At 69.8% G+C, this 52,546-nt stretch carries 42 protein-coding genes and 3 pseudogenes (1 of these 45 cut by a window edge); 28 read left to right on the top strand and 17 right to left on the bottom strand.

The genetic code is table 11. From position 1 onward, the window contains the following. The first annotated feature begins 459 nt into the window (after positions 1 to 459). A complete protein-coding gene (locus SSP08S_RS33380; protein WP_245608006.1) occupies positions 460 to 1,026 on the top strand; it encodes a hypothetical protein in 567 nt (188 codons plus the stop codon). 22 nt (positions 1,027 to 1,048) lie between these two features. Here the strand turns inward: SSP08S_RS33380 and SSP08S_RS56405 are convergent, their stop codons facing one another. Further along, entirely contained in the window at positions 1,049 to 1,315 is a 267-nt protein-coding gene (locus tag SSP08S_RS56405) for a hypothetical protein (protein ID WP_019072012.1), read from the bottom strand. Positions 1,316 to 1,861: 546 nt separating this feature from the next. Here SSP08S_RS56405 and SSP08S_RS63725 point away from each other — a divergent pair. Then, entirely contained in the window at positions 1,862 to 2,317 is a 456-nt protein-coding gene (locus tag SSP08S_RS63725; protein ID WP_245608005.1) for a hypothetical protein, read from the top strand. A 143-nt stretch (positions 2,318 to 2,460) separates the two neighbouring features. Beyond that, positions 2,461 to 2,667 (top strand): annotated as a pseudogene (locus tag SSP08S_RS59720) (transposase family protein); the annotation flags it as partial. A 15-nt stretch (positions 2,668 to 2,682) separates the two neighbouring features. Here the strand turns inward: SSP08S_RS59720 and SSP08S_RS33365 are convergent. Continuing rightward, entirely contained in the window at positions 2,683 to 3,870 is a 1,188-nt protein-coding gene (locus SSP08S_RS33365; protein WP_026179051.1) for an IS110 family RNA-guided transposase, read from the bottom strand. Between the two features lie 378 nt (positions 3,871 to 4,248). Between SSP08S_RS33365 and SSP08S_RS33360 the strand changes: the two genes are divergently transcribed. Continuing rightward, a complete protein-coding gene (locus SSP08S_RS33360) occupies positions 4,249 to 4,887 on the top strand; it encodes an SMI1/KNR4 family protein (RefSeq protein WP_026179050.1) in 639 nt (212 codons plus the stop codon). Positions 4,888 to 5,066: 179 nt separating this feature from the next. Further along, on the top strand, positions 5,067 to 5,675 hold the full coding sequence (locus tag SSP08S_RS63720) for a DUF6000 family protein (RefSeq protein ID WP_019072007.1): 609 nt from the start codon (positions 5,067 to 5,069) through the stop codon (positions 5,673 to 5,675). A 35-nt stretch (positions 5,676 to 5,710) separates the two neighbouring features. Here the strand turns inward: SSP08S_RS63720 and SSP08S_RS63110 are convergent, their stop codons facing one another. Further along, on the bottom strand, positions 5,711 to 5,953 hold the full coding sequence (locus tag SSP08S_RS63110; protein ID WP_019072006.1) for a hypothetical protein: 243 nt from the start codon (positions 5,951 to 5,953) through the stop codon (positions 5,711 to 5,713). 376 nt (positions 5,954 to 6,329) lie between these two features. On the opposite strand from SSP08S_RS63110, the gene SSP08S_RS33345 reads away from it, so the two are divergent. The 7 genes and pseudogenes from SSP08S_RS33345 (at position 6,330) to SSP08S_RS58345 (ending at position 10,805) form a co-directional block, all read left to right on the top strand. Continuing rightward, positions 6,330 to 6,782, top strand: a complete 453-nt coding sequence (locus SSP08S_RS33345) for a hypothetical protein (RefSeq protein WP_019072005.1) — start codon at positions 6,330 to 6,332, stop codon at positions 6,780 to 6,782. A gap of 173 nt (positions 6,783 to 6,955) precedes the next feature. Further along, positions 6,956 to 8,221: an IS256 family transposase gene (locus SSP08S_RS33340; protein WP_019072004.1), complete on the top strand. Its 1,266-nt coding sequence runs from the start codon at positions 6,956 to 6,958 to the stop codon at positions 8,219 to 8,221. A gap of 39 nt (positions 8,222 to 8,260) precedes the next feature. Further along, positions 8,261 to 8,914 carry a Type 1 glutamine amidotransferase-like domain-containing protein gene (locus SSP08S_RS56400; protein WP_158697242.1) on the top strand — a complete coding sequence of 218 codons (654 nt, stop codon included), beginning with the start codon at positions 8,261 to 8,263 and terminating at the stop codon, positions 8,912 to 8,914. A 24-nt stretch (positions 8,915 to 8,938) separates the two neighbouring features. Beyond that, positions 8,939 to 9,076, top strand: a complete 138-nt coding sequence (locus SSP08S_RS64600) for a hypothetical protein (protein WP_158697241.1) — start codon at positions 8,939 to 8,941, stop codon at positions 9,074 to 9,076. Positions 9,077 to 9,100: 24 nt separating this feature from the next. Then, positions 9,101 to 9,595 (top strand): annotated as a pseudogene (locus SSP08S_RS64595) (glycoside hydrolase family 97 N-terminal domain-containing protein); the annotation flags it as partial. 88 nt (positions 9,596 to 9,683) lie between these two features. Next, a complete protein-coding gene (locus SSP08S_RS56395) occupies positions 9,684 to 10,421 on the top strand; it encodes a glycoside hydrolase family 97 catalytic domain-containing protein (protein WP_019072000.1) in 738 nt (245 codons plus the stop codon). Positions 10,422 to 10,439: 18 nt separating this feature from the next. Then, a complete protein-coding gene (locus tag SSP08S_RS58345; protein WP_019071999.1) occupies positions 10,440 to 10,805 on the top strand; it encodes a glycoside hydrolase family 97 C-terminal domain-containing protein in 366 nt (121 codons plus the stop codon). Between the two features lie 332 nt (positions 10,806 to 11,137). On the opposite strand, the gene SSP08S_RS64280 is transcribed toward SSP08S_RS58345, so the two are convergent. Further along, on the bottom strand, positions 11,138 to 14,992 hold the full coding sequence (locus SSP08S_RS64280; protein WP_019071998.1) for a carboxypeptidase regulatory-like domain-containing protein: 3,855 nt from the start codon (positions 14,990 to 14,992) through the stop codon (positions 11,138 to 11,140). 422 nt (positions 14,993 to 15,414) lie between these two features. Continuing rightward, complete coding sequence (locus SSP08S_RS61945; RefSeq protein ID WP_158697239.1) at positions 15,415 to 15,696, bottom strand: hypothetical protein; 282 nt, start codon at positions 15,694 to 15,696, stop codon at positions 15,415 to 15,417. Between the two features lie 714 nt (positions 15,697 to 16,410). Between SSP08S_RS61945 and SSP08S_RS63695 the strand changes: the two genes are divergently transcribed. Next, positions 16,411 to 16,773 (top strand): helix-turn-helix domain-containing protein, encoded by a 363-nt coding sequence (locus SSP08S_RS63695; RefSeq protein ID WP_019071995.1) that lies wholly within the window; start codon positions 16,411 to 16,413, stop codon positions 16,771 to 16,773. Positions 16,774 to 16,968: 195 nt separating this feature from the next. On the opposite strand, the gene SSP08S_RS33290 is transcribed toward SSP08S_RS63695, so the two are convergent. The 3 genes from SSP08S_RS33290 to SSP08S_RS61940 form a co-directional block, all read right to left on the bottom strand. Further along, positions 16,969 to 18,141: an NAD(P)/FAD-dependent oxidoreductase gene (locus tag SSP08S_RS33290; RefSeq protein WP_019071994.1), complete on the bottom strand. Its 1,173-nt coding sequence runs from the start codon at positions 18,139 to 18,141 to the stop codon at positions 16,969 to 16,971. After that, a complete protein-coding gene (locus SSP08S_RS33285; RefSeq protein WP_026179048.1) occupies positions 18,138 to 20,159 on the bottom strand; it encodes a LodA/GoxA family CTQ-dependent oxidase in 2,022 nt (673 codons plus the stop codon). The genes SSP08S_RS33290 and SSP08S_RS33285 overlap by 4 nt, the downstream gene beginning before the upstream one ends. A gap of 618 nt (positions 20,160 to 20,777) precedes the next feature. Then, complete coding sequence (locus tag SSP08S_RS61940) at positions 20,778 to 21,302, bottom strand: hypothetical protein (RefSeq protein ID WP_158697238.1); 525 nt, start codon at positions 21,300 to 21,302, stop codon at positions 20,778 to 20,780. Positions 21,303 to 21,652: 350 nt separating this feature from the next. Between SSP08S_RS61940 and SSP08S_RS59690 the strand changes: the two are divergent. The 6 genes and pseudogenes from SSP08S_RS59690 to SSP08S_RS61935 form a co-directional block, all read left to right on the top strand. Beyond that, a pseudogene (locus SSP08S_RS59690) lies at positions 21,653 to 21,932 on the top strand (transposase); the annotation flags it as partial. A gap of 271 nt (positions 21,933 to 22,203) precedes the next feature. Continuing rightward, on the top strand, positions 22,204 to 22,884 hold the full coding sequence (gene biuH / locus SSP08S_RS33280) for a biuret amidohydrolase (RefSeq protein ID WP_019071992.1): 681 nt from the start codon (positions 22,204 to 22,206) through the stop codon (positions 22,882 to 22,884). Positions 22,885 to 23,006: 122 nt separating this feature from the next. Beyond that, the gene (locus tag SSP08S_RS33275) at positions 23,007 to 23,747 is read left to right on the top strand and encodes a cysteine hydrolase family protein (protein WP_019071991.1); all 741 of its coding nucleotides are present in this window, start codon (positions 23,007 to 23,009) and stop codon (positions 23,745 to 23,747) included. A gap of 144 nt (positions 23,748 to 23,891) precedes the next feature. Continuing rightward, positions 23,892 to 25,613, top strand: a complete 1,722-nt coding sequence (locus SSP08S_RS33270; RefSeq protein WP_019071990.1) for a hypothetical protein — start codon at positions 23,892 to 23,894, stop codon at positions 25,611 to 25,613. 91 nt (positions 25,614 to 25,704) lie between these two features. Next, complete coding sequence (locus tag SSP08S_RS33265; RefSeq protein ID WP_218006678.1) at positions 25,705 to 26,121, top strand: AtzH-like domain-containing protein; 417 nt, start codon at positions 25,705 to 25,707, stop codon at positions 26,119 to 26,121. A gap of 181 nt (positions 26,122 to 26,302) precedes the next feature. Further along, entirely contained in the window at positions 26,303 to 26,440 is a 138-nt protein-coding gene (locus SSP08S_RS61935) for a hypothetical protein (protein WP_158697237.1), read from the top strand. Positions 26,441 to 26,573: 133 nt separating this feature from the next. Here the strand turns inward: SSP08S_RS61935 and SSP08S_RS33255 are convergent, their stop codons facing one another. From SSP08S_RS33255 to SSP08S_RS33240, 4 genes are all read right to left on the bottom strand, one after another. Then, the gene (locus SSP08S_RS33255; protein ID WP_019071987.1) at positions 26,574 to 29,516 is read right to left on the bottom strand and encodes a tetratricopeptide repeat protein; all 2,943 of its coding nucleotides are present in this window, start codon (positions 29,514 to 29,516) and stop codon (positions 26,574 to 26,576) included. Positions 29,517 to 29,518: 2 nt separating this feature from the next. Beyond that, positions 29,519 to 31,363 (bottom strand): HSP90 family protein, encoded by a 1,845-nt coding sequence (locus SSP08S_RS33250; RefSeq protein WP_019071986.1) that lies wholly within the window; start codon positions 31,361 to 31,363, stop codon positions 29,519 to 29,521. 58 nt (positions 31,364 to 31,421) lie between these two features. Further along, a complete protein-coding gene (locus tag SSP08S_RS33245; protein WP_026179046.1) occupies positions 31,422 to 32,408 on the bottom strand; it encodes a hypothetical protein in 987 nt (328 codons plus the stop codon). Between the two features lie 149 nt (positions 32,409 to 32,557). Continuing rightward, entirely contained in the window at positions 32,558 to 32,734 is a 177-nt protein-coding gene (locus SSP08S_RS33240) for a hypothetical protein (RefSeq protein ID WP_158697236.1), read from the bottom strand. A gap of 197 nt (positions 32,735 to 32,931) precedes the next feature. Between SSP08S_RS33240 and SSP08S_RS33235 the strand changes: the two genes are divergently transcribed. The 3 genes from SSP08S_RS33235 (at position 32,932) to SSP08S_RS33225 (ending at position 37,204) form a co-directional block, all read left to right on the top strand. After that, positions 32,932 to 35,046, top strand: coding sequence for an MMPL family transporter (locus SSP08S_RS33235; RefSeq protein WP_019071983.1), 2,115 nt, complete (start codon positions 32,932 to 32,934; stop codon positions 35,044 to 35,046). Between the two features lie 62 nt (positions 35,047 to 35,108). Continuing rightward, entirely contained in the window at positions 35,109 to 36,527 is a 1,419-nt protein-coding gene (locus SSP08S_RS33230; RefSeq protein ID WP_051106033.1) for a sensor histidine kinase, read from the top strand. Positions 36,528 to 36,535: 8 nt separating this feature from the next. After that, positions 36,536 to 37,204 carry a response regulator gene (locus SSP08S_RS33225; RefSeq protein WP_026179044.1) on the top strand — a complete coding sequence of 223 codons (669 nt, stop codon included), beginning with the start codon at positions 36,536 to 36,538 and terminating at the stop codon, positions 37,202 to 37,204. A 65-nt stretch (positions 37,205 to 37,269) separates the two neighbouring features. On the opposite strand, the gene SSP08S_RS33220 is transcribed toward SSP08S_RS33225, so the two are convergent. Next, positions 37,270 to 38,058 carry a class I SAM-dependent methyltransferase gene (locus SSP08S_RS33220; protein WP_026179043.1) on the bottom strand — a complete coding sequence of 263 codons (789 nt, stop codon included), beginning with the start codon at positions 38,056 to 38,058 and terminating at the stop codon, positions 37,270 to 37,272. Positions 38,059 to 38,890: 832 nt separating this feature from the next. On the opposite strand from SSP08S_RS33220, the gene SSP08S_RS61930 reads away from it, so the two are divergent. Then, on the top strand, positions 38,891 to 40,105 hold the full coding sequence (locus SSP08S_RS61930; protein ID WP_158697235.1) for a glycoside hydrolase family 16 protein: 1,215 nt from the start codon (positions 38,891 to 38,893) through the stop codon (positions 40,103 to 40,105). A 74-nt stretch (positions 40,106 to 40,179) separates the two neighbouring features. Here SSP08S_RS61930 and SSP08S_RS33210 read toward each other — a convergent pair whose 3' ends face one another. From SSP08S_RS33210 to SSP08S_RS33200, 3 genes are all read right to left on the bottom strand, one after another. Further along, positions 40,180 to 41,037 (bottom strand): endo alpha-1,4 polygalactosaminidase, encoded by an 858-nt coding sequence (locus tag SSP08S_RS33210; protein ID WP_019071978.1) that lies wholly within the window; start codon positions 41,035 to 41,037, stop codon positions 40,180 to 40,182. 612 nt (positions 41,038 to 41,649) lie between these two features. Then, positions 41,650 to 42,786, bottom strand: a complete 1,137-nt coding sequence (locus SSP08S_RS33205) for a serine hydrolase domain-containing protein (RefSeq protein WP_019071977.1) — start codon at positions 42,784 to 42,786, stop codon at positions 41,650 to 41,652. 93 nt (positions 42,787 to 42,879) lie between these two features. Further along, positions 42,880 to 44,328, bottom strand: coding sequence for an amidohydrolase family protein (locus SSP08S_RS33200; RefSeq protein ID WP_019071976.1), 1,449 nt, complete (start codon positions 44,326 to 44,328; stop codon positions 42,880 to 42,882). 271 nt (positions 44,329 to 44,599) lie between these two features. Here SSP08S_RS33200 and SSP08S_RS33195 point away from each other — a divergent pair, with 271 nt between their 5' ends. From SSP08S_RS33195 to SSP08S_RS33170, 5 genes are all read left to right on the top strand, one after another. Beyond that, positions 44,600 to 45,421, top strand: coding sequence for an IclR family transcriptional regulator domain-containing protein (locus SSP08S_RS33195; protein WP_019071975.1), 822 nt, complete (start codon positions 44,600 to 44,602; stop codon positions 45,419 to 45,421). An 80-nt stretch (positions 45,422 to 45,501) separates the two neighbouring features. Next, positions 45,502 to 46,692: a CaiB/BaiF CoA transferase family protein gene (locus SSP08S_RS33190; RefSeq protein ID WP_019071974.1), complete on the top strand. Its 1,191-nt coding sequence runs from the start codon at positions 45,502 to 45,504 to the stop codon at positions 46,690 to 46,692. Further along, a complete protein-coding gene (locus SSP08S_RS33185; RefSeq protein WP_019071973.1) occupies positions 46,685 to 47,527 on the top strand; it encodes a citryl-CoA lyase in 843 nt (280 codons plus the stop codon). The genes SSP08S_RS33190 and SSP08S_RS33185 overlap by 8 nt, the downstream gene beginning before the upstream one ends. Before the next feature lie 54 nt (positions 47,528 to 47,581). Then, positions 47,582 to 48,439 carry a dioxygenase family protein gene (locus SSP08S_RS33180; protein ID WP_019071972.1) on the top strand — a complete coding sequence of 286 codons (858 nt, stop codon included), beginning with the start codon at positions 47,582 to 47,584 and terminating at the stop codon, positions 48,437 to 48,439. Positions 48,440 to 48,665: 226 nt separating this feature from the next. Next, positions 48,666 to 49,778, top strand: a complete 1,113-nt coding sequence (locus SSP08S_RS33170) for an aminotransferase class V-fold PLP-dependent enzyme (RefSeq protein WP_019071970.1) — start codon at positions 48,666 to 48,668, stop codon at positions 49,776 to 49,778. Positions 49,779 to 49,944: 166 nt separating this feature from the next. Here SSP08S_RS33170 and SSP08S_RS33165 read toward each other — a convergent pair whose 3' ends face one another. Further along, on the bottom strand, positions 49,945 to 52,546 hold the final stretch of the coding sequence (locus tag SSP08S_RS33165; RefSeq protein ID WP_026179042.1) for an OTU domain-containing protein. Its footprint extends 9,128 nt past the window's final position; only the last 2,602 of its 11,730 coding nucleotides appear in the window; the start codon falls outside the window, past its right edge; the stop codon is at positions 49,945 to 49,947.

The raw sequence follows: 52,546 nt of genomic DNA, 5'->3' as shown, positions 1-52,546 counted from the left end.
AACGTGCGCCACCACCCCACTACCAGGCAACTTGCCCGCCGACAGGCTTTTCAGACGCCCTCTAGTACAGATGCGCTCACAGCTCCCCGTCGTGGTCATCTAACCGGCCAAACCGGCCTGCTCCGTAGTCAAGACGCTGCGCCGCCTTGACCAACGACGCCAGCGGGTCGCCCGCAGCGTGCCATCGACACCGGGCACGACGGCACCTCCACGTGCGGCAACGGGTGAGCCACCTTCGGACCGTGGACTTCGTCAACGGGCTTGCCTCTCCAGGAAGTCGGTGCGCGTTGGCGCCCGTCAATCCGCCGCGCCAGCAAAGCGCCATGGCGCGCCACCCCTTCCGCCACGTAGAAATATGCACCACCATGAGAGCCGCGAATCCGGTCAGACCACCGGAAATTCGCACAATCTTGCGCTCTTTCAAAAGTTCCATCCCCCCACACGCTGCCCCGCAGAGGAATGCCGTTGAGAAGTCACGCCCAGCAAGCAGTGGAATGGCTCGCCGCCGCCGCGATCGACCCCCGCGCGTGCAAGCGGGAATGGCGCTCGGACACCGGCACCGCAGTGCTGGCTGCCGGCCGGTTCTGGGACGTGCTGAGCGTGCCGGAGGAGTTGGGCCTGTTCGCACTCGACGTGCTGCTGCGCTCCCCGCGGCTCGAACCCGGCCCCACCCTCGCCGACTTCACCTCCCACCGCCTGGGCTTCTTCCTGCCGCCGGATCCGCGCACTCGCTGGGTCGGCGATGGCGTTCGCTACGCCGGCCAAGGCGCTTGGATCGCCGTCCCGGCGCCTCAGCGGGCCACCGGTGCTCTGCGCTGGCTCGTGCCGCCGGACGGCAGCGGCACCCTCCATACCCCCGCCGCCGTGGAAGTGGCACTCCAGCAAGCCACCGGGATACTCGCCGCCCTGCTCAACCCAGTCTCATCCCACCGCCCCGACGCGCAACCACCAGCCATTGAGGCCCGAGCCCGTACGCATTACCTGCGCCGGCTGGGCCCTGCGAATACTGGCCGGAGGCCGGGCTGACGACCTGCGCCGCTGAGGAAGTTCAGCCTGCGCCAGCCCGCGCGACGGTCACGCGCTCCCAGCACGCAGTGCCGATTCCGAACTCCACGCCGTCAGGCGTCCCGGTCGTGGGCACGGCGGCCAAGGTGGCCCACTGTGCGTCGTACCGGCCAGGCACTATGCGCCCCCGCACCCACCACTCTGCCACCAGGGCGGCGTAGATCGGCGGGTTCATCTCGTGCGCGTTGGTGAGCTCGGCATCCGGCTGGTGGTGCAGGAGACACCCCGCCGTGGTGGATGTGCGGTCCATGCCGTCGCAACGCATCCAGTACGCCAGTGGTACGCCAGCGCTTAGGGATGCAGCCGCATCGGGTGAGTATGCCTCCCCCGATCGGGGCCATGTACTTGTCAGATAACCACGGTGTCGGGCCACGACGGGCCACCACAACCGAACCAGGACCGAGCGTTGGGCACAAAGCAGTGAGCAACGCGGGAACGAGGGGGCGGCGAGAGCCGGGTCCTCAACCGCCCGCATGCCGTGTCCGTCGTGCGCCGAGCACGTCGATTGCGACTCGCACGCTGGCCGGAACGGCAAGTTCTCCTGCATGAGGCGCTGGAATCAGCCCGGCAGCACTTGACCGATCAACTTTGGATCGCATTCATCATTGAATCATGCGCGAAATGTAAAATCCCGCCGACTTGCGATCAGGATTGCGGAGTGCTGCTCTGGAATAGGCAGGGGGTAAAGAGCTAAATGATCCGGGTCCGAATGAGTGGCGTTCAGCCGAAGTAGGGGACAACCCGTCGTGTGACGACGGGATGCCCCGCGCTGCGACCCGCCTATCGGAGGTTCACGATGACACAGGTCTCTTCTGCCCGCATTCCACTACGCCAGATCACGGCCGTGCTCTTGACGGCCGCCCTGACGCTCTCCCTCTCGGTGGTGCTCACCGTCACCTCGACGAAAGAAGCAGCCGCCTTGTGCTCCGCCAGCCGGTTCAACGGCACGTGGCGCTCGTCCGACGCAAGGCTGAAGCGTATCGACCTATGGCAGGGAGAGGACTGCCACCTGTACGCCAGGGCCTGGTCCGTCTGCGAGAACGACGCATCGTATATCTGCAGCTGGGGAAAAAGGAGAACGGGAGACAGTCCCGAGCCGAACTTCCAGTTCGTCGGATACAACTGGAGCAACGCCGATGAAGTGCTGCAACTGCGGATGCAGGACACGTCTCACATCTCGGTGTGGGACAGCACTGACTACCACAACGGTAAGAAGGTCAGCTTCACGGTCACGATGTACAAGAGTCGTTGAACCCGCGAAGGGCAGCAACTCCGCCCGCGCCGCTACTGGACGAAACCCCCTAACAAGACAGGTGAGGGTCTCGCCGCTCGTCCCCCGCCCCCGACAGGATGCGAACCGCGCCGGGGTGGGCCCTTGTTCGCGGATACAAATGCCAGGGTCTCCGCGTCCTCGCCGACCGCGCCTACACGGGCGCCGGCTCCTGGGTCACCACCGGACTCAAACGGCCACCAGCCGGCGAACTCACCCTCACCCAGCGCACCGTCAACCGATCCCTGGCCACAGCCCGGGCACCGGTCGAACGCGGCATGGCACGGCTGAAGTCCTGGCAGATCTTCCGAAGATCCCGCATCAGTCCCAACCTCCTAATGAGGTTGTCAAGTCGCAGCGGTGACAGGGAGGTTGTTTTGGTAGCACTGTCCGTCACGGATGAGAGCCCACAGGACGTTGACACGTCTGCGGGCCAGGGCGAGGACAGCCTGGGTGTGCCGCTTGCCTTCGGCGCGCTTGCGTTCGTAGAAACGGCGTGAGTGGTCGCAGCTGCGGATACTGATCAGCGCGGAGGTATAGAAGACGCGTTGCAGGCCACGGTGATAGCGCCTGGGCCGGTGCAAGTTTCCGCTGATGTTGCCCGAGTCCCGGGGGACCGGGGCGACTCCTGCGAGGCTGGCCAGGCGGTCGGCGGTGCCGTAACGGCTCATGTCGCCGGCGGTGGCTGCGAGAAATTCGGCACCCAGCAGCGGGCCGATGCCGGGCATGCTGGAGATCACTTCGGCGAGTTCGTGCTCGCGAAACCGAGCCGCAATGAGCTTGTCGATCTCGGTGATCTGCTCGTTGAGGCTCATCACCTCCTTGGCCAGGGTGTGAATCACCTGCGCGGTGATCTTCTCCCCGGGGACGGCGGTGTGCTGACGCTCGGCTGCTTCCAGGGCGGCCTCGGCCAGGGCCTCGGGGCTGCGTACCTTTCGGTTGCGCAGCCAGGTCTCCAAGCGGCTGCGGCCGACCCGCCGCAGGGCAGCCGGGGTCTGATAGCCGGTCAGCAGGACCAGCGGGCCGACGTTGCCAACATCAAGGGCTCGTTCCAAGGCCGGGAAGACACTGGTGAGTTGGCCACGCAGGGTGATCCGGCGGGTGCGGTCGGCGTTGAGGTCGGTGCGGCGGTTGGTGAGGACCCGCAGCTCGATGGCGTGTTCGTCGTCCGGTCGGAGGACGGTCAGGTCCCGGCGCATCCGGGCCTGGTCGGCAATGACAGTGGCGTCCTTGGCGTCGGTCTTGCCCGTGCCCCGGTAGCCGGCCGAGGCCCGGTTGACCGCCAAGCCGGGTATGTAGACGAGGTGCTGGCCGTGGTTGAGCAGCACGCTGATCCACAGTGCGGCCATGCCGTCGGCGACATCGACCGCCCACACCACGTTCTCGTCGAGAGCCATCACATCGGCAAACAGGGCCAGCAGTTCCGGCTCGTCATTCAGGACGCGGCGTGACAGCAGCCGTTCCCCCTCAGCGTTCAGGACCACGCAGTGGTGGTGGGTCTTGCCGATGTCCGTACCCGCCCAGATCTGGGCCACCAGTTCCTCCGGTCGTTCGATGGCGCTCTGCACTCCGGGACGACCTCGCCGGCGTGGTCCTACTCAGCGATCCGTCCGCGGACGTTCGCAGCTCCTAATCAGCGGCCGAGTCGTCGTGAGACACCGGGCGGCCAGGTTAGGGGAACCATCGAGGGCAACCGCATGAAAGCCATACCCAGTGTCTCTGGGTCCCTGGACCCTACGACGGCCCGTCCAACCCACGAGCAAGGTAGAACCGCATGACCGTCATCACCAAAGCTGTCCTCACCCTGGAAGGACAACGCTGGAAACTGTCAGTAGGTGTTTCTGAACTCCTGCCGGTCAGGGTTCAGCCTGGCCTGGGAGCTTGCTGTCAGTGCGACCGTCTATGTTAAGCGGATGACACAGATAGATCTTCCTGCGTTCGAGCGGGAGTGGATTCGGCTTGAGTCGTGGCTCTGTTCGAACTCGCCCGCCGATCACGCCATGCTGCGAAGGCCGGCGGAGCGCGAGCGGCTCATCGAGCTGGAGTCGCGGCTCGGCTTCGACCTGCACCCGGAGCTCAAGGCGCTGCTGCAGCAGCATGATGGAGCCGCTGAACCTGTTGCCGCTCCTGGCTCCCGCAGACGCCTTCCTGCTGGTGCTTTTCTTCCCTCGGGGCACCGCCTTAGCGGCGTGGACGACATCGTGATGATGTACGACGTGCTCGTGGACGTCGGCAAGGACAACATCGATGCCGACCTGTGGGAGGACGATGCACTGGCCGTTAATCTGCATCGCTGCGTGCCGTTCGCGCTTCCCAACGATGGCGGGGTTGCCTTTGTCGATCACCGCCCCGGACCTTCATACGGTCACGTGTATGAAATGGGCATCGGGTCCGGGGACCTGGACGGAACCCTATGGGCAACCGGCCTGACACAGCTTTTTCGAACCTTGGCCGATGCTTTGGAATCTGACGGTCCGTTCCTCTACTACTGGCCCACACCCTACGAAGGCGAATCAGGCCACCGTTGCCTGGAGTGGCAGATCCGAACCTGAGGCAGTCGGCTATGGCTTCCTCTCCCAGCGGTCGGTGCGGGGGCCTTTTCGGGCCAGGCGTCGGGTCATGAGGGTGATGAATGCCCAGTTCAGGTGGGCTTCGGATTCTCTGAACTACGGATCGGATCTCGCGGGACCCCGCTCGTGGGGTTGCCTCCTTGGTAGGTCATGATGCGGCGATGAGCATGCAGCATCCCCGGGAAGTTGGCCACGAGCATGTCGTGGCCCGGTATGTCGCTGGTGAACGGCGATACCTCGAACTGCTGGGAGGAAACTTCCTTCGCCTCGGGGAGGAAGAACGGACTGCCTTCGTAGGCGCGCTGCAAGCTGACTCTCTCCAGGTAAGCGACCAGGAGCTCAGAGCGCTCCTTGCGTATGAATGGCGTTCCCGGCTGACCGCTGCGTGGTTGGTCGGCGTGGCCCGGCGGGTTGAGTGGCGTGAACGCATCGGCAGCCTTCTGCTGGCCAGTGAACTCACCTATACAGGTCAGGGTTACTGCTTTGCGCTCTCCCGGTTCGGCAGCCAAGATGATGCGAACATCCTTGCGTCCTATTTGTACCGGTATCTTCCGCAGTTGGAATGCCGGTATGACCAGGGACCCGCCCTTGGGGCGCTCATGAGGCTGGATTCCCAGCTGGGCACAAGTCACTCCGCGCGATTCGTTGCTCCAGACGGCCTCTGGGAACGGTGGGTCGATGCGCTTCCGCATACGCGCGGGACCGCGACCGCGTGGGCGGACAGCTCCAGAGCAGCGATCGACGCATGGTGCGGGCCTTGGGAGGCTTGACCTGTCGCTCATGGCGCGGAGAACGGTGTCGGCCGTCAGGTGTCGGTGGCCCGTCCCGCGATCTGGTTGAAGGTGGGCATCCCGAGATCGACCGCCGAAGCCGTGCGGGCTGTGGCGGCGTCCATCTGGACGAGCTTGTCGTTGGCACCGGCGAGGCTGGTTTCGAGGCCTTCGACTTCGCCGAGCCAGCCTTCCCGTTTGGCCTCGGCGATGCGGTCGATGAGGTTGTCGCGGATCTCGATGAGCCGAGGTCGTTCGGCAGGGTCTGGCCGGAGCATCGCGCATCGCAAGCAGGCGTGCTCATGAATGCAAGGAGTGGAGAAGGCTCGGCCGCAGGTCCCAATGGAGAGTTTCCGCTTCTCAAAGTGGCCGCGGAAGGAGTCCCACTCTTTATCGGTCGGTATGCGGTACTCCTCGCTGGGCCGGGAGGCCCGGCGGCGGGCCGAATCTGTGCATCCGAGTTGTCCATCCGGGCCAGGTACAGCAGCACTAAGTCACAGGCGGTGCAATTGGGCGCTGTAGTCGGCCCGAACCACTCAGGAAGCGTCGCTATGACGTCTGCGGACCGGCTAAGCCAGGGTCTCGACCGGATCACGTACGCACGCGCGCGAAAAGGAAATGCCGGCTCCTGGCCTGCGCAGGCAGGATCTGTCTATGTCGACCGACGTCAGCGGAATGATCGAATGCAGGCCGGGGGCCCGCCTATGGGGACCCGACGACGAGGACTCCGTGTGGGAGGTCGGCATCGATCTCTTCCTCCTCAACAGGGGCAACGCCTACGACGGCCTGGCCTGCCTCTTCGGAATCCGAAACTCCTACGGCTTCCGGCCCTTGGCGGAAGATCGTGGCTTCCCTGACGACGCCTCGGATCGGCTGCGAGCTGAGTTCGCCGGCTACGGCGGCCCCCACGATGTGCACGGGACCACTTGGCTGACCTGGGCCGAACTGGACACCACGGACTGGCAGGAAACCAACGCCTCAGGCACACGAACCTGCGCCTCAGCCGCAGGGATCGACACCGACTGGGGCCGGGTCTGGAGCGTTATGGACATCCTCAGCGAAGTGCACGGCGCGGAGAACGTACGTCTCGTCGTCTGGTTCCACTGACAGACGGCTGCGCGCGCTACTTGGCCAGGCGGGGACACGATCTCGCGATCTGAGCAATGCTCATGACCTGTGGATCGGTCTCTGGTTGGACGCGAAGGCGTACCTTCCCGAGTGATCGACTTCTGGTCATCGAGTAGGCCGACGTCGCACCGTCGGTCGGGAAGGTACGCCCCGTGCTGAGCGTAGTGAATGCCGATGGAACGACCGAGACCGGCTTCCTGATCGACGACATCGTCCGCGAGGGTGCGAGGCGGATGTTGGCCGCTGCTCTGGAAGCTGAAGCCAACGCCTATATAGCTGAGTTGGACGATCAGCGTGACGAGAACGGGCGCCGCCTGGTGGTTCGCAACGGCTATCACCAGCCGCGGAAAGTCACGACTGCGGCCGGGGAGGTAGAGGTGAAGGCCCCGCAGGTGAACGACAGGCGCGTCGACGAGGCCACCGGCGAGCGGAAGCGGTTCTCCTCGGCGATCCTGCCTCCGTGGTGCCGCAAGTCTCCGAAGATCAGCGAGGTGCTGCCGCTGCTCTACCTGCACGGCCTGTCCTCCGGCGACTTCGTGCCCGCGCTTGAGCAGTTCCTCGGCAGCTCCGCCGGGCTCTCGCCGGCAACCGTGACGCGGCTGACGGCCCAGTGGCAGGCCGACCATCGGACATTCGGCGAGCGCAATCTGTCCGTCGCCGACTACGTCTACGTCTGGGCCGACGGCATCCACCTGCGCATACGTCTGCAGGAGGCGAAGTCGTGCGTCCTCGTGCTGATGGGTGTGCGCACAGACGGCACCAAAGAGCTGATCGCTATGGCCGACGGCTACCGCGAATCCGCCGACTCCTGGGCCGACTTGCTACGGGACTGCGCACGCCGGGGCGTGCGTGCTCCCGCCCTCGCGGTCGGCGACGGCGCCCTGGGCTTCTGGAAGGCCCTGGCCGAAGTGTTCCCCGAGACCCGCCATCAGAGGTGCTGGGTTCACAAGATCGCCAATGTCGCGAATGCCCTGCCGAAGTCCGCCCAGCCCGGTGCGAAGAAGGCCCTCCAGGAGATCTACAACGCCGAGGACCGCGAGCACGCCGTAAAGGCGATCGCTGCGTTCGCGAAGACCTACAGCGCGAAGTTCCCCAAGGCCGTCAAGAAGATCACTGACGATGTGGATGAGCTGCTGGCCTTCTACGACTTCCCCGCCGAGCACTGGATTCACCTGCGGACCACGAATCCGATCGAGTCGACCTTCGCCACCGTCCGGCTGCGGTCCAAGGTCACCCGGGGCGCCGGCAGCGCGGCCGCTGCCTTTGCCATGGTCTTCAAGCTCGTCGAGTCCGCCCAGGCTCGCTGGCGGGCCGTGAACGCACCCCACCTCGTCGCCCTCGTCCGCGCCGGAGCCCGCTTCGAACGCGGCCAGCTCGTCGAACGCCCCAGCAGCCAGGCCCCGTTCACGGCAGCCTGAATGATCACCACCGCGTGATCCGTCAACCGAGAGGTAATGATGAGGCTGCTGCTGAGCTCCTGGTTCCTAACCCCCGACAGCCGACCGTCGGCGCTGCCCGCCACCCTGGCCACAAGCAGAGCGGGCATCGTCTTGAACGCACTCGACGAGTACGGTCGCTCACGCGCCCGCGACTACGCCCGCGAGAGCCGCACCCTGGAAACCTTCGGCTACATCTGCGAAGAACTCGATCTCCGCGACTACTTCACCGCCCCCGAGGAACTCCCCAAACGCCTGGACGGCCTCGACCTCGTCTGGGCATTGGGCGGCAACGCGTTCGTCCTGGCTCGCGCCATGGCCCAGGCAGGACTTCGCAATGCCCTCCAAAAGCAGCTGCATCGGCCCGAGTTCACCTACGGCGGCTACTCGGCAGGAGCCTGCGTCGCCGGACCGGACCTCCAAGGCATCGACCTCATCGATGACCCAACCATCCTGCCCAAAGGCTATCCGCCGACTACCGCACCGGAGTGCCTCTGCCTGGTGCCCTACCGGATCGTTCCCCATTGGCGATCCGAACACCATGACACGGAAGGCGCGGAGCGAGCCGCCACCCATCTCGCCGAGCGCGGGCTGTCGCACCATTGCCTGCGCGACGGGGAGGCCGTGAACGTCCATGACACCACCAGGCCGGTCACCTGGCCGCCATCTTCTTGATCCACAGGTCTTGACTATTACTCGGTGCTGGACGACGCGGACTTCTCCTCCCGCCTGACGGTGACCGATACCGGCCGCCCGAAGAGCGTGGACATCCGGTACGGCTTGCTGCAGGGGAAGACCTCCCGGGTCCGCAAGGTGATGACCGAACGGATGGTATAGGTGCGCAACGCGCAGGGACTGCCCATGGAGATCGTGCTGAGGGCGGACCAGGAGGGCTTGGCCCTGCGCTGCCGCTTCCCCGGCCGGGGTGACGGCACCACCCGCACTGTTGCCGCCGAGGTCACCGGTCTGACCCTGACCGTCCCGGCGGACGGCGGCGCCCAGTACACCCAGCCGTACACCCTCAAGTCCCCCAAGTACCAGGAGTGGTACGTCTCCCGCGCGAACCACACCACGCCTGTGCTCGGTGCCGCGACTGCCTCGGCCGGTGGTGCGTCCTTCCCGCTGCTCGCCCGCACCGAGGCGGCGGACGGCGGTACGTGGTGGGTGCTGGCCGGTGAGTCCGGCATGGACGGTACCTACCCGGCCTGCCACCTGGGGCAGCCCACGCTCGACACGGCCGCCGGCAGCGTGACGTACACCATCGCCTTCCCCGCCGACGATGAGGCGCTCTGCAACCTCGGCCCCGGCGCACCCCAGGTCACCGGTGCCTGGCAGACGCCCTGGCGGTTCGTGGCGGTGAGCCGGGACCCGGCCGGGCTCGCGGAGACCACCCTGGCCACCGACCTCGCGCTGCCCTGCGCGGTCGAGGACACGTCCTGGGTGCGTGTGCCCGGGGGCGTCGGCCTTCAGCTGGCTGACGGCGCCGACCAGTCCTACCAGCCTGGAACAGACGCTGCGCTGGTTCGACCTGGCCCAGGAGATGAGCTGGCCATACGCCCTCGTCGACGCCAAGTGGGACAAGATGACCGATGCGGCGGGCAACGCGGTGCCGCTGGAGCGCCTCGTCGCCGAGGCCGATACCCGCGGCATCCGACTCTTCCTCTGGTACAACTCCGCGGGCGAGAACAACGACGCCATAGCCAACACCCCGCGCGACCTGATCGCCGACGCCGCCACCCGCCGCGCAACCTTCCGCCGACTGCGTGACCTGGGCATCGCCGGCATCAAGGCCGACGGCTGGCAGAGCGACAAACAGCAGCTCATCGCCCGCCAGCGCGAGGTCCTCGAGGACGCAGCCCGCTACCGGCTGCACGTGGTGCTGCACAACACCACCGTGCCGCGCGGCTGGGACCGCACCTACCCCCACCTGCTCGGTGTCGAGGCCGGCATCGCCAGTGAGTACTACGCCAACACCAAGCCGTACGCCGACCAGATCCCCGAACAGACCACCATCGCGGCCATCACCCGTAACGCCGTCGGCGCCTTCGACTACGGCACCACCCTGCTCTCCCCGTACGTCTACGGGGGCAACCCGCGCCGGACGACGGACGCCCACGAGCTGGCCCTGACCGTCATCTACCAGTCCGGCTTCAACGGCTACGCAGACAACCCCGACCGCTAACTCGCCCAGCCCGCCGAGGTGCGCGAACTGCTGAGCACCGTTCCCGTCGCTTTCGACGAGACCCGCTACCTGGCCGCCGCCCCTGGCAGCCACGTCGTCGTCGCCCGCCACAAGGGCGGCACCTGGTACATCGCCGGAGTCAACGGCCGCACCCTCACCATCTGGCCCGGCCTCGACTCCTCGGTCCCCGGCTACACCCCGCCCACCGGCCAGGCTCAGCCCCTCAGCGTCGACCTGCACGACCTGGGTATCCGGGGCAGGCGCAGGATCAAGCTGTTCGCCGACACCGCCGCCACGGACGGCGCCCTGCGCCACTGCGACCTTCGGGGCAGCGCCTTCACCGTCCACACCGCGCCCTTCGGCGGCTTCATCGCCGTCGTCTGACGCGGGCGGCTTCGGGTTCGCGCTGTCGTCCGTCAGCGCGACTGTCTCCTCCTACCCCACCCCGGGCGGCACAGTTCCGGTCTCCGCCCCGAGGTCGCCGACCGCCCGGCCGCTTCCGCCGGACCTCACGGCCAGCCCCGCATTGCCCGGTGGCGGCGCAGGTACCGCCGCTGCGCCCATGCAGACGAGCTCTCCATCGGCTGCCGGCGTGAGCCAGGGCCCCAGCGAGCAACACGGGCGGCAGGAGGAAGGACGCGATGAGGCCCCCTCGCGAATGATGCGGCGCGAGGGGGCGGCAGAGAAGGGCCCGACGATTGTCGGATGGCGGTTTGTCAGCGCACGGTCATCCGCACCGGCACCACCGGGTACGTGTACGGCGTGTCCGTGCTGACCGCGAGCGCGGCCGTGTAGGTCCCGGCCACGTCCACCGCCGTCGCGCCCGCGTCCAGCCGGACGGTGACGGTCAGGCGCCGGCCGGGGGCGAGCGTATGGGTGGTAGACGTAGTGGAGAGCCAGCGGACGTCGGTTGCCGGGACGCAGCTGTCGAGGCCCGGCAACTGCTCGACATTCGCGCGGGCGTCGAAGACGCTCGGCGCACCGCCGACCCGGTAGAACCCGCAGGCGCCACCGGCCCGGTAGAGCGGCGTGGAGGCGGCGGGCAGGGCCGTCCAGGTGCGGGCGGCCGGGTCGTAGGCGTAGCCGGCGCTGGTGACAACGCCGAGCAGGTTGCTGACCCCGCCGGAGAGGAGGAAGCGGCCGTCGGCGGTGGTGGCGGCCGAGGCCCACAGGTCGATGGGAAGGTCGGTGATCGGAGTCCAGGCGGCGGTGGCCGGGTCGTAGGCGTAGCCGTGCCGCGTACCCTCCACCACGGTGGTGCCGCCCGCGCAGTACAGCGTGCCCGAGACGGCGCCGCAGCCGAGCCAGGAGATGGCCTCGGGGTAGGGGGTGGTGGCGGCCCAGGTGTCGGTGGCCGGGTCGTAGACCTGCACTGCGGTGGCGCCGGTGCAGTATCCCTGGCCGCAGCCGCCGACCAGGTACCACTTGCCGTCGAGTGTGGCGGAAGCCGCTGCCGCGTACCCGGCGGGCACCGGGGCGGCGGTGGACCAGGTGCGGTGCTGCGGGTCGTAGACCTCGGTGCTGGTCACAGTGCCGCCCTCGGCTGTCCAGCCGCCGGTGACGTACAACTTGCCGTTCAGGAAGGCGGACTGGGGTGACTCGCGGGGGGTGGGGTGGCCGCCGGGGATCGCCGTCCAGGCGGCGGTGACGGGGTCGTAGACGTAGCCGCCGGACAGAACGGAGGTGCCGTCGGTGCCGCCGACCGAGTAGACGCGACCGTCCGGGCCGGTGGCGACGGCGTTGTCGATGACGGGGGTGGGGTAGTCGGCCAGGGAGGTCCAGGCCGAGGCTGCGGGGGTCACGTCCGTGGACGTGGACGTGGTCTTCGGCTTCGTATTCGTCAGCCGGTCGGGGGTGAAGTCACCGGGAACGTACTGCGGAGCTGCCGCGCGGGCCGTCGTTGCCGTCGGAATGTCCCCGGACCGCTCGGTGAGGCTGACGGTGAGCGGGGCCGAGCCGGTGTTGCGCAGGGTGACCTGGGCGGTGGTGGCTTTCCCCTTGCGCACGGTCTTGTCGACCGCCGCCGGGCTGATCGCCAGCTGTCCGGCGAGCAGCACCGCGTCGAGGCGGGTGGCGTGGTCGGCCTTGACGTTCACCTTCTTCGTTGCCGTGGTGTAGTGCTCGGCGCTGAACGCGACCTGCTGACGGCCCGTCCGCGGCGCGAAGCGTACGTACGAACCGTCGCCCGCCGTGGTCGCCTTGGCGCCGGTCTTGCCGCTCACCGTCGCACCGCTCAGCTGCCGGCCGGTGTTGCGGTCCGTCACCGTCCCGTACAGCAGCCCGCCCGGCACCGGCTTGCAGGTCATGCCGCCGAAGGCGACGTCGTCGACCTGCCAGTAGTAGGCGTAGTCACCGTTGTAGCGGAACCGCACCTGGACGGCGGACCTCCCCGCCGCGCCCGGGAGGGCGATGCTCTGCGTCCCGGGGCCCGCGGAGGCGGTGTCGCGGTGCCAGACGGTGGACCAGGTCGTGCCGCCGTCGACGCTGAGGTCGACGTCGGCCTTGGAGTCGTCGTCGAACGGCTTGTAGAAGGTGCTGAAGCGGACCGCGGGCGTGTCGTAGCCGGTCAGGTCGAGGACCGGGGAGAGGAGGGAGGTGTTCTGCCGGTCGCCGGAGTAGTCGCTGTCGGCGATGGCGAAGCCGCCCGACCCGCCGGTGAGGTTGCCGCGCCCGGCCGGGTCGTCGAAGCGCCAGGTGTGGCCGCTGCCGGTGACGCTCCACCCGGCGGGCGCCTGCGTGCCGTCGAAGGTCTCGGTGGCCTCGCTGAACGTCTGCTTGTACCCGGGCGCCACGCAGGCGGCGGCGTCGACCGGGATGCCGAAGTCCTTGCGGCCGGCCTTGGCACCCACCGTCAGATCGGCCGTCGTGACCTGGTAACCGGTGTAGACCGGGTCGACCTGCAGGGTGTAGGTGCTGTTGGCGGGCAGCCTGAGGGTGTAGCGGCCGGTCGCCGGGTCGGTGTACGTCCGAGTGGACGGCTCGTCGGTGACCTGGATGCCCGCGGAGAGCGGCCAGCCGTGCCCCGAGCCGTCCTGGATCCGACCGCTGACGGTGACCAGGGGCTGGGCGGAGAGCGTGAAGTCCCGGGCCACGGTCGCGTCGTCGCCGACCTCGACGGCGGCCGGCGTGGTGCTGCCGTAGCCGAACTTGGCGGCTGTCACGTCGTACGTGCCCGCCGGGAGCGTCATGTCGTACGTACCGTCGGCGCCGGTCGTCGTGGCGTTCGCGCCGGCCGTGATCCGCACCCCGGCGATCGGGCCGCCGGCGGACGGGTCGGTGACCTTGCCGGTCAACCTGCCGTACGGGCCGGTGGTGAAGGCGACGGTGCCGTTCGGGGTGCCGAGGCCGGTGGGGCCGTCCCAGCCGGGGCCGGCGGTGCACAGATAGGCGGTGGCACAGGTGCCGTTGGTGCCGCTGGTCACGTCGTTCAGAGCGCCGTTCGGCGCGCCGTCGCGGGCGCCGGAGTGGGCGTACGGGTAGGCGTTGGGGTAGGTCTTCGCGCCCGGCTTCCCGGCGAGCGCGTAGGTGGCGGCGATGATCGGGGCGGACGCGCTGGTGCCGCCGTAGACGCCCCAACCGCGGTCCTCGTACGTGTTGTAGACGCTGACCCCGGTCGCCGGGTCGGCGACGGCAGACACGTCCGCGACGGCGCGGTTGGCGCAGCCCCGGTCGGTCTGGAAGGAGGGCTTGGGGTGGTAGGCCGAGCAGCCGCTGCCCGCCCCGGTCCACGCGGACTCGTTCCAGCCCCGGGGGGTCCCGCTGTCCCGGCTCAGCGAGGTCCCGCCGACCGCCGTGACGTACGGCAGCGAGGCCGGGTAGCTGGTGCCGTAGCCGTTGTCGCCGGTGCTGAAGGTGATCGCCACGCCCAGGTGCTTGTAGTAGTCGTCACCGGGCAGGTCGCCGAACGCGCTCTCGCTCCCGCCCCAGCTGTTGGAGACGTACGCGGCGCCGAGCGCGACCGCCGTGTTCTCCGCCTCGCCGAGGCCGTCGATGGACGGCTCGTCGGCCTCGACCAGCAGGATGTGACAGAGCGGGCAGGCGGCGCTGACCATGTCGAGGTCGAGGGCTATCTCGCCGGCCCAGCCCTGGTCGGGCTGTGGATACTCGGTGCCGCCGCGCTGGTCGGTCTTGCGGAAGCAGCCGCCCGCGGTGGTGCAGGGCGGCAGGCCGAACTGGGAGCGGTAGACGGCCAGGTCGGCCTCGGCGTTCGGGTTGTCGTAGGCGTCGACGATGGCCACCGTGACCCCCGCCCCGGCCACGTCGGACGGCAGGTCGTAGGCGCTCTGGAGGTCGGCGGGGCCCAACCCGGCGGGAGCCAGCAGGGGTTGGAAGCCTTTGCCGGTCTGCCGGACATCGTCGCGGGCGACCGCGAAGCAGGCCATCTGGTTGGGTTTGTCGGGTCTCGCGCAGAGGGGGTGCGTCGGCACGGTCGAGGCCGTCGAGGCGGTGTCGGCAGTTGCCTCGGTGGTAGCGGTGGCGGTCTGGGGAAGTGCCCAGATCAGTGTCATCAGGATGCTGAACAGGGCGGTTAACGCCGCCAGTCGGGTACGGAACAGTCCCACCTTGATCATCCGAGTCCTCTCAGATATTCATGGGTATGAGGGAAAAGATCAGGCGGCAGCGTATGTCTCGTACATGTCAAGTGTGTGAAGTTGTGCGCTCCTGTTTGATCGATTGGGTGGCAGGCTGCTGCCGCCGGGCGCCCCGCCATGCGAGTCAATGCGCCACCTGCCCCGGCCAAGCCGCACGCCGCCGAATCACCCCACCAAATTTCCCGCCCGCCGAAGCCATCTCCCGTCACGCGAGCAAGCCGTTCGCCGCAGCCCGCCCGTACGCGAGGCCGCTCACCCGGGAAGGGCCAGGCCAAGCTTCCTGCCAAGCGCAGACCCACCACGCCACGTCGCGCACGGGCTGAAGGAACCGGCGAAGACCACACCGCCCCGGCCACCCCGGAGGGGGTCCCTCCCTCAGCACGCCACGGCCAGGGCTCCCCTCACCTGCCGTGGTGCCGGGCGAGAAGCCTTCGCCAGTCGCGGGCGGTGCGACGTGGCGCGGCGGCGATGTTGGTGTGGCCGTCCTGACGGTGGACGCCGATGGCGAGGTTGCGCAGACCGGCCACGGTGCACGGGAGAAGGCCGGCATGGATCTTGGAGTCGAACTCGGGGAACGTGCGGTCGCGGACGTGGTGCAGAAGCTTTTCGATCTTCCAGTGCCCTCTGATCCAGTCGGCGAGCTCGGCGCCGGTAACCGCACCAGGCGGCAGGCTAGGGACCACGCCGCGTTCCCCCGGCGGGCAGGCAACGGCGTCGCCCTCGTCGGCGCCGGCGGGGACCACTCCAACACCGCCCGCTCGATGTCCTCGAAACGCGGCTCACCCCCGCGTCGGCGCGGACCACAGGCCCGTGAGCGCCTGGTCCACGGACTTGAGCGGTTCACCCCCACGTCGGCGGGGATCACGCGGCCGGCGTGGAAGTGACCGGGGACGATGAGGGTTCACCCCCGCGTCGGCGGGGACCACAGGCGCGCAGTCGTCGCTGAAGACCGTTCCGTCGGTTCACCCCCGCGTCGGCGGGGACCACACGTCAGTGGGGATCGCGCGTACGGTCGCCGCCGGTTCACCCCCGCGGACGCGGGGGTGCTCCGTCCTTGGCTCCCGCGGCGTCCTTGATGCCGATGTGGTCCCCGCCGATGCGGGGGTGTTCCGCCATGACCCGTCGCGTCACGATCAAGTTCGAAGTGGTCCCCGCCGACGCGGGGATGTTCCGGCACTGTCCGGCAAGCATCGCCGCCAACTGCCGTGGTTCCCGCCGACGCCGGGAGAGGTCCGTCCAGACCCGCTGGCTGGCAGTGAACGCACGCCATCTCGCCAGCCTCCCACGTGCCGGAGCTCGCTTCGAACACGGCTGGCTCGTCGAACGCCCCAGCAACCAGGCTCCGTTCAAGACAGGAACTCGGATCACGTTCAGGAGCGACCATCGGTTTCGTTCACATGCGTGCGGTCCACCATGTGGCCCAGGCCGCCGGGCTGACGGCCAGGTCGATCAAGGACCTGGAGCGGGGCCGCCGGAAGCGGCCGCAGCGCCGCACGCTGGAACCGCTGCTGACAGCGTTGGGACTGACCGACGCCGTCGCGCTGCTCGCCGCCGACCGTTCTGGTCGGCAGAGCAGTCCCCCGGCCGATGACGGCGCCATCACATCAGGTCTGCTCGATCGTCGCCGTCAACTGGCGGTACTTGAGCGAACACGTCCACGAAACCCCCGCCCACGAGACCGCCTGGACCGTAGCCGCCTGCTGCTCACCCACCTCGCCGACGGCTACGGCTGGGACACCGACATCGGCGCCCCCGGTTGACGAGAACAAGGTCACTACAGCCACCCAGCCGCTCTCCGACGCCGGATGGAAGCACACCGTGGACAGGCGATGGCTCCGCCGGACGTCCCCCGACGAGGACGCCTGCGTCCCGGTGGGGCGATCCGAGTCGGAACTTCGATGTCCAGGGACCACGTCGGTCGGTGGGCGGGCCGTCACCGGGTGCTCCGACTGCGTTCAGTAGAGGGATTTGGGCAAGCCGGCCAGGCGCCGAGCCCAGAAGGCGCGGTGGATCCAGCGGGCTTCCTGGGCGTGGACGAGACGGTGGCCCCGCAGATACGCAGTCCGCGTGGCCTCGACCTTGTGCGCGTAGGCGGCGAGGCCGGAGTCCGCGCCGCGGTGCGCACGACTCAGGTGGGCGTCGACGGCCAGGCCCGCGCCCATCCCGGTGTAGAGGGCGGTGAGAACGCCCTGGGAGGAGAGCGGGTCGAAGGCGATCGCAGCGTCCCCGGCGGCGGTCCAGCCGTCCCCGTACACCCGGTCCAGGTGCGCTGTGTGCGCGGCGGCCCGGCGTGGCGCGGCTGGTGGCGCAGGCGGGTGCCCGTGCCTGTGGGTCCACCGGGACACGTGCCTGGTGGCCGGCAACCGTCGGTGAAAGTGGCGCGCGGTGTACGGGGCGGCAGGCAGGTCGGTGTCGGTGAAGTAGGCGACGAGGCGCCCACCGGAGGGCTGTGGGGCGGTGTACCACCAGCCGTCCTCGTCTGATTCGACGAGGGAGCGGCGGTCGGTGTCCAGCGCGTCCGTCTCCAGGTGCGCGTAAAGGGCTGCGAGCCGGTCCCGGACCCACCGCCGGGCCCCACATCGGACGGCGATCGCGGCGGCGCGGCCGGTGGCGTCGATCACCCAGCGGCAGCGCACCGTGCGCTCCCCACCCGCCCCAGGAGCATCGGCAGGGCCCGTCCCGCCGCGCAGAGCCAGAGTCCAACTGCCGTCCGGCCTCCGGGCCGTGCCGCGTACGGCCGTGCCCTCGGCGACCTCGGCTCCCGCCGCGCGGGAGGCGTCGCGCAGTCGCCGATCGAAGAGCCGCCGGTCGAGATGCCAGCCGTGGCCATGCGGATCGTTGATGAAGTCCACGGCGTGCAAGTCGGCCGACCCCCACGCCGAAAGACTGCCGTAGCAGGGCAGGTGCCCGGACCCGAGAACACGGTCAGCGACCCCGAGGTCACCGAGCAGGACCCGCCCGGCGGGCACAAGCGTCTCGCCGACCTTCGGCGGCCCGGTGCCGGCGTCCGCCAGCAGAACCGTACGCCCAGCCCCGGCGAGTGCGATCGCGGCGGCGCAGCCGGCCGGGCCGCCGCCCGCCACCACCACGTCGTAGGCTTCCGCGCCCGGAGCCAGTGCGGGGCTCACCGCTCCTCGTGGAACGGGTCGAGTCTTTCGAGGTATCCGGCGGCGATCTCCTCCGCGAGGTAGCCGGTCGCCTCCGCTGCCTCGCTGACCGCCTGTGCCACATGGTCGGCCTCGACGGTTTCGGGTGCGAGCCGGTCCGCTGGCCAGATTCCGCCTGCGGCGGCCAGCACGGACGGACCTGCCTCGGGCACCTGTAGGTTGACCAGGTTCGCCGTGTCCGGTGCCCGGTCGAGCGGTGCTCCCGGGCGCGACTCCACGCGGATCCGTTCGGGGAACTTGCCGTCGCCCACGGTGTAGTCGCGCACCTCGATGACGCCTAGTTTCGACCAGTCCTTGATCATCTGTGCGCGCTGCTCGTTCATGGTGCCCGTGAGGCCGCGCAGCCAGGTCGCCCGCCGCTCGAACGCTTCCTCGCGGGCACTGTCGTCGCCGCCGGCCGACGGCGTGTTGACCTTCTCGAAGTCCTCAAGCTTCAGCACATGGTTCGGCACCTGGGCAGGCCAGAAGGTCGGCAGGTACGGGCTGTAGCGGGGCCCGAGATTGGCCAGCACCTCATAGCCCGAGCGGCAGCTCGCGGTGTCCGCCTGCCATGGGGCGGCCATCCAGCGGGTGAGGTCGCCGGGCCCTTGCGCGAACAGCGGGCCGTTCGCAGCCGTCGCTTCCTGCGGGGTGAGGGTGGGCCCGTAGTCGGGTTCTGCGGTGTTCGGGGCTCGGTGCTTGATGCGGAAGGGCGCGCTGAACATGCTCGGGGTCCTGATGGGCCAGGTGACTTCGCACCCGGGGTGGAACGCGTCGGCCGCACAGCTCTCCAGGGCGGCCCGGTCCAGCAGCCCCGGCTGTTCGGCGACCGGGGCACTGTCCACGTTCGGTCGGGGCTGCCGCAGCGGTCCGGCTTGGAAGGCGCCGTCGGCCCAACGACTCAGCATCCAGTCCTGGGTCGGGGACAGTTTGCTGTGCTGACGCACGGACTTGGGCTTGCTGGCCATGGCGTCGCCGTAGAGCCACGGCCACGGCACCGGGGACGTTCCGTCGCGGTCGTAGTCGCGCAAGGCGACGTACGTCTGGCGGCGCAGTTCCCGGTTCCGCTGGGAAGGATCGGCCAGCCGCTTCCGCATCGCCGGGGAGAGGAAGAAGTTGGGACCGTTCCAGCCGAACTGCGTGGCGAAACCATGGTTCACCCACTGCAGATCACACAATCGGCGCAGTATCGGTTCAATATGGTCGGCAAACGAAATCTGCGGCGGGCGGGTGAGCGAACCGGCCGTGGCGAAGACATCGAAAAGCAGGTCGTAGAGGGTACGGACGGATTTCACGCCGGGAGCGTAGTGGGGAGGTCCCACCACGACCCAGGCGGGGGTGGCGGTCAGCTCTGTGCCGTCGATACGTACCTTTGCCGTCACCGGTCCGTCGGACACGTCGTCGTACCAGGTGTCGTTGTTCGTGACTCCGGTGATCGGGCTGTTCTTGTAGGAGGCGGAGTTTCCCCTTCCGCCGAGCACCAGCAGGCGGCCGTCGGAATGGGTGGAAATCTCCCCGAGATACACCGCCTTGTCCATGATCTTGCCGGAATCGAATTTCTGCGTCTCGGTCATCGAGCCGCGAACGGTGCGGCTTCCGGGGTCGATGACCAGCTTCTTCCGGTCGGCGCCCACCACGTCGGCGTTTCGTCGGCCGTATTGCTCCGGCGCGAGTGCCTTGCCCTCGGGGATGTCGAGCGGCACATGGAACTGGTACCAGGCGGCCTTCTTGTTGGCCAGGTGCACTGTCCACTGAATCTCGGAAACACCCGCGTCGCCCGGCTTCAGCTCCCGCACGACATCCCCTGCGGCGTTGTAGCCGTACACCCGGAAACGTGCGGCCTGCCTTCGGATCGCCCCGGATCCATCCTTGTACGCGCCGAGGTCCTCCGGTTTCTGGTCCGGTGATTCCGGGCCGATGAAGGGTGTTTCCTTGCTGTTGCCGACCCGGGCGACACCAATGGCAGGGTGAATTTTCACCTGCACGATTTTAACGTCCATCGAACAGCCTTCCGTTGCGGGACCGCCGGTTCGATCATAAACGTAATATCTTGCGATTTAGGCCGAACATCGAGATTGCCGAATCGCTGGGCGGATGCATCCTGGGACGCCAAGGCGGCACTGTCGGCGGGCGGGGCCGGGAGCGGAGGACCGGCAGTCGTCCCACCGTCATTCGAGCCATTCGGGCACGGCGTCGTCCGCATCGGAGTGGGGCCACCGCCGCAGCTCGGCAACGGCCTGTTGTCGATGGCGGTGGCGGTGGCGGTGGCGGTGGCGGTGGCGGTGGCGGTGGCACATCTTCCGTCCCAACACGACGCCCCGATAGCCATCATGGTCATGGGTTCTTCACAGTCGAAGATCAGCGGCACCCTGACGAGCGTCAGGGCGGTGCAGCGCCGTGTCGGCTCCGACGGCTCTGGGCCGCTCCTCCAGCGCGACGAACGAGCACGGAGCTACCACATCGACGACGCCCTCGTGGCCAGGCCTCACGAGGGCCATCCCGAGGCAGACGCCCGTCCTGACCCTGTTACGCCGCGACCCAACCGGGACGGCTTCTGCCGACCGTCGCCAGCTCAAGATCTGACGGCCAGCCGCGCCAAGGGAAGCCGCTCTTCGGAGTCAGTCGGTCTTCTGCCAAACGCGGACATCAACGCTCACGTTCTGGGCTTGCGGGTGCACGGCGGTCACGGTGACGAGCGCGGATCGTCCTTCGTTGGTGACCAGACAGAGCTTGCCTCCCGCAGCAACCGGAAGGTCCGCGAGGCGCTGTCCCTGGGTCTGCGCGAGAACGGCACACCGTGCGGCATCCGGGCTCTCCCCTTGAGGAACCACGGCCAAGTTCGCTCTGTCGCTCCTCAGCACGGCCTCCTGCCCGTCGCTGATCTGGGACAACTCGATGTCGCCATCGGTGGGAAGGACACCCCCGGGCGGAACCGAGTCCAGGTTGAAGTCGCCTGATATAAGCAGTGGTCCGGACCAGCGCACCGCGGGAGAGGTGGAAGCGGAAGCCGATGTGCTGGAGTCTTCGGTGGGCCCAGGAACTGTTGCCGTGACGGTGTTCGTGACCGTAGCCGTGGCGGTTGCGGTTTCGACCTTTGCGGCAGGTGAGTTGACGCCGGCCGCCGGCAGACCGATGAAGCCCACGAGGAAGGTGAGAACCCCAGTTACGGCAGTGATGAGGGCGGCAACGGCAGTCCAGTGTTCGGGCGTCTTTTTGACGCGTGGTTCACCCTGCGGCGGAACTGGTGGCCTCAAAGGTGGAGGTGGAGTTGCCATGAACGTCCCCCGTTCAGCGGTGTAAAACGCAAGCGTTCCACCTCGCTGACGTCCGTGCTGGCCACCTACGATTCCGTGACGTGTTCGTGCTTTTACTGCACGTGAGTAGCTGGGCGAGCGGTTCGACGTCCACGGTGACCACCGCGTCGGCGGTGGCGCGGGCAGCCGTGTCCAGACGCGGGACGATCTCCTTCAGGGGCCTTGGGTCAAGGCTCGACTTCCCCTCGGCCCACTGGAAGAAGATCTGGTCCACCAAATCCGCTGGAGCGGCTGAACCGGGAGACCAAACGCCGGGCCGACGTCGTCCAGGTCTTCCCCAACCCTGCAGCCCTCGACCGGCTGGTCGCCGCGGTCCTGGCCGAACTCCACGACGAGTGGCAGGTCTTCGACCGCCGCTACCTCTCCGAAGCCTCCATGGCCGAACTCCTCACGACGCAACCGGCCGTGGACGATCGCCAGCTTCCGCCACAGCAGAACCCGAATCAGCTCGACCAGTGACTACACCACTCGGCGGGACACCGTCGGAAGCAGACCCCGCCCGCGACGTTGACCCGGCAAAGGGGCCCTGGCCCTGCACCCACCCGCGGCCGCGTCATTCCTGCGTAACGCGGCGATCGTCTGACCGAAACTAATTTCCACATAATCACGATGTACGGAATGCCAGAACTATTGCGGCTACTTGCCCATACACCACTTCACCTGGCTTGGGGTGTCAATGGCTGACAGTACGCTCATAAGTCCGCAAAATCCGACAGTAATCGTCGGCCCGGTGACCGCGAAGCCCTACGCATGGCCGTACGACACATCCGTGCCCGCCGACCGAGTCGCCGTGCTCTGCATCGACTGGCAGACGGACTTCTGCGGACCCGGCGGCTACGTGGACACCATGGGATACGACATCTCGCTGACCCGCGCCGGGCTCCCGGCGACGCAGAAGCTGCTCGCCCACGCCCGCAGCACGGGCATGCTCGTGGTCCACACCCGTGAGGGGCACGCCCCCGATCTGGCGGACCTGCCGGCCAACAAACGCTGGCGATCCGCACAGATCGGCGCCGAGATCGGCGCCGCCGGACCGTGCGGCCGCATTCTGGTCCGGGGAGAACCCGGCTGGGAGATCGTGCCCGAAGTGGCCCCGCTTCCCGGTGAGGTGATCGTGGACAAACCGGGCAAGGGAGCGTTCTACGCCACCAACCTCGACCTCGTACTGCGCACCCGGGGCATCACACATCTGGTCCTCACCGGCATCACCACGGACGTGTGCGTCCACACCACCATGCGCGAGGCCAACGACCGCGGCTACGAATGTCTGATCCTCTCCGACTGCACCGGCGCGACGGACCCCTCGAACCATGAAGCCGCGCTGCACATGGTGACCATGCAGGGCGGCGTCTTCGGATGCGTCTCCACCGCCGACGACCTGATCACCGCCACGACTGAGGCCACCTCCTGAGACGACCCACCGGACGGACCCCTGCACCACTCGAACAGTCCTGCACATCCGGGCGCACGGTCCGAATCCGGCCAAGCCGACCGCGTCGACTCCCCTTCCCATCGACGAAAGCAGGAACCGCCATGGCAGTTGCGGAATCCCTCAGTGTCGAGGCCGCCCCGTACGCGTTCTCCTTCGACCCCGCCGAGACGGCACTCGTTCTCATCGACATGCAGCGGGACTTCCTCGAACCCGGCGGATTCGGCGAGAGCCTGGGCAATGACGTGGAACAACTGCGGAGGACCATCGCTCCGCTGCGGGCCGTACTCGACGCCTGCCGCGCCGCGGGCATGGCGGTCATACACACCCGCGAGGGACACCTGCCGGACCTGTCCGACTGTCCCCCCAGCAAGCTGCTGCGAGGAAACCCCAGCATGCGCATCGGCGACCCGGGCCCCAAGGGCCGGATACTCATCCGCGGTGAGGAGGGCCACGACATCATCGAGGAGCTCTACCCGGTGGCGGGTGAGCCGGTGATCGACAAGCCGGGCAAAGGCGCCTTCTACGCCACCGGGTTCAGTGAGCTGCTCACCTCCCGCGGCATCCGCCGTCTCGTAGTCACCGGCGTCACCACCGAAGTGTGTGTGCACACGACGGTCCGCGAAGCCAACGACCGTGGATACGAGTGCCTGGTGCTGTCGGACTGCGTCGGCAGTTACTTCCCCCAGTTCCAGCAGGCGGGCCTGGAGATGGTGGCCGCTCAGGGCGGCATCTTCGGCTGGACCGCGGAGTCGGCCGCGTTCCTGGCGGCACTGGCCACCACGTCGCCCGTCGGCCCCGACGCTCCGGAAACCGCCCGCGAACCGGCGCCGCAGCCGCGCTGACAGGGCCGCGGCGCCCGGTCGCCCCGCCCCGGCCGCCCCCACCGCACCGCCACATCGACGGTGCCCACTGTCCACCAGTGCCCCGTCACCCGGCGTACCCCGCGCCGGAATCCACCGCTCCACCCGACGAAGGGTGATCCCACCATGCTGTCACTCCGCCGCACCGCCCCCGCCGAGACCCGGCCCCTGCCCCTGTGGGTACGCGGCGACACCAACGCGTTCTTCGGACTTGCCGTCAACGTCCTGGTCAATGTACTGACGTTGACCGGGTTGTGCCTGGGCGTCGTCAAGATTCCGGACGACGACGTCTTCCACACCATCCTCCCGGCGCTGGGTATCGCCCTGATCGCGGGCAACATCTACTACGCCTACCTCGGCCGCCGACTCGCACGCCGGGAGGGCCGCCAGGACGTCACCGCGATGCCCTACGGGCCGAGCGTGCCGCACATGTTCATCGTCGTGTTCGTCATCATGCTGCCGATCTACCTCAAGACCAAGGACCCGCTGCTGGCGTGGAAGGCCGGTATCGCCTGGGCCTTCATCATCGGTGTCATCGTCCTCATCGGGGCCTTCGTGGGCCCGTACATACGCCGGTACGCACCCAGGGCCGCCCTGCTCGGCACCCTCGCCGGTATCTCCGTCTCCTTCATCTCCATGCGGCCCGCCGGCCAGATGTGGGACCACCTGTGGATCGCCCTGCCGGTCTTCCTGCTGCTCCTGATCGGCCTCATGACCGATCTGAAGCTGCCCGGCAACATCCCCATCGGACTCGCCGCACTCCTGGTGGGCACCGCGATCGGCTGGGCCGGCGGAGCGATGGACGGCTCCGCGGTCTCGGCGGCGGCCGACGACATCACCCTCGCCCTCCCCGGCCTCCACATCGACACGCTGTTCTCCGGTCTCTCGGACGTCGCACCGCTGCTCGCCACCGCCATCCCGCTGGGCGTCTACAACTTCACCGAGGGCATGAGCAACGTCGAGAGCGCCGCTGCCGCCGGTGACAACTACAACCTGCGTTCGGTACTGCTGGCCGACGGCGCGGGCGCCGTCATCGGCTCGGCGCTCGGCTCACCCTTCCCGCCCGCCGTGTACGTCGGTCACCCAGGGTGGAAGAAGGCCGGCGGGCGCACCGGCTACTCGCTGGCCACCGGCGCGGTCATCGCCCTGATGTGCTTCCTGGGCATGTTCAGCCTGTTGGGTGCGATCTTCCCGGTCGCCGCGATCGTGCCCATCCTGCTGTACATCGGCCTACTGATCGGCGCCCAGGCCTTCCAGCTGTCACCCAAGGCACACGCCGCGGCCGTCGTCGCCGCACTCGTGCCGAACCTGGCCTCCTGGGCCGTCGGGCAGATCGACAACGCCCTCGCGGCCGCCGGCACCGACGCGTCCAAGGTCGGGGAAGCGGGTCTGGAGTCGTCAGGTGTCGTCTACCACGGGCTGATGGTCCTCGGCCAGGGCGCGATCCTGGCGGGCCTGATCCTGGGCGCGCTCGTCGCGTTCGTCATCGACAAACGGTTCGTCCCGGCGGCAGCGGTGTCCCTGGCCGGAGCGGCGCTCTCCTTCATCGGGCTCATCCACGCCCCTAAGATCGACTGGAACGCCAGCGGGGGCGTCAGCCTCGGTTACCTCTTCGCCGCCGTCCTGTGCGCAGCCTTCGCCCTGACCCGGCCGACGCCCCGCGAGCCGGACGCCGAGGAACTGGCACTCGAGCGGCTGCACGGCGGCGGCTCCTTCGCGGGTGCGGCGCCAGAGCCGGCGCCGGAGGACGAGCGGGGACCTGACCCGGTCCCGGAACCCGCGCCGGCCGGCGTCGGCGTCCTGCCGGACGAGACCGCCGAGCCGCACAAATCGGCGGCCACCGACTGACGTGGCAGAGACAACTGACGACGATGAAGGCGCCTCCCGTGCGGCCGGGTGACCACCTGGCTGCACGGTCGCGCGAGGACGGATCGGAACCATGACGAACGGAGAGCGGATGGATGTGGACCTGCCACAGACGGTCGCCGAAGTGACGGCGGCCTTCGCCGGCTACGAGGAAGCCCTGGTCACCGACGACCACGAAGGCGTCACCGGGTACTTCTGGACCTCACCCGACACGGTCCGCTTCGGTATCGCCGACCGGCAGGCCGGGATCGAGGAAATCCGGGACTGGCGACGGCAACAACCGCCGTTTCCTCCGGGCAGAAAACTCTTCGACACCAGAATCAGCACGTTCGGGACCGACTACGCGGTGGTCACCACCCTGTTCGCCTACCCCGGGGGTAACGCCGTCGGCCGCCAGACGCAGTCGTGGACACGCTTCCCCGTGGGCTGGCGCATTGTCAGCGCCCATGTGTCGGAGGTGCCGGACGAGACCTCCCGGCCGGGCGCGTGAAGGGCCTTGGCTGCCCCGCCGACGAGACGGCCGGCTGATACCTCCCGGGGACGGTGATCGGATCGCCCCACTCCCAGTGCGACGGCGGATGTTCGCCGCAGACGACCACAGCCGGCTGCGCCAAACGTTGCCGGTGCTGCTGCAGCTCCGCAGACCCCTTCGACGAGCGGGTCGCGGCTTCGTGGAGGTGCACACCTCGAGCAAGGCCGTCGAGCCGGCCCGCACCGACCTGGAGCCTCCCGTGGCCGTCACTGCGGACGGACGCCGCCATGCCGGCACCGTACTCATGGGCGCCGGCGGCATCCGCTCGCGCACGTGACCTGATGAGCCTGCCCAACGCGCCGGTGTTCTCTGGCGAGTTGGCCCTCCGGACAGGTCCTCACGTCCACGCCCGACCGTTCCAGGTGGCCGGAGGGTCGGGGGGCGAGTGCGAAGCCGGCTGGCTCTGGGCGTCACCCCTCGTCGCGCAGCTGGGCCGCCAGCGACGTCAGCGGTCGGGCCTCCTCGGTGTGGCCCAGTGCCGTGAGGCGGGGCACTGCCTCGTTGAGCCGGGTGAGGGCCAGGGCGGGGCGTTTGAGGTAGATGCCCTCCACGACCGCTGCCAGACGGACGCTCTCCACCCACTCGTCGACCCGGTCCTTGTCCGGTCCCGGTTCGCCCAGCAGGGTGAGTGCCTTGTCCAGGGCGCCGAGGGCGGCCTCGTACGTGCCGGCGTAGGCGTTGACCCGTCCGTACTCATAGGCCAGGGCGCTGTCCAGTGAGCGGTTGTGCGACTCGTGCCCCGCGGCACGGGCCTGGTCGGCGACTCGGCCCGCGTCGGCGAGAACGCTGAGGGCGTCGGCGAGGCCTTCGGAACCCTGCTGCTGGGCGTGGAGCCGGGCGAGTTCGCGCAGACAGGAGCTGAGGTGCTCGTAGCGCGGCGCTCGGGCGTGGGCGGCGAGAGCCTGGTCCGCAGCCTGGCGGGCCCGTTCGAACTCGCCGGACTGCGCGAGGAGTACGGCCGTCTCCGCGGCGATGCCGACATGGCTCCCGAGGTCGTCGTCCCAGTCGGCCGACTCGGCCGCGAGGGCGGCGAACTCCGCCGTGGCGGCCTTGAGGTCGTCTCCCGCACGCAGTGCACGGGCGCGGGTCAGGCGCAGCTGGGCGACGAGCCGGTCGCTCAACTCTCCTGCGGTGACGTCGGGTTCGGCGAGGAGGGAATCGAGCAGCGCGATGCAGTCCTCGATCCGGCCCAGGTCGAGGCTGACCTGCGCGGCGTGGCTGTAGGTGCAGAACGCGTCGGTGCGGCTGCCGTGACGCAGTGCCAGTTCCGCGGAGCGCGTCAGGTGCCGCAACGCCTCGTCGCGGCGGCCCAGGTGCAAGCAGACCTCGGCCAGTTCAGAGTGCAGGCGAGCGGTGTCGACGGCGTCGGCGGGCCATTCGGCGGCGAGTTGCAGCGCCTCGGCCAGGTCCGCGTGCGCGGCCTCCGCGTTCTTCAGCGCGAACTGGATGCGGGCGCGGAGTCCGAGTGTGCGCGGCAGATGCCAGGCGGGGCCGTCCGCCCGGAGCCGGTCGCGGAGGGCATCGATCTCGGTGCCCGCGGCGGACAGGTCCCCAGAGAGGGCGTAGGTGCTGGTCCGCAGCAACCCGGCACCGGAGAGCTGCCCCGCGAAGTTGTGCCGCGCGGCGAGCTCGCTGAGCAGATCCACCTCGGCATGGACCGGCGCGGCGTGCTCCTCGTCGCGCGTCGTCTGGAACCGCAGACCGAGCACTGTCGCCCGCAGCCTGAGCAACTGGGCCTCCTGGTACGGGGCGAGGCCGGACGCCTCCTCGTGGAGGCGGACGATCGCGGCATAGGCGTTGCTCAGCGCGGTGGTTGTCGCCTCGGCCGCGTCGGAGCCGTCGGTGCTCTGCGGGCTGACCTGGGCACCGGCGAGCAGGGCACGCGCGCGGGCGAGCGCCGCGTGGCCGGGCTCCATGGCGTCGTCGTACAGAACCGCAGCCTCCTCGTGGAGGGCGGCGGCGACGGCGAACTCGTCTTTGTCGCCCGCCGAGTTCGCCTCATCGGCCAGCAGGTCGGCGCGCAGCCTTACGAGCGGTCCCACGGCCGGGTCGTCGGGGTGGACGTAGCCGGGGGCGGCGACGAGCACGCGCAGCCGTGCCCAGCAGGCCGTCGCGTCCGGATGCCCTTGTTCGTCCAACGCCCTTGCCCGAGTGATGAGTTCGGGCAGTTCCTCGGGGACGGACTGGGCCGTGCGGGCGGTGGCGGGTACGGCGGCCGGGGCTACGTCGTCCAGGGCGCGGGAGCGCAGGGTCAGTTCGAGCGCCTCCAGGAGCGGGCCACGGTCGAGGCGGGCCCGGCGCCGGTCGGAGTGCGCCGTAGTGCCGTTGCGGGCGTCGAAACGGGCCGCGAGGTCGTCGGCACGGCCTTGCACCTCGGCGCGCAGAGCGGCGACCGTCCAGGTACGACCCGGGTATCCGGCGGCGGGCAGCTCGCCGTGGCCGAGGGATTCGACGCGTCGGAGGAGGACTTCGACGCCGGTGAGGAAAGCGAGCAGGTCCTGGGGCGAGTCGACGTCGTCGAACAGGTTCCGGTTCTCCGCGAGGAGTTCCAGGCCGCGCGCCTCGTTGCCGGTGAGCGCACAGAACTCCAGGTGCCGGCCGACCTCGCCGGACATCGAGGGGTTACGACGGCAGGCGCGGTACCCGGTGAGGTGCAGTGCGCGGGCCTCGTCGGTGCGGCCGGTGCGCAGCAGGGGAAGCAGCGCGTGCGACACGGAGCGGGCGGGCTCCTCCTGGCAGGACTCCTTTCCGGCCAGGACGGGCTCCCAGGCGCGTAGTGCCCGTTCGTCGTCGTCAGCGGCGAGGTGGTGCAGAGCGCGTTCGCAGATCTCGCAGGCCTCGCAGTCGCTGAGCCTGGTGCGGGGCCGTCCCGCCCAGAGCTCGAAGGCGAGAGCGCTGTCCTCGCCCGTGTGAGCGGCCAGCCGGTAGGCCTGTCCGTAGTAGGGCTGGAGTTCCAGACCGGCCTTCTCGTACCGGTCGCGCATCTCGGTCAGCCATTGGCGCACGCTCGTCAGGGGCATCTCCGGCAGTGCCACGAGGGCGTTGGCCACCCACTTGAAGCGCCAGAACAGCGTGTGGCGCAGCCGTTCGTCGAAGATGTCGGGCTGTTCGTCGAAAAGGGCGAGCAGCCGGGCGAAGACGACGGGTGACTTCCGGGGTTCGGAACCGTAGGCGTACGCCTCCTGGAGCTCGAGGAGCGCGTTAACCAGCGGGACGGGCTCCGCGAGCTGCTCGGCGGCCTCGGTGAGTTCCTCGGCGGTGACGGTGCGGCTACGGCCGTAGGGGCGCCGGTTGTTCTCCTGGAGCGCCCGGAACAGTTCGTCCGTGTTCTGCGGGTGGGGTGCAGTGGGCATCGTCAGCTGTCCTTGCGGAGGGCGTGGGCGAGGAGGTTGAGGAAGGAGCGGTTGATCAAGCTCGACTCGGCGGGCCTGAGGGGTCGACGGGACAACATCGCGGCCTGCCCGTAGAGGGCTTCGGCGCTGGTGCGGGCCAGTTCGGGCTCGTCGATGCCGACGGCGGTACGGACCAGCGGGTTGAGCTGGTTGAGGATCAGCTGGGCCCGCGGGGCCTCCTGGCGCAGATGCCCGAGGATGTCGCCCCAGACGCCGCCCTGTTGTTCGCGGGCGAGTTGGGAGCGGGTGCGCTCGTGCCGGGCCTCGCGGCTGTCGAGGAGGAGTGCGGGGGCCGAGGCGGGCTGGAACGTGCGCAGCGCGACGTCGCAGTCGAAGACGGCGAGGGCGTCGCGAGCCTGGGCCAGATAGGCCGCGGCGGCGAGTTCCGTCTCCCGGTCGACGGGGTCGAGATGGGCGGTGAGCGTGGCCGGGTCGAGATCGGCGACGCTCACCTCGGGCCTGATCTCCGGGAGCCGGTGGACCAGTTGACGGTCGTAGGTGTAGCCGCCGTTGACGACTCCGAGCCCGGCGGCCGAGGCGATCGCGGCCACCTGCCGGAACTCCTCCACGCTGGAGGTGACGAGCACGGTGCGGTGGGTGCGCGCGAACTCGTCGAGGGTGGCGTGTCCGTCTGTGGTCTCGAACGGCAGCCACGGCAGGAGCATCCGCAGGATCTCGTCGTCGTGCACGGCGAGGGACTTCACGGCCAGGTGATGCGCCTGGAGGAAGCGGCCGAGGAGCTCCGGGTCGCTGGCGGCGGTCCGGGCGATCCACGCGCGCAGCCGTTCGGCGAGGGCGTCACGAACAGCGGCGAGGGTGTCGTCCTCGTACAGGGCCTCGCGGGACGCGGTCGGGCGCAGGCTTTCGGCGTCGACGACACAGCGGACGAAGAACGCCCACTCGGGCAGGATCTCATCGGCCTGCTCGGACAGCAGCATGCCCTTGACGTGCACGCGGTGGCCGTGGCGGCGGCCGGCCGGTACTGCTTCGGGGAGCACGCACGCGATGCCCTTCAGCCCCACGGCCGGCAGGTCCAGCTCGATGGTGTCCAGGGGTGTGAACCCGAAGGTCTCCTCGCCGTACGCGGCCAGCGCGCGGGTGCGCGCTCCGGGCGTCGGGTAGGTGCGCGCCCAGGGTGCGGGCTCGGGGTTGACGGTCGCGCCATCGCCGGTGCCCCCGTCGAAGGTGACAGGGTGGCGCAGCAAGGAGCCGAAGTGCCGGGCGAGCGCGTGCACTTGGGCCGGGCGGGTCCACTCGCTCGCGTCTGCGCGGGGAGTCAGGGTGACCGTGGTGCCGAGCCGTGGACGGGCGGATGCGGGCAGGGTGCGCACGGAGTAGCTGCCGTCGCCGCGTCCCCGCCACTCCACGGCCGGGGCACCGGGAGTGCGGGCGGAACGGCTGACGACATGGATCTCGTCGGCCACCAGGAAGCACGAGAGCAGCCCGATACCGAACTGGCCGATGAAGTCCGCGCGTTGCTCAGCGATCCGGTCGGCGCGCTTGCTGCTGCGGCCGATCGTCGCGAGGAAGCTGTGCACATCGGCCTCGGTGAGACCGACGCCGTCGTCCTCGACACGCACCACCGAACCGTCGGCGTACAGACGGATGCCGAACGGGGCGCCGGGGGCGGCCGGTTCGAGTGCGTGCCGCGCGGTCAGCGCGTCCACCGCGTTCTGGAGGAGCTCACGCAGATAGACGCGGGGGCTTGAGTAGAGGTGGTGGGAGAGGAGATCGACGAGACCGCGCAGATCCACCTGGAAGGTGCGGTCGGCGTCGGCCGGGCTCGAAGAGGCGTGGGGCAGAGTCATCGGGCAGTCCGGGGTGAGTGTTCGACGAGGGAGCGGTGCGGCGGGCCGGGTGCCGGGATCAGGCGTTGCGACGGGCGCGGGCGTACATCTTTTCCGGCTCCGACATGTACCTCCACGGCCAGGAGGTGTAGGCGCCCCGAAGTTCGCGGAAGACGCGCGGCAACGCGATGCGTTCGGAGGCCAGAGACAGGGCCATGCCGAAGGTGTTGAAGTCCTCCTGCCAGCCGGGGCGTCGTACGTAGGCGGGGTGGAGGATGCTGTGCTCGGCCGCTTCCAGCAACTCGTCCTGGGTCTCCGGGGTGATGAGCGAGTTCATCCGGTCGGACTCGACCCACTCCTCGATGTGTGCGACGGCAATAACACAGCCGAGGCGATGGCCCGCAGGCGCCCGCGCGAACGCCTTTCGGGCGAACGCCAGGGCCTCACCCGGCTCCCCGCTCCAGCGGGGCTGCAACTGCGACACCCTCTCGATGTGAGTCTCCAGGTCCAGCGGGTCGCGGCGCAGGGCGGCGTCCAGCCGGGTCTCGCAGACGACAGGGCCGAGCGACATACCGCGGCCGGAAGTCAGCAGGTGACGCCACGGCGTGACCCACTCCGGCCGCGACTCCGCGCACTCCAACAGCTGCTCCTCGGCTATGCGGAGCCGCTGGTAGAAGACCTGCCACTGCTCCCGGCTGACATTCGCCGCGTTGGCGCGAGTGCGCGCCTCCCAGCCCCAGGCGACGTGCCGCGCCCCGGAGATCAGCAAAGCCGTCGCCCGGTGTTCCTTGTCGTCCTCCACGGCCCGGCCGATCCAGTCCTGCACACCGTTCAACTCGGCCAGCTGGCCGAGTACTTGGTGGTCCCGGCCGAGATCGAAGGGGGCCAGTGCCGCCTTGACCGCCGCCCAGTCACCCGCGCCGGCCGCCTCCACCAGGGCGAGCACCCGCGCATCCCCGAGCGCACGCAGCTTGTACATCCGGTTCGTCAGCCCGCGCCGAGCGGGCAGCGCGTGCGGATCCGCTGCCGGTCTCGCCCCACGCCTACCGAACAGCTTGTCCAACATGCCGCACCCTCCCCAGGTCCCGCGTGATCGTTCGGTGCAGCATAAGTGCCCGCACCGACAGCGCTGCCACAGGGTTTTCACGGGTATGACCGGGGCCGACTTCTGCGCCCTGGATGGTGCTCGACGGCTGGAACACAGGAGAGGGGTGCTCAGGACCAGGGCACCGAAGCGGGCGCGTCCTTGATGAACGCCGCGGCGGTTCTGCGGTGCACCGGGAGGACGGGCCCGGTCCCGAACACCCGGCGGGCCAGGCTCGGCAGCATGAACCGTCCGAGCCGCTCGAAGGTCGTGAACCCGCCGGTACTGAAGGCAGGTGCCGATTTCACCCAACCGGTCAGTAGCTGCACCTCGGCGAACTCCGCGAGACGCCGGCCACTACTCCCGGGGGAGTAATCCGCACCCCCCGCCACCCCAGGCAGTACCCGCGGGCTCCCCCTCCCGTCCGACGTAACCCCCTCCCCGTGCCGGAAGGCTGACAGCTGAACAGCTGAAACGGTTTCGTCGTAGCGAGGGAGATCTGCTCATGACGGTCGGGAAGACAGCCACGCAGGGTGTGGGACGCAGGCGGGCCGTGCCCTGGGTGCTGCTCGGGCTATGGGTGGCCGTGCTCGTGCTGGTCGGCCCGTTCGCGGGGAAGCTCGCCGACGTGCAGCACGACCGGGCCATCGACTACCTGCCCTCCAGCGCCGACTCGACCCAAGTGGCCCGGATACAGGACGCGCTGCCCGGGGGCGAGAGCACCGAGATGGTGATCGTGTATCACCGGGGCGGCGGGCTGAGCGCGGGCGACCGGCGGGTGGCGGCCGGGCAGGTCGAGGAGATCGCCGCAGCGCATGAGCTGGTCGGCGGGGCGCCCAAGGGGATTGCGTCCGACGACGGTACGACCCTCATGTACCCCGTCGCCAGCAACGAGCCCGGGCGCGACGAGAAGCTGCGGGACGCGCTCGTCGAGGACGTCCGGGGCATCGCCCGCGGCCAGGACGGGCTGAGCGTCGAGGTGGGCGGCACCGCAGCGCTCGGCACCGACGCCGGGAAGGTCTACGACTCACTCGGCGGGCCACTGCTCTACACCACCGTCGCCGTCGTCGCCCTCCTGCTGATCCTTATCTACCGCAGTCCGGTGCTGTGGCTCGTGCCGCTCGTGGTCGCCGGCATCGCCGACCTCTTGTCGATGGGCGTCGCGTACGGGCTCAACCAGGCCTTCGGTACCACCGTCACGGGCCAGAGCGCCGCCGTGATGACGATCCTCGTGTTCGGCGCGGGCACCGACTACGCACTGCTCCTCGTCTCCCGCTACCGGGAGGAACTGCGGCGCATCGAGCGCCCGTACGAGGCCATGGTCGCCGCCCTGCGCGGCTGCGGGCCCGCCGTGCTCGCCTCCTCCGGCACCGTCGCCGCCGGCCTGCTGTGTCTGCTCGCCGCCGATCTCAACAGCAGCCGCGGCATGGGCCCGCTCGGCACGGTCGGTGTGCTGTGCGCGCTGATCGCGATGCTGACACTGCTCCCCGCCGTCCTCGTCCTGCTCGGGCGGCGGGTCTTCTGGCCGCTCGTACCGGCCTACGGCAGCGAACCCACACAGCGGCGGAGCCTCTTCGCCGCGATGGGCGACTCCGCCCGACGCAGGCCGCTGACCGTGCTCGCGACCGGAGCCGTCCTGCTCGGCGCACTCGCCCTGGGCACGCTCAACCTACCGGGAGCGGTCAAGCAGGAGGACTCCTTCGTCACCAAGCCGGAGGCCGTCACCGCCATGGAGACCCTCGCCCGGGCCTACCCCGGGCGCGGCACCCAGCCCATCGACGTGATCACCCCGGCGGCCCGCGTCGACCGGACCCTCGCGGCGATCCGGGCCACCCGGGGAGTCGAGAGCGCCGAGAAGGGCCGTACCGCAGACGGCTGGGCCGAGATCTCCGTCATCGCGAAGGACGCACCCCAGTCGGCGGGAGAGACCGCCACCATCAAGTCCCTCCGCAGCGAACTGAAGGGCTCCTACGTCGGCGGGGACAGCGCCGAGCAGATCGACCTGGAGGACACCAACAGCCGGGACACGAAGATCGTCGTACCCCTGGTCCTCGTCTCCGTGCTGCTCATCCTGTTCGTCCTGCTGCGCAGTCTTGTCGCGCCGCTCATCCTGGTGGCCGCCGTGGTCGCGGTCTGGGGCGCGGCCCTCGGGATCGCCGGGCTGGCCTTCGGACCGCTCCTCGGCCTCAAGGGAACCGATCCCGGGCTCGGGCTGCTGTCCTTCGTGTTCCTCGTCGCCCTCGGCGTCGACTACGGCATCTTCCTCATGCACCGGATGCGGGAGGAGTCCCTGGCCGGCGCGGAACCGGCCGCCGCCGCGCTCACCGCCCTGCGCAGCACAGGCGCCGTCATCGCCTCGGCCGGCCTGGTCCTCGCCGCGACCTTCGCCGTGCTGATGAACATGGGGCTCGTGCAACTCGTCGAACTCGGCTTCGTGATCGCCGTCGGCGTACTCCTCGACACCTTCCTCGTACGGACGTATTTGGTGACCAGTGCCAGCGTCGCCCTGCGCCGGAAGATGTGGTGGCCGGGCGGCCTCTCCCGCGAAGGCGCGCCCGGCGCCGCGCCGTCCGAACCGACCGAGCCGCCGCGGCAGGCGGAGCAGGTCGCCGCGCCCTGACCCGCCGGGCCCACCACAGCCGACCGGGCGCCTCTCCTGCCGTCTGCCGGAGGGGCGCCCCCATGACGGAAGATGGAGCCGTGCAAGATCGGGGAGCGGCCTCAGCCGCAGGGGATCTGAGAACCACCGTCGTGCGGGGTGACGCGCGGCCGCGCCGGTTCGAGCGCGTCATGGCGGTCGTCAACCGGGACCCGCTCACCGCGCCGCACCGCACCCGCAACGACGCGTTCCTCGCCGTCGGGGTCGCCGTGCTGGCCGTCATCTTGGCGTTGTTCCTCGACGACGGACTCCCGCCCGGTCCGCCCGGCTGGGCCCTGCTGGCCGGCGCCCATGTGCCGCTCGTGTGGCGGCGCAGCCGTCCGCTGCTCGTGCTGCTCGCGGTGGCGGCCTGCGTCACCGCGTACCACGTCCTCGACTACAACCACGGCGTACCCATCCCCGCGACCCTCCTGGCGCTCTACACGGTCGCGGCGACCGGCACGGTACGCCGCTCGCTGCTCACCGCTGTCCTCGTCCTCGGCCCGACGCTGATCATCAACAGCTTCACCAACCCTGACGGGGCACTGGAGCTCCTGCAGATCTCCGGCTGGGTCATCGCGGTCCTGTTCTTCGGCGTCGACGCCCGCCTCTACCGCCAGTACGTCGCCTCCATCGTCGAGCGGGCCGAACGGGCCGAACGGACCCGCGAGGAGGAGGCGCGGCGCCGGGTCGTCGAGGAGCGGCTGCGGATCGCCCGCGACCTGCACGACCTGCTCGCGCACAGCATCACCCTGATCGGTGTACGGACGTCCGTGGCGGCCCACGTCCTCACCGCGGATCCGGACCGGCTCGACCGCCAGGCGGTCGCCCAGGCGCTCGACGACATCGCGGAGACCTGCCGGACGGCCCGGGGCGAGTTGCGTACGACGCTGGAGGTGCTGCGGGAGAACGAGGTGAACGTGAGTGTCGGAGGGGAACGGGAGTGGGTGGCCGAACCCGGCTCCGGACCGGGTTCCGGTTCCGGAGCCGGCTCTGTGGACGGGCGCGGGCCGCTGCCCGGGCTCGACGGGCTGGGCGCGCTCGCGGAGGCGGCCAGGGCCGCCGGGGCCAAGGTCGAACTGTCCGTCCACGCGGACGGCGTACCGCCCTCGGTGGGCGCCGCCGCCTACCGGATCGTGCAGGAGGCGCTCACCAACGCCGTACGCCACGGGGGCCGCGACGACCTGACCGTCCGGGTGGGACTGCGGGCGGCGGAGGGGACCCTGCGGGTGACCGTCGCCGACAACGGGGCGGGGCACGGGACGCGCCACGGGGTGAGCAGCGCGGTGCGCAACGGGGTGGGGCACGGACAGGGAGCCGTCGGCGGCACGCCGGGGTTCGGGCTCGTCGGGATGCGTGAGCGGGCCCGTAGCGTGGGCGGCACACTGGACGCCGGACCGGGTCCGACCGTGGGCTTCGAAGTGACCGCAAAGCTGCCGCTGCCCCGGGAGGAACCCTCGTGACGGCCCCGATGCCGATCCGCGTACTGCTCGCCGACGACCAGACCCTCGTACGGGCCTCGTTCGCGATGCTCGTCGCGTCCGCCAAGGACATGGAGGTCGTCGCCGAGGCGGCCACCGGCCGGCAGGCCGTGGACCTCGCCCGTTCCGCGAGGCCCGACCTCGTCCTGATGGACATCCGCATGCCCGACCTGGACGGCATCGAGGCGACCCGGCTCATCGCCGCCGACGAGGACCTGGCGGGCGTGAAGGTACTCGTCCTGACGACATACGACACCGACGAGCACATCGTCGACGCGCTGCGGGCCGGGGCCTCCGGCTTCCTGGTGAAGGACATCCGGCCGGCCGAACTCCTCGACGCCATCCGGACCGTGGCCGCCGGGGACTCCCTGCTCTCGCCAGGACCCACCTCGCGGCTCATCGCCCGGTTCCTGCGCGCACCCGACACGCCGATGTCAGCGACAGGCGGCCCGGACGGGCTTTCCGAACGGGAGCGGCAGGTGCTCACCCTGGTCGCGCGCGGGTTCAACAACACCGAGATCGCCGAAACGCTGGGGCTCAGCCCGCTCACCGCGAAGACCCATGTCAGCCGGATCATGGGCAAGTTGGGGGCACGTGACCGGGCGCAGCTGGTGATAGTGGCGTATGAGTCGGGGCTCGTGATACCCGGGGCGGTCTGAGCACCGCCGCCAAGTCCCGTCCCTACGCGGAGGCTGCTCCTGACTTGCAACGATGGGACTTGTCTTTAGCCCGCCTGCAAGACGAAGAACAGGAAGCAAAGGAAGCGCGGCTCGACCGCGATGGCCTCGGGGAACAGCTCGCGGGCGGCTGGGTCAGGATCCGGCTCGCTGATGACCGTGATCCGGAAATCGGCCCTGATGAAAGCCTCGATCATCGCGTGCAGGGGCCTGTGCCATCTGCTCACCAGGGCGGTCTGACCGCCCACGGTCCACTCAACGGTCCATTTGATGGTGTCGAAGTAGTCGCACTCGGCCTCGCGACCGGCCTCGCGGTGTATGAGGTTGACGGCAAAGGGATGGTCGACAGACACGATCAGCCGACCACCGGGCCTGAGTACGCGTCGCAGCTCGGCCAGCGCCGGCCCCCAGTCCTCCAGGTAGTGCAGCACCAGGGACGCCACCACATCGTCGAACGTGTCATCAGCGTAAGGAAGCGGGCCACCCAGGTCCGCCACCCGCAGGTCCGCACCGTCGCCGAGCCGCCGCCGAGCCAGCTCCAGCATCCCGGCACTCGCATCGAAGCCACTCACCAGGGCGCCACGGTCGCGCAGCGCGGCAAACAGAAACCCCGAGCCGCAGCCCGCGTCGAGGATCCGCCGACCGGCCACGTCTCCAGCGAGGGCCAGCATCGCGGGCCGCTCGTAGTAGGCATTGACCAGGTTGGTTTCGTTTGCGGCCGTGTACGCCCCGGCGAAGCTGTCGTAGTCGTTGGTCTTCGACGGATCCACACTCACTGCGGACGGCGAGACCAGCCTGGTGGAAATCGCGTGCTCTTCGCGCTCGCTCGAGATCATGGTGCGGGAGACGTGCACTGCAGCGGTTCGGTTCCGGGCCGCTCCCGATCGTCCTCACATCCTTGAAGATCCAACGAGCCGTGTGTTCAAGCGTCATCTCATGTCAGCCTCAGGAACAGGCACGGAACGCCAGTACCACGCCCAGCCCCGGCGCCGTACCAGCCGTCGCACACCCCACCTCCGGGACCAAGTCGTCCACAGCGCCGGAGCGAACACCTCGCAGGCGGACCCCTCGCGACACCTGCCTTCGACTCCTGAAGGCACTTCTCGAGGTCCGCGAGTGGCGCCAGGGGACGTCCGCTCGACGACAGGCGCGGCTTCCCGACGCCGTACTCACAAAATCCCAGCTCAAGACGGCGAGAGTGCGCGGAGTCGGCCGCCGGAGAGCGCTCCACAACTCGGCGGCGCTTGGTTCGGACCTTTACCAGGCTCCATACGGCATGGCCAACAGGCCTGCTTTTCAACCCGTCGCGTTGAAGCCGTTGACGCATGAAGGGTCGCGCCGGACACTCCTGCATTGAACGGCGATCCCTGCCTGGCCCGCACCCAACTCAGGCCTACGGCAATCGACATGACGGATCGTCCGGAATCAGGAGGACAGCCAGGGACCGCAGATTCACGATCATCCTGAGAGCGCTCTCAGACCTGACCTGCTCTCCGGTCTCCACCAGGAGCCAGGCCCCTGCACTACTCCCCACCCGCCAGCTTGCCAGGGAGAACCCACGCGATGACGAACTCCCCACCACCTGCCGGTGCGCCCGCAGGCAGCCAGAGAACCGTCCCCCTCGTCCTGGGCAGCACTCTGCTGCTACTCATCGGCACACTCGTAGGCTTGATCGGCACCGGTGGCAGCGCCTCGGCGGCTGTCCCAGGCGCTCCCGCAGGCTGGACCACTGTCTTCTCCGACGACTTCAACGGATCGTCCGGCAGCGCGCTGAACCGGGCCGACTGGCTCTACGACCTGGGCACCAGCTACCCCGGAGGCGCCGCCAACTGGGGAACGGGCGAGATCGAGTCGGCCACCGACTCCACGAACAACGTGTACCAGGACGGGCAGGGACACCTGGTCATCCGGGCGCTCCGGGACGGCTCCGGCCACTGGACCTCGGGACGCATCGAGACGCAGCGCACCGACTTCGCCGCCCCTGCCGGCGGACAGCTCCAGATGAGCGCGTCCATCCTCCAGCCCAACCCGGCCAGTGGACTGGGCTATTGGCCCGCGTTCTGGGCGATGGGCGGCGCGGCCCGCCCGGTCGGCGCGACGAACTGGCCGAGCATCGGCGAGTTCGACATCATGGAGGACGTCAACGCGCTGAGCAAACACTCCACCACCTTCCACTGCGGGGTGTGGGCGGGCGAGTGCCACGACCCCGACGGCATCACCAGTGATCTTCAACCGTGCGCGGGCTGCCAGACCGGCTACCACACGTACTCCGCGATCATCGACCGCACGAACACCGCCGCGGAGCAGCTCCGCTTCTACCTCGACGGCAATCTGACCTTCACCGTCAACGAGAACCAGGTCTCGGTCGCCACCTGGCAGGCCGCCGTCGACCACGGGTTCATGGCCATCTTCGACCTGGCGATCGCCGGTTCGTACCCCGACAAAGTCTGCGGCTGCAGCTCGGCCGCCCAGGCGGGCAGCATCACATCAGGTGCCGCCATGAGCGTCGACTGGTTCGCGGTCTACCAGCAGGGCGCCAGTGGCAGTACCACCGGCGGTACGACGACCGGCGGCACCACGGGTGGCAGTACGACCGGCGGGAGCACCGGTGGGAGCACGACGACACCGGACTACACCGCCGGCGTGACGCGCCTGAGCAGCAGTCAGGCGCAGATCACGTTCGTTCCGACCACACCCGCGGCGTACGTCGATGTGCACTACCTCATCAACAACGCCGGCCAGCAGAACTTCCGTATGGCCAACAGCGGCGGCACCTGGACGCAGAACGTCACGCTCACCGCCGGATCCACCCTGACCTACTGGTTCACCTACGAGAAGAACGGCCCCCAGTACGACAGTCCGCACTACACCTACACCCAGTGAGCCCCCTGGGCCGGTCCCGCGGGACCGGCCCAGGTACCACGGCCGCGCAACGGCCTTACCCGGAAGGAAAGTCGTCAGTAGCGGTCGCAGGTCTCGCGGACGTAGCCGTCGTGGCCGGCCGGGGTGACGTCGAGGTCCCGCCGTACGATGCTGATCCGGTCGCCCCAGCCCGCGCAGGCCTTCTCCATGCCCTTCTCGGTGTACTCGACGACGATGACGTGGTCGCCGAACGCGTCGACGTAGGAGCCGCATTCGTCGTACTGTCCGCACTCCTCCACCACCGCGAAGTCGAGGCCGACCCGCTTGCGGTCCTTGGCGAGTTCGAGGGTGTTCTTCTGGGCGACGGCGAGGTGCCGGGCGTGCGCGTGACGGGCGAGCAGGGTCTGGAACGCCTCGGCGTCGGCCGCGGTGAGCAGTCCGTGCGGGGCGCGGGTGTAGCTGTCGTAGTTGTCCGGCTCGACGGCGTCGAATCCCTTGTCGGCGCACGCGTCGATCCAGTCGTCCACCTTCTCCGCGATCCGCGCGCGCTTGGCCGGGGTGCCGATGTCGAGCATCGCCTCGCCCCAGTCCTTGTCCATGACGACCTTTCCGGAGCGGTCCCGCAGCAGGAGGTCGGCATCCCAGTCCCCCTCGGCGTCCGGCTGGGCCTGGAACGCGTTGACGTAGCAGATGTTGTAGATGCCCGGGGCGGGCGAGGCCGTGTGGTCGCGGGAGACGACGGAGACGCCCTTCGGCGGGGTGTACGCGCCGCCGAGTTGGTAGTCGACGCCTGCGTGGACGGGCGGTGTGGACATCTTCGCCGTCGGGGTGCTCGGGGAGCTGTCGGCGTCGGCGGCGGAGCCGGAGCAACTGACGGCGGCGAGGGCCGTCGCGGCGAGGACGGCGGAGAGGGGCATGGTGACGCGGCGGGAGCCGGCCCGGGACTTGCGCATGACGGTCTGCCTCTGGATGCGAGAGCATGCCCCGCCTCGGACTCGCTGGATCCTGGCGACTGGGGCCGGGCTGACGGCTCGAAGGCCTGTGACCGGCTGGGAATGCCGTGGTTGTGCGGACCGTGGGGGTGTCGGGTGGTCCGGTGCCGTGACGATACCAAGGCGGCCGCGACCGATTGTGCCGGCCCCGGACCTGGTCGGCGGGTGTCCGGGATCGGCAAGGGGACGCGGTCGGGCGTACGCGTCGTCGGCGTCCGTGCGGTGCGCGCGACAGGGCGAGCAGGAAGGCCGTACTGCCCGACGGAGCCTCGGTGACGGTGAGGGCGCCGCCGTGGTTGCGTACGACGTCCCCTGCGACGGCCAGACCTGGACCGGCCCGGCCGTCGTCGCCCGTACGGGCCAGGGTCGCGGTGATCGCGGTGACGGTGTGCCGCCGACCGTTGTCCCGGAACTCGCCGAGAACGCGGGCCAATTGGCCGCAGCTGCCCATGCGATGCCGTGGCGCACCCGCACCCGGAGGGCGGGCATCGGTGCTGCCACACCCGCCTCCGTCCGGAGTTGCAGGCCGCGTGCACCGCTTCAGAGCGGGCCGAGGACCCGCTGAGGGGACACTCAGTCGGTCGCGGCGTACGTCCAGAAGTCACGCATCCACGTGGGGAAGGCGGGACCGGACAGGCCGCAGGGGGTGAAGAGGACGCTGACCGTGTCGGTCGACGGGTCGATGTGTGCGGCGGTGCCGGTGCCGCCCACCCAGCCGTAGCGACCGGGGGTGTTCCACGGCTCCGCGGAGGTGACGTCGACCGAGCCGCCGTAGCCCCATCCCTGGCCCTGGAGGAAGAGGTCGCCCTCGGCGCGCTGGTCCGCGGTGAGGTGATCCGTCGTCATGAGGCGTACGGACTCCGGGGAGAGGACCGTGCCGCCGCCGGCCAGCAGCATGCGGCCGAAGGCGTGCCAGTCCGCGACGGTGGACACCAGGCCTCCCGCGCCCGAGGCGAAGGCGGGCGGGGTGGACCAGGCTCCGTCGGCTGCGTCGGCGAAGGTGTGGGTGCCGTCAGGGGCTGTCAGGTAGTAGGGGGTGAGGCGGTCGCGTTCCGGTGCCGGTACGGCGAAGGCCGTGTCCTTCATCCCGAGCGGCGCGAGGATCCGCTCGGCCAGGAACTCCGGCAGTCCACGTCCCGCGGCCCGTGCCACCAGCACGCCTTGCAGGTCGGAGCTGGCGTTGTACAGGAACGCCTCTCCGGGCTGCCGCAGCAGGGGGATGTCGGCGAGCGCGGCGACCCACTCGTCCGGGGTCAGCGGCGACCGAGGACCTCCGTTGTACACGGCCACGTCCGCGAACAGGGGCTGAAGGGCGGGGGTGGTGAAGTCGGCCCCGAAGCCCCATCCCGAGCGCGACGACAGGACGTCTTCGACGGTGATGGGACGGGCGACCGGCACCACGTCGTCCAGTTCGCTCGCGGGAGTGCGGACGACCTTCGGGGACGCCAGTTCCGGCAGCCAGCGCGCGATCGGCGCGTCCAGGGTGAGTACGCCGTCGTCGACGAGCGCCAGCACCGCGGCGGCGGTGATGGGCTTGGTGACCGAGGAGAGCCGGAACAGGGTGTCGGACCGCATCGGCGCCGAGCCCCCGGGCTCCGTCGCTCCCACGGCCGCGACCTCCACCTCGCCGGAGCGGTCCACCAGCGCGACCGCTCCGGGGAAGGCTCCCTCGGCGACGTACTTCTCCAGCAGTGCGGTCAGATCGGTCATCAGGTTCTGCCCCTCGTGTCACGGCCGACGGCGGATATGTCTCTAGGACCCTCCGCCGGCCCGGAACTCATCGGTGCAGAACCTCACGCCTCCTCAGCGTGCGTGGGTCGAGGTGCTGCGGTAGTCGGTGTACGTGTAGGGGTTGTCGAGGACCTTGGTCTCGGGGACGTCCGGGTTCATGCCCTCCGCCCAGGCCTCCTCACCCATGGTCGACCGCAGATGGTCCACGGTCTCCTCGACGGTGCGTCGCACCGCGGCCAGGTCGGTGTCGAGGAGACGGTGCTCGTGCTTGACCACCCGGCCGTCGACGACGACGGTGTGGACGTCGCCGCGCTGGGCCTGGAAGGCCACATGGCCGTAGGGGTTGAGCAGCGGGAAGGAGACCGGTGAGTGGTCGTTCTTCAGCAGGACGAGGTCGGCCTTCTTGCCCTCCTCGATGCTGCCCAGATCGCTTTCGCGGCCAAGTGCCCTGGCGCCCCCGCGCGTTGCCCACTCCACCACCTGGTCGGCGCGCAGCGCGCTGTGGGTGACGGTCTCGCCCCGGGCGTGGGCCTCCAGGTGCTCGCGGGCGCGGTCGGCGCCGAGGGTGGTGCGCATGGCGGAGAAGAGGTCGCCGCTCCACCACACGCTCGTGTCCATCGAGAGGGAGACGGGGATGTCGTGGGAGCGGACGGCCCAGGTCGTGGGATAGCCCTGGCCGGCGCTCTGCTCGCTCTCCGTGGACACCGAGACCGAGCCGCCCGTGGCCGCGATGCGGTGGTAGGAGTCGGCCGACAGGGTGGAGGCGTGGACGTAGACCGTCTCGGGGGTCATGAACCCGTGCTCGTGCATGAGCCGGATGCCGTCGTCGCCTGTGGCGCCCCAGACTCCGGCGTGGGTGGTGACAGCGACGCCCAGATCGCGGGCGACCTCGAAGGCGGGCTTCTCGGGGAAGGCGGGATCGCCGGTGACGTCGAAGGCGATCTGGAAGCCGAGCATGTCGTCGCCGGTGATGCGGCGGCGCACGAAGTCCCGGAACTGCGGCGTGCCGGTCCATTCCGCGGGAGCCTGCTGGATGTTGCCGTAGGCGAGGACGAACCGGCCGGGCACGGCCCGCAGCGCGTCCACCGCCGCGTCCGCGTGGTCGACGCTCTGCAGCCCGTGCGACCAGTCGACGACCGTGGTCACCCCGGCGTCCAGCGCCTCGACGGCGGCCAGGAGGTTGCCGGCGTGCACGTCCTCGGGCCGGAAGGCGGTGCCGTGTTCGAGGTAGTACCAGACGAAGTACTGGGTCAGGGTCCAGTCGGCGCCGTAGCCGCGCATCGCCGTCTGCCACATGTGCCGGTGCGTGTCGATCATGCCGGGCATCACGATGCCGTCGGACGCGTCGATCTCCGCGGTCCCCTCCGGCACGGCGAGCCGCGGGCCGACCGCGGTGATCCGGTCGCCCGTCACGAGCACGTCCGTGTCGCTCAGCACCCGCCGTGCGCGGTCCATGGACAGGACGGTGCCGCCGCGCAGGACGACGGGTCGCCCCGCCTGGAAGGGGGTGGACTGGCTCATCACTGACTCTCCCACTCGACATCGGACGACTGTCCGTATGGCGGCTCTCGGTTGGTGACCGATCGTCGTCAGGGTGCTGTCCGGTGTCAATACTCCGTGGTTTCCGAATTCCGCCCGGTAATGTCCTCAGCCGTCCGCTCTGCGGTCGCCCCCGAGTCGCCGCGCCCGAGTCATCGCGACGGAGGCCTGTTCTGCTGCGTACAGTGCCCTCGACGGGTGTCCGTACGGCGGACACCCGGGAGCTGAGCCGACGGCGACCAGAGGAGCCACCATGCCGCGCGAAGGAACCGGACCCGATTTCATCGAGGCGCTGGCCCGGGGCCTGGAGGTCATCACCGCCTTCCGGCCCCGGCAGCCGGTGATGTCGCTGTCCGACGTGGCGAGTGCGACCGGGCTGGCCAGGCCGACCGCGCGCCGGATCCTGCTCACCCTGACCGAACTGGGCTACGTGCGCCAGCAGTCCGGCGGTTTCGTGCTGACCCCGCGCGTGCTGGACCTCGGCGTCGCCTACGTCCGCTCGACGGGACTGTGGGACGTGGCACGCCCGCACCTGGAGTGGCTGGTGGAGCGCACGAACGAGTCCTGCTCGATCGCCCAGCTCGACGGATCGGACATCGTCTACGTCGCCCGGGTCTCCGTGCCCAAGATCGTGACCCTCGCCGTGCAGATCGGCACTCGCTTCCCCGCGCTGCCCACCTCGCTGGGCAAGGTCCTGCTGGCCGCGCTGCCGACCGACGAGGCGGCCCGGGTCCTCGCCGAGCCCAGCCGCTCGGGCCTGGAGTCGGTGTGGCACCCCGGCCGGGCCGAATGGGAGGCGGAGCTGCGGGAGGTGCGCGCGCGGGGCTGGGCGGTGACCGACGAGCAACTGGCCCGGGGCATCCGCTCGGTGGCCGCTCCGCTGCGGGACGGCTCGGGCCGCGTCGTCGCGAGCGTCAACGTGAACGCGCACGCCGCCGAGACCTCGATGGAGGTACTGCTCGACGACCATCTGCCGCTCCTCCTCCAGGCCGCCGGCGAGATCAGCCTGGACTTCGCCCGGCTGGAGTCCGCGCCCCACGCGGTCCGGCCGTCCGCTCGTGCGGCGCGATCGTGACGTCTTGACGCCTCCGTCGTCCGGGACAGAGAATCACTCCCCGGACGACTGTCCGGTGTACGGACAGAGAGGCAAGGTTCATGTCGCAGAGCGCCAAGCCCACTCCACCGGGCACCACGGGCCCGCTCTCCGGGGTGCTGGTCGCGGACTTCTCACGGATCCTTGCCGGGCCGTACGCCACGATGCTGCTCGCCGACCTGGGCGCCGACGTCGTCAAGGTCGAGGGACCGGGCGGCGACGACACCCGCGCCTGGATGCCCCCGACACGCGACGAGGTCTCGACCTACTACCTCGGGATCAACCGGGGGAAGCGTTCGATCGCCCTCGACCTGCGGGACGAGAAGGACGCCGCGGTCGCCCGGAACCTCGCCCGCCGGGCGGACGTCCTGATCGAGAACCTCAAGCCCGGCGGCATGGGCAAGTACGGACTGGACTACGACTCGGTCCGGCAGGACAACCCCGGTCTGATCTACACGTCGATCACCGGCTTCGGCGCCGGAGCGGGCCGGCACGTCCCCGGCTACGACCTCATGGTGCAGGCCATCTCGGGGCTGATGAGCCTGACCGGCGACCCCGACGGACCGCCGTACCGGGCCGGGATCTCCGTGTTCGACGTGATGGCCGGCAACCACGCCACGATCGGCATCCTCGCCGCACTGCGCCACCGGGACGCCACCGGGACGGGCCAGCTCGTCGAGGTGAACCTGCTGTCCTCGGCCCTGACCGGACTGGTCAACCACAGCTCGGCCTACGTCGCCGGCGGCACCGTGCCCTACCGGATGGGCAACGCCCACCCCAGCGTCTTCCCCTACGAACCGCTGCCCACCGCCGACAACGACCTCATCGTGACGGCCGCCAACGACGGGCAGTTCCGCAGGCTGTGCGAGGTCCTCGGCATACCGGAGGTGGCCGACGACCCGCGGTTCGCGCGCAACGCCGACCGCACCGCCCACCGGAACCTGCTGCGGCCCTTGCTGGCCGAGAGGCTGAAGACGCGCGGGGCCACCGAGTGGTTCGAGGCACTGGTGGAGGCCGGTGTGCCGAGCGGACCGATCAACACCATCGACGGCGGCTTCGCCATGGCCGACCGCTTCGGACTCGACCCGGTCGTCACCGTGGGCGAGGGCGACCGCGCGGTGCCCACCACCCGGCACCCGATCCGCTTCTCCGCCACCCCCGCCTCCTACCGTCTGCCGCCGCCCGAACTCGACGAACACGGCGCCGAGTTGCGTACCTGGCTGTCCGCACCCGAGGAGGACGGCCATGTCTGAGCCGACACCACGCCCCGCCTACCCCACCGCCCTCGGCGCCTCCGACCTGCACACCATCACCCTGCTCGGGCACGACCTGGCCGAGGACATCATGGGCTCGGTCGGCTTCGGCGAACTCGCGTTCTGGCTCGCCACCCAGCGACGGCCGACACCCGGCGAGACCCGTGTCTTCGAGGCCGTGCTCGCGGCCCTGGCCGACCACGGCTTCACCCCCACGGCCATCGTCACCCGCCTGACCTACCTCTCCGCCCCGGACTCGGTCCAGGGCGCACTCGCCGCCGGACTCCTCGGCGGCGGCTCCCGCTTCCTCGGCGTCACCGAGGACACCGGCCGCTTCCTGCACGACGTACTGGCCTCCCTCGACGGAGACCTGCCCACCGACGAGGCCGGCTGGGACGCGGTCGCCCTGCGCACGGTCGAACGGCGGCGCGAGGCCGGGGAGTTCGTCCCCGGCCTCGGTCACCACGTGCACAAGGAGGGCGACCCCCGTACGCCGAGGCTGGTCCGGATCGCTCAGGAGGAGGGCGTCTTCGGCCCGCACCTGAGCCTGTTCGCCGCCATCGGCCGGGTGCACCCGAAGGTGCTGCACCGGACGCTCCCCCTCAACGGCGCAGGAGTGTGCGGCGCCGCCCTCGCGGACCTCGGCCTCCCGCTCCAACTCCTGCGCGGCTTCGCGCTGTTGGCCCGTACCGCCGGACTGATCGGCCAACTCGCCGAGGAACTGCGCCACCCCGTCGCCCAGGACATCTTCCTGTCCGTCGACCGCAACAACACCCCGGTACCTCCGGAGCCCTACACCCCGGACCCGCTCACGAAGGACCGGCTCAAGGACTGACCCCGCGCCCGCCGTCCCACCATCCACCCGCACGCAGACCAAGGAGCCGCAACCGTGTTCGTCGACGAGGACAACATCACCGAGCTGGCCGTCCAGCGGTGGGCCACCGCCCACTCCCCGCGGCTGGGCGAGCTGATGACCGCGCTGGTCCGTCATCTGCACGCCTTCTCGCGTGAGGTGCGGCTCACCGAGGACGAGTGGATGGCCGCGATCCAGTGGCTGACCGCGGCCGGCAAGATAAGTGACGACAAGCGACAGGAACTGATCCTCACCTCCGACGTCCTCGGACTGAGCACGCTGGTCGTCCAGTTGAACAACGAATTCACGCCGGAGGCGACCCCCGCCACGGTGCTCGGTCCCTTCCACATCGACGGCTCGCCTACCGCGCCCCACGGCTTCGACATGTCGGACGGCATCCCGGGCACACCGCTGTTCTTCACCGGCAAGGTGACCGACACCGAGGGCAAGCCGCTCGCAAACGCCGTACTCGACGTGTGGCAGGCCGACACGGACGGCGCCTACGAAGCCCAGATCCCCGAGACCGACGAGGCACGCCTGCGGGCCAAGTACCGCACCCGCCAGGACGGCACCTACTGCATCCGCACCATCGCGCCGCACGGCTACGCCATCCCCATGGACGGCCCCGTCGGCGACCTCATGCGCCGCACGGACATCAGCCACTTCCGGCCCGCACACGTCCACTTCCTCATCGACGAACCGGGCCACCGCAAACTCATCACCCATCTGTTCCAGGCGGGCAGCGACTATCTCGACTCCGACGTCGTCTTCGGCACCAAGGACGCGCTGATCGTCCCGTTCACCGAACGACCGGCCGGTACCGCACCCGACGGCAGCACGCTCGACGTCCCGTACCTGCACGCCGAGTACGACTTCGTCCTCCAGCCCCGCTGACCGTCGGGCGGAGGACACGGCCGCACGACGGCCGCTCGTCCCCGAGGTGCCTGGTCACCGGGCGCGTCACGCGGAGACGTGATCGTTCACCCCGGTCAGGTCCGAGCGGGGCGTGCCGCGTACGGTGCGGGCAAGCGGGAACGCGCACACGCCGGCCGCGCCGGACGCACCCGCCGTCACCCCGCAGCACCCGCAGCACCCGCAGCCTCCCGGAAGGACGAGCCCCGTGCTCACGTCGTACGCCGACCACTTCGACACGCCCGCGGGATATCTCGACTTCGCGCGGTTCGGTCCGCCGTCGCGGGACGTCGTGGCCGCGACGGCCCGGGCCGTGGAGGAGTCTGCTCGTGCCGACCACACCACCGTGGACGGCCTGATGGAGGCAGAAACTGTGGCACGGGACACGGCCGCCCGCCTGGCCGGTACCGACGGCCGCCACACGGTGCTCCTCCCCAACGCGTCCACCGGGCTGTTCCACGCCGCTCTCGGCATCCGTGCGGGCGTGGTCCTCGCACCGCGCACCGACTTCCCGGCCAACCACTATCCGTGGCGGCGCAGCGCCGACCTCGGCCGGGCCACGCCGCGCTGGCTCGATCCCGCACCCGGCGCCGGAGTCACCCCCGACCTGGTCCGCGCCGCGCTGACCTCCGACGTCGTCGGAGTGTCCGTCAGTGCCGTCGACTTCCGCACCGGCTTCCGGGCCGACCTCGCCGCTCTGCGCGAGGCGATCGGCCCGGACCGGCTGCTGATCGTGGACGCCATCCAGGCGTTCGGGGTGGCGCGGATGGCGTGGGACGCGGCCGACGTGGTCGTCGCGGGCGGCCAGAAGTGGCTGCGCGCGGGATGGGCGACCGGATTCGCGACGCTGTCCGATCGTGCCCTGGAGTCTCTGGAGCCGGTGCTCACCGGCTGGACAGGGGTCGAGGACGTCGGTGTCTTCGACGGAGCCGAGCACGCACCCGCCGTGGACGCGCGACGGTGGTCGATCACCAACCTCAGCCCGGTGACGGCCGCGGCCTTCGCTACCGCTCTCGGGCTCGTCGAGCGGTACACGGTCACGGCGATCGAGGCCGCGATCGCCGTGCGGGTAGCCGAGTTGACGGAGGTCGTCGAGGAGCACGGCGGTCACGTCCTCTCCCCCGCCGACCCGGCGCGGCGGGCGGGCGTCCTCTCCTTCGCGCTGCCGGGGCACGATCCGTCCGTCGTCGCGAAGGCACTGCACGGCGAGGGCGTCACCCCGACCGTCCGCGCCGACTCGCTCCGGTTCTCCCCGCACGCCTCGACCCCGCCGGAGGCGTGCGCACGGGTGGCGGCGGCACTTGCCTCGCTGAGGAACTGACCCCACCGGGTGCCCGTGAACCACGCGGCGCCGCCGCCGAACGGTCCTGGTGGTCCTCCCCAACTCGGTGCGGCCATCGCCCATTTCGGGGAGCAGGCGGACACCGGTCACCACGCCGAGACCCGGCAAGCCCGCGATGACCTCCGCCTCGGGACGGCGGCGGCCCTCACGGCTCGAAGCGGCGTACCGTCCCGTCGTCGCTGACCAGTGTCAGGACGATTCCCAGGTCACGGGCCGCCGTGCCCGCCGCGATCTCGGCGAGGAGCCCGTCGTGGTCCCCCCAGCGGCGCAGCAGCCGGTAGCGCTGGGCGAGGGTCAGGGTGAGGTCGCCGAGCGGGAGCGCGCCGGTCAGTGCCGCGAACGCGGCCTGGTCGGGTGTCGGGGTCACACCCACCGCCGCGAGGTCGTCGAGCGACGCCGTCGTGTGCGCCGAGCCCGCCCAGTCGGCGGCGGCCAGGCGGGGCACGCGCGTTGCGGCGTCCGGGGCCGCGAGCCGGAACTCGGTCCAACGGTGCAGCGCGTCGGACGGATCCGGTCCTCCGAGCAGACCGCCGAGTCCCGGCCGGCCGAACGGGTCGGCCCCCTCCTGCCTCAAGGCATCGACCAGCGCGCCCGGCAACCAGTCACCTCCGTCCGCGGGCTGACGGAGCGTCAAAGGCAAGGAAGCGGAACGGACTTCGGTGTCTCCCGGCTTCGGCTCGGGAGCCTTCGTGGCGCTCGACTTCACCTGGTCCGGGGCGACTTGGACACCGAGACGGTCGGTAAAGAGTCCGGCCACGTTGTCCAGCCAGCCCGCCGCGACCGCGGGGTCGATGTCCGGCCGTACCGACTTGCTCATGTAGCGGCCGGACTTGTCGTTCACGGTCCAGGTCCGCAGGCTCTCGCTCCAGCGGAACTCGCCCGACACCCGGCTCGCGCCGGGCCGCGTACGACCACCCTCCTCGAACATGGCGGCGATGCCGGTGTGTCCGAGGCCGTCGATCTCCGCCCGCAGCGACTCCGCCGTCACCTCGGGGCGCCGGGTGCGGACACCGGCGAGCAGCGCGTCGAACCGGTCCTGCGCCATCACCTTCGAAGGGGCCTCGCTGCCGAGCAGCACCCGCCCGTCGTCGGTCACCGTGTACAGCCACACCGCGTCGTGGTTGCCGGTGATCAACAGATCGGGGTCCACCTCTTCGAGGGGGATCCACAGCGGGTTCGCCCGTACGTCGCCCTCGTCGTCGCGCTCCTCGTCCTTCACCCGCTTCGGCAGCACGGGGTCGCCGAAACCGGCCGTGAGGTCACCGCTCGGACCGGGCCGCGGCGCCGTCGGCAGCAAGGTCTCGTAGTGGTCGATGCCGTTGTAGGCGACGTACACGGTGGGCCCGTTGGCGTTCTCGGAAAGGCGGTGCAGCCTGGATCCGCCGTGGCCGTCTGGCTGGACGACGACGAGATCGATGCCCAGCGACTGGGTGAGCAGCAGGGGTACGTCGTCGTAGAAGGGTGTGTGCCACAGTTCGGGCGAGCGGATCGCGCGGTCGACCAGCCCACGCTCCCCCAGGGTGACGGTCAGCGCCGGGGTGGCGGGCACGGCGGTCGGCAGGTGGCTGCGGATCTCCTGCCACAGCGCCCGCGACCTCGCCGTGGTGGGGCCGTGGAGGGTACTCAGGACCAGTTGGCGCACGTTGTTCCCGTGCGCCTGGTCGGTCAGCGCGCGCCGTCGGGCGTTCGCCACCGGCCCTGTGGCGTTCTCCAGCCCCTCGGTCTTCAACTGGGCCTGGATTCCCGCCTGTTGCGCGACGGTCAGCGGGATGGGCCGCCGCGGGCTCAGCAGCGCGAGCAGGGGTTGGAGGCTACGCAGGTCCGGGTACCTGTCGTGGACGATCGTGTCCAACGGGTCCCGCGTGGCGTGCTGGTGGGCGGCGGCGGACGTCCCGTACCAGTCGGCGGTGTCGTCGCGCAGGTCGGCGACCGTCATCGTGCGTACGGCTCTGCCCCGCACGGTGTGGCCGGGGTGCTGGGCGCCGATGCCGGCGATGAGGGCGGTGAACAGGCAGTTGCCGTCGGGACGCACATTCTGGAGGGTCATCCGGCGTCCGTCCACGAGGACGGTCCGGGCGGGCGCCGGCTGTTGGTCGCCGACGGACTTGCCCTGTGCGTCCGAGTCGGGCTTGTCCTTGGGCTGCGTCTCCTTGCCCTCGGTCTCCTTGCCCTTCGTGTCCTGGTCGCTCTTGCCCTTCGGGGTTTCGGTGTCCTTGGTGTCCTTGGTGTCCTTGTCCCCGGGCGGTTCCGTGCCCCGAACAGGCGGCGCCGGTACCGGTGTTGAGGTCCGCGGACGGGCCGACAGATAGCTGTCACCGCGCCGGTAGACGGTCACCTGCCGGAGCGGGCCCGCCGTCGGATCGGCGGAGCCCGGGAAGAACCGGTAACTGCCGTCCTCCCCCACGACCGTGATGTCCACCCCGAGGGAACGCGCCGTCAGGTCCGCCGCGAGGTCCCCCGTCGCGTCGTCCCAACGGCGGGCCCGCTGCACATGCAGCCGTACGAGACTCTGCCGCTGGGCGGGGGTGAGTGCGGTGAGCAGGGTGTCGGGCAGCCGGCCGCCGTTCTCCTCGACGGTGCCGGACAGGGCGGGGTCGCGCCGGAGGTGCTCGCCGAGCCTGCTGGTCAGTTCGGCCGTACGGAACACCGCTTGTGGGTCGAGCGTCACGTCCGGGGGCATGTCGACGCTCCGGGCCACGCGGCCGGCCAGTCCGGCACGGCGGGCCTCCGACACCGCCGTCGGGCCG

Source organism: Streptomyces hokutonensis, from assembly GCF_000376565.1.
Lineage (GTDB): Bacteria > Actinomycetota > Actinomycetes > Streptomycetales > Streptomycetaceae > Streptomyces > Streptomyces hokutonensis.
Note: the sequence above shows the minus strand (reverse complement) of the source record. Positions and strands in the feature narration are given on the sequence as shown.

Coding starts and splice junctions, on each gene's coding strand:
- SSP08S_RS33380 (WP_245608006.1), top strand. CDS start 460: ATGCCGTTGAGAAGTCACGCCCAGCAAGCAGTGGAATGGCTCGCCGCC.
- SSP08S_RS56405 (WP_019072012.1), bottom strand. CDS start 1,315: ATGGACCGCACATCCACCACGGCGGGGTGTCTCCTGCACCACCAGCCG.
- SSP08S_RS63725 (WP_245608005.1), top strand. CDS start 1,862: ATGACACAGGTCTCTTCTGCCCGCATTCCACTACGCCAGATCACGGCC.
- SSP08S_RS33360 (WP_026179050.1), top strand. CDS start 4,249: ATGACACAGATAGATCTTCCTGCGTTCGAGCGGGAGTGGATTCGGCTT.
- SSP08S_RS63720 (WP_019072007.1), top strand. CDS start 5,067: ATGAGCATGCAGCATCCCCGGGAAGTTGGCCACGAGCATGTCGTGGCC.
- SSP08S_RS63110 (WP_019072006.1), bottom strand. CDS start 5,953: ATGCTCCGGCCAGACCCTGCCGAACGACCTCGGCTCATCGAGATCCGC.
- SSP08S_RS33345 (WP_019072005.1), top strand. CDS start 6,330: ATGTCGACCGACGTCAGCGGAATGATCGAATGCAGGCCGGGGGCCCGC.
- SSP08S_RS56400 (WP_158697242.1), top strand. CDS start 8,261: ATGAGGCTGCTGCTGAGCTCCTGGTTCCTAACCCCCGACAGCCGACCG.
- SSP08S_RS64280 (WP_019071998.1), bottom strand. CDS start 14,992: ATGATCAAGGTGGGACTGTTCCGTACCCGACTGGCGGCGTTAACCGCC.
- SSP08S_RS63695 (WP_019071995.1), top strand. CDS start 16,411: ATGCGTGCGGTCCACCATGTGGCCCAGGCCGCCGGGCTGACGGCCAGG.
- SSP08S_RS33285 (WP_026179048.1), bottom strand. CDS start 20,159: ATGGACGTTAAAATCGTGCAGGTGAAAATTCACCCTGCCATTGGTGTC.
- SSP08S_RS33275 (WP_019071991.1), top strand. CDS start 23,007: ATGGCAGTTGCGGAATCCCTCAGTGTCGAGGCCGCCCCGTACGCGTTC.
- SSP08S_RS33270 (WP_019071990.1), top strand. CDS start 23,892: ATGCTGTCACTCCGCCGCACCGCCCCCGCCGAGACCCGGCCCCTGCCC.
- SSP08S_RS33265 (WP_218006678.1), top strand. CDS start 25,705: ATGACGAACGGAGAGCGGATGGATGTGGACCTGCCACAGACGGTCGCC.
- SSP08S_RS33255 (WP_019071987.1), bottom strand. CDS start 29,516: ATGCCCACTGCACCCCACCCGCAGAACACGGACGAACTGTTCCGGGCG.
- SSP08S_RS33250 (WP_019071986.1), bottom strand. CDS start 31,363: ATGACTCTGCCCCACGCCTCTTCGAGCCCGGCCGACGCCGACCGCACC.
- SSP08S_RS33245 (WP_026179046.1), bottom strand. CDS start 32,408: ATGTTGGACAAGCTGTTCGGTAGGCGTGGGGCGAGACCGGCAGCGGAT.
- SSP08S_RS33235 (WP_019071983.1), top strand. CDS start 32,932: ATGACGGTCGGGAAGACAGCCACGCAGGGTGTGGGACGCAGGCGGGCC.
- SSP08S_RS33230 (WP_051106033.1), top strand. CDS start 35,109: ATGACGGAAGATGGAGCCGTGCAAGATCGGGGAGCGGCCTCAGCCGCA.
- SSP08S_RS33225 (WP_026179044.1), top strand. CDS start 36,536: ATGCCGATCCGCGTACTGCTCGCCGACGACCAGACCCTCGTACGGGCC.
- SSP08S_RS33220 (WP_026179043.1), bottom strand. CDS start 38,058: ATGATCTCGAGCGAGCGCGAAGAGCACGCGATTTCCACCAGGCTGGTC.
- SSP08S_RS33210 (WP_019071978.1), bottom strand. CDS start 41,037: ATGCGCAAGTCCCGGGCCGGCTCCCGCCGCGTCACCATGCCCCTCTCC.
- SSP08S_RS33205 (WP_019071977.1), bottom strand. CDS start 42,786: ATGACCGATCTGACCGCACTGCTGGAGAAGTACGTCGCCGAGGGAGCC.
- SSP08S_RS33200 (WP_019071976.1), bottom strand. CDS start 44,328: ATGAGCCAGTCCACCCCCTTCCAGGCGGGGCGACCCGTCGTCCTGCGC.
- SSP08S_RS33195 (WP_019071975.1), top strand. CDS start 44,600: ATGCCGCGCGAAGGAACCGGACCCGATTTCATCGAGGCGCTGGCCCGG.
- SSP08S_RS33190 (WP_019071974.1), top strand. CDS start 45,502: ATGTCGCAGAGCGCCAAGCCCACTCCACCGGGCACCACGGGCCCGCTC.
- SSP08S_RS33185 (WP_019071973.1), top strand. CDS start 46,685: ATGTCTGAGCCGACACCACGCCCCGCCTACCCCACCGCCCTCGGCGCC.